The organism is Amycolatopsis sp. NPDC049253, from assembly GCF_040678995.1.
Lineage (GTDB): Bacteria > Actinomycetota > Actinomycetes > Mycobacteriales > Pseudonocardiaceae > Amycolatopsis.
Genome location: NZ_JBFAQX010000048.1, coordinates 1 through 40,384 on the forward strand (window position 1 = coordinate 1; position 40,384 = coordinate 40,384).

48 protein-coding genes and 4 pseudogenes are annotated in these 40,384 nt (G+C 69.9%); 21 read left to right on the forward strand and 31 right to left on the reverse strand.

The annotated features are described in order from the left end of the window. Positions 1-220: 220 nt before the first annotated feature. Positions 221-673: a MarR family transcriptional regulator gene (locus tag AB0K15_RS45860; RefSeq protein ID WP_364067055.1), complete on the reverse strand. Its 453-nt coding sequence runs from the start codon at positions 671-673 to the stop codon at positions 221-223. A gap of 227 nt (positions 674-900) precedes the next feature. On the opposite strand from AB0K15_RS45860, the gene AB0K15_RS45865 reads away from it, so the two are divergent. Further along, a complete protein-coding gene (locus AB0K15_RS45865; RefSeq protein WP_364067060.1) occupies positions 901-2,157 on the forward strand; it encodes a hypothetical protein in 1,257 nt (418 codons plus the stop codon). A 57-nt stretch (positions 2,158-2,214) separates the two neighbouring features. Here AB0K15_RS45865 and AB0K15_RS45870 read toward each other — a convergent pair whose 3' ends face one another. Both AB0K15_RS45870 and AB0K15_RS45875 read right to left on the reverse strand, forming a co-directional pair. After that, a complete protein-coding gene (locus AB0K15_RS45870) occupies positions 2,215-3,300 on the reverse strand; it encodes an extracellular solute-binding protein (protein WP_364067065.1) in 1,086 nt (361 codons plus the stop codon). A gap of 401 nt (positions 3,301-3,701) precedes the next feature. Then, positions 3,702-4,280: a TetR/AcrR family transcriptional regulator gene (locus AB0K15_RS45875; protein ID WP_364067070.1), complete on the reverse strand. Its 579-nt coding sequence runs from the start codon at positions 4,278-4,280 to the stop codon at positions 3,702-3,704. A gap of 90 nt (positions 4,281-4,370) precedes the next feature. Here AB0K15_RS45875 and AB0K15_RS45880 point away from each other — a divergent pair, with 90 nt between their 5' ends. Then, entirely contained in the window at positions 4,371-4,817 is a 447-nt protein-coding gene (locus AB0K15_RS45880; RefSeq protein WP_364067074.1) for a DUF1772 domain-containing protein, read from the forward strand. 274 nt (positions 4,818-5,091) lie between these two features. On the opposite strand, the gene AB0K15_RS45885 is transcribed toward AB0K15_RS45880, so the two are convergent. From AB0K15_RS45885 to AB0K15_RS45925, 9 genes are all read right to left on the reverse strand, one after another. Further along, positions 5,092-5,475 carry a hypothetical protein gene (locus AB0K15_RS45885; protein ID WP_364067078.1) on the reverse strand — a complete coding sequence of 128 codons (384 nt, stop codon included), beginning with the start codon at positions 5,473-5,475 and terminating at the stop codon, positions 5,092-5,094. A 297-nt stretch (positions 5,476-5,772) separates the two neighbouring features. Beyond that, positions 5,773-6,453, reverse strand: a complete 681-nt coding sequence (locus AB0K15_RS45890; RefSeq protein ID WP_364067080.1) for a hypothetical protein — start codon at positions 6,451-6,453, stop codon at positions 5,773-5,775. Beyond that, positions 6,450-7,493, reverse strand: coding sequence for an LLM class flavin-dependent oxidoreductase (locus tag AB0K15_RS45895; protein WP_364067082.1), 1,044 nt, complete (start codon positions 7,491-7,493; stop codon positions 6,450-6,452). Before AB0K15_RS45895 ends, AB0K15_RS45890 begins: the two co-directional genes overlap by 4 nt. Continuing rightward, positions 7,493-7,993: an SRPBCC family protein gene (locus AB0K15_RS45900; RefSeq protein WP_364067084.1), complete on the reverse strand. Its 501-nt coding sequence runs from the start codon at positions 7,991-7,993 to the stop codon at positions 7,493-7,495. Before AB0K15_RS45900 ends, AB0K15_RS45895 begins: the two co-directional genes overlap by 1 nt. A gap of 192 nt (positions 7,994-8,185) precedes the next feature. After that, positions 8,186-8,668, reverse strand: coding sequence for a helix-turn-helix domain-containing protein (locus AB0K15_RS45905; RefSeq protein ID WP_364067086.1), 483 nt, complete (start codon positions 8,666-8,668; stop codon positions 8,186-8,188). Between the two features lie 169 nt (positions 8,669-8,837). After that, positions 8,838-10,238, reverse strand: a complete 1,401-nt coding sequence (locus AB0K15_RS45910) for an MFS transporter (protein ID WP_364067088.1) — start codon at positions 10,236-10,238, stop codon at positions 8,838-8,840. Then, entirely contained in the window at positions 10,235-11,956 is a 1,722-nt protein-coding gene (locus AB0K15_RS45915; RefSeq protein ID WP_364067090.1) for a long-chain-fatty-acid--CoA ligase, read from the reverse strand. Before AB0K15_RS45915 ends, AB0K15_RS45910 begins: the two co-directional genes overlap by 4 nt. Before the next feature lie 94 nt (positions 11,957-12,050). Further along, positions 12,051-12,749 carry an NADPH-dependent F420 reductase gene (gene npdG / locus AB0K15_RS45920; protein WP_364067093.1) on the reverse strand — a complete coding sequence of 233 codons (699 nt, stop codon included), beginning with the start codon at positions 12,747-12,749 and terminating at the stop codon, positions 12,051-12,053. Positions 12,750-12,779: 30 nt separating this feature from the next. After that, the gene (locus AB0K15_RS45925) at positions 12,780-13,778 is read right to left on the reverse strand and encodes an LLM class flavin-dependent oxidoreductase (RefSeq protein ID WP_364067095.1); all 999 of its coding nucleotides are present in this window, start codon (positions 13,776-13,778) and stop codon (positions 12,780-12,782) included. A 273-nt stretch (positions 13,779-14,051) separates the two neighbouring features. Between AB0K15_RS45925 and AB0K15_RS45930 the strand changes: the two genes are divergently transcribed. Continuing rightward, a complete protein-coding gene (locus AB0K15_RS45930) occupies positions 14,052-15,080 on the forward strand; it encodes an LLM class F420-dependent oxidoreductase (RefSeq protein ID WP_364067097.1) in 1,029 nt (342 codons plus the stop codon). A gap of 24 nt (positions 15,081-15,104) precedes the next feature. Here AB0K15_RS45930 and AB0K15_RS45935 read toward each other — a convergent pair whose 3' ends face one another. From AB0K15_RS45935 to AB0K15_RS45985, 11 genes and pseudogenes are all read right to left on the reverse strand, one after another. Then, a complete protein-coding gene (locus tag AB0K15_RS45935) occupies positions 15,105-15,614 on the reverse strand; it encodes an OsmC family protein (RefSeq protein WP_364067099.1) in 510 nt (169 codons plus the stop codon). A gap of 54 nt (positions 15,615-15,668) precedes the next feature. Beyond that, positions 15,669-17,123 (reverse strand): MFS transporter, encoded by a 1,455-nt coding sequence (locus AB0K15_RS45940; RefSeq protein ID WP_364067101.1) that lies wholly within the window; start codon positions 17,121-17,123, stop codon positions 15,669-15,671. Between the two features lie 41 nt (positions 17,124-17,164). Next, positions 17,165-17,827, reverse strand: a complete 663-nt coding sequence (locus AB0K15_RS45945) for a TetR/AcrR family transcriptional regulator (protein ID WP_364067103.1) — start codon at positions 17,825-17,827, stop codon at positions 17,165-17,167. Positions 17,828-17,934: 107 nt separating this feature from the next. Beyond that, a pseudogene (locus tag AB0K15_RS45950) lies at positions 17,935-18,787 on the reverse strand (alpha/beta hydrolase). A gap of 271 nt (positions 18,788-19,058) precedes the next feature. Next, positions 19,059-19,649 carry a CGNR zinc finger domain-containing protein gene (locus AB0K15_RS45955; protein ID WP_364067105.1) on the reverse strand — a complete coding sequence of 197 codons (591 nt, stop codon included), beginning with the start codon at positions 19,647-19,649 and terminating at the stop codon, positions 19,059-19,061. After that, a complete protein-coding gene (locus AB0K15_RS45960) occupies positions 19,646-20,608 on the reverse strand; it encodes an alpha/beta hydrolase fold domain-containing protein (RefSeq protein WP_364067107.1) in 963 nt (320 codons plus the stop codon). Before AB0K15_RS45960 ends, AB0K15_RS45955 begins: the two co-directional genes overlap by 4 nt. Before the next feature lie 28 nt (positions 20,609-20,636). Beyond that, on the reverse strand, positions 20,637-21,542 hold the full coding sequence (locus tag AB0K15_RS45965) for an NmrA family NAD(P)-binding protein (RefSeq protein ID WP_364067109.1): 906 nt from the start codon (positions 21,540-21,542) through the stop codon (positions 20,637-20,639). An 11-nt stretch (positions 21,543-21,553) separates the two neighbouring features. Further along, positions 21,554-22,096, reverse strand: a complete 543-nt coding sequence (locus tag AB0K15_RS45970) for an SDR family NAD(P)-dependent oxidoreductase (protein ID WP_364067111.1) — start codon at positions 22,094-22,096, stop codon at positions 21,554-21,556. 97 nt (positions 22,097-22,193) lie between these two features. After that, a pseudogene (locus AB0K15_RS45975) lies at positions 22,194-22,490 on the reverse strand (SDR family NAD(P)-dependent oxidoreductase); the annotation flags it as partial. Between the two features lie 285 nt (positions 22,491-22,775). Next, the gene (locus AB0K15_RS45980) at positions 22,776-23,543 is read right to left on the reverse strand and encodes an SDR family oxidoreductase (RefSeq protein WP_364067113.1); all 768 of its coding nucleotides are present in this window, start codon (positions 23,541-23,543) and stop codon (positions 22,776-22,778) included. 269 nt (positions 23,544-23,812) lie between these two features. Further along, complete coding sequence (locus AB0K15_RS45985; RefSeq protein WP_364067115.1) at positions 23,813-24,400, reverse strand: TetR family transcriptional regulator; 588 nt, start codon at positions 24,398-24,400, stop codon at positions 23,813-23,815. Between the two features lie 294 nt (positions 24,401-24,694). Here AB0K15_RS45985 and AB0K15_RS45990 point away from each other — a divergent pair, with 294 nt between their 5' ends. The 5 genes from AB0K15_RS45990 to AB0K15_RS46010 all read left to right on the forward strand — a co-directional run bounded on the left by AB0K15_RS45990 (position 24,695) and on the right by AB0K15_RS46010 (position 28,977). Then, on the forward strand, positions 24,695-25,576 hold the full coding sequence (locus AB0K15_RS45990) for a zinc-dependent alcohol dehydrogenase family protein (RefSeq protein ID WP_364067117.1): 882 nt from the start codon (positions 24,695-24,697) through the stop codon (positions 25,574-25,576). Between the two features lie 73 nt (positions 25,577-25,649). Beyond that, positions 25,650-26,468, forward strand: coding sequence for a patatin-like phospholipase family protein (locus AB0K15_RS45995; protein ID WP_364067119.1), 819 nt, complete (start codon positions 25,650-25,652; stop codon positions 26,466-26,468). 262 nt (positions 26,469-26,730) lie between these two features. Beyond that, entirely contained in the window at positions 26,731-27,948 is a 1,218-nt protein-coding gene (locus AB0K15_RS46000; protein WP_364067121.1) for an MFS transporter, read from the forward strand. 20 nt (positions 27,949-27,968) lie between these two features. Further along, on the forward strand, positions 27,969-28,445 hold the full coding sequence (locus tag AB0K15_RS46005; RefSeq protein ID WP_364067123.1) for a helix-turn-helix domain-containing protein: 477 nt from the start codon (positions 27,969-27,971) through the stop codon (positions 28,443-28,445). Positions 28,446-28,458: 13 nt separating this feature from the next. Continuing rightward, positions 28,459-28,977: a hypothetical protein gene (locus AB0K15_RS46010; RefSeq protein WP_364067126.1), complete on the forward strand. Its 519-nt coding sequence runs from the start codon at positions 28,459-28,461 to the stop codon at positions 28,975-28,977. 149 nt (positions 28,978-29,126) lie between these two features. Here the strand turns inward: AB0K15_RS46010 and AB0K15_RS46015 are convergent, their stop codons facing one another. Continuing rightward, positions 29,127-30,053, reverse strand: coding sequence for a 2-dehydropantoate 2-reductase (locus AB0K15_RS46015; RefSeq protein ID WP_364067129.1), 927 nt, complete (start codon positions 30,051-30,053; stop codon positions 29,127-29,129). Between the two features lie 490 nt (positions 30,054-30,543). Here AB0K15_RS46015 and AB0K15_RS46020 point away from each other — a divergent pair, with 490 nt between their 5' ends. Beyond that, complete coding sequence (locus AB0K15_RS46020; protein ID WP_364067134.1) at positions 30,544-30,891, forward strand: DUF1330 domain-containing protein; 348 nt, start codon at positions 30,544-30,546, stop codon at positions 30,889-30,891. A gap of 218 nt (positions 30,892-31,109) precedes the next feature. On the opposite strand, the gene AB0K15_RS46025 is transcribed toward AB0K15_RS46020, so the two are convergent. Together AB0K15_RS46025 and AB0K15_RS46030 are read right to left on the reverse strand one after the other, a co-directional pair. Then, positions 31,110-31,445, reverse strand: coding sequence for a hypothetical protein (locus AB0K15_RS46025; protein WP_364067136.1), 336 nt, complete (start codon positions 31,443-31,445; stop codon positions 31,110-31,112). A 15-nt stretch (positions 31,446-31,460) separates the two neighbouring features. Next, positions 31,461-31,589 carry a hypothetical protein gene (locus tag AB0K15_RS46030; protein ID WP_364067138.1) on the reverse strand — a complete coding sequence of 43 codons (129 nt, stop codon included), beginning with the start codon at positions 31,587-31,589 and terminating at the stop codon, positions 31,461-31,463. A 125-nt stretch (positions 31,590-31,714) separates the two neighbouring features. Between AB0K15_RS46030 and AB0K15_RS46035 the strand changes: the two genes are divergently transcribed. Then, the gene (locus AB0K15_RS46035; protein WP_364067140.1) at positions 31,715-31,933 is read left to right on the forward strand and encodes a CDGSH iron-sulfur domain-containing protein; all 219 of its coding nucleotides are present in this window, start codon (positions 31,715-31,717) and stop codon (positions 31,931-31,933) included. Here AB0K15_RS46035 and AB0K15_RS46040 read toward each other — a convergent pair. From AB0K15_RS46040 to AB0K15_RS46060, 5 genes and pseudogenes are all read right to left on the reverse strand, one after another. Beyond that, entirely contained in the window at positions 31,862-32,929 is a 1,068-nt protein-coding gene (locus tag AB0K15_RS46040) for an iron-containing redox enzyme family protein (protein WP_364067142.1), read from the reverse strand. The two genes, AB0K15_RS46035 and AB0K15_RS46040, sit on opposite strands and share 72 nt — an antisense overlap. 89 nt (positions 32,930-33,018) lie before the next feature. Further along, a complete protein-coding gene (locus AB0K15_RS46045) occupies positions 33,019-33,180 on the reverse strand; it encodes a hypothetical protein (RefSeq protein ID WP_364067145.1) in 162 nt (53 codons plus the stop codon). Further along, the gene (locus AB0K15_RS46050; protein WP_364067171.1) at positions 33,114-33,503 is read right to left on the reverse strand and encodes a DUF6766 family protein; all 390 of its coding nucleotides are present in this window, start codon (positions 33,501-33,503) and stop codon (positions 33,114-33,116) included. The genes AB0K15_RS46045 and AB0K15_RS46050 overlap by 67 nt, the downstream gene beginning before the upstream one ends. After that, positions 33,434-33,628: pseudogene (locus AB0K15_RS46055) on the reverse strand (hypothetical protein); the annotation flags it as partial. The pseudogene AB0K15_RS46055 and the gene AB0K15_RS46050, both read right to left, overlap by 70 nt. 252 nt (positions 33,629-33,880) lie before the next feature. Next, the gene (locus AB0K15_RS46060; protein ID WP_364067147.1) at positions 33,881-34,315 is read right to left on the reverse strand and encodes a hypothetical protein; all 435 of its coding nucleotides are present in this window, start codon (positions 34,313-34,315) and stop codon (positions 33,881-33,883) included. Between the two features lie 206 nt (positions 34,316-34,521). Between AB0K15_RS46060 and AB0K15_RS46065 the strand changes: the two genes are divergently transcribed. The 11 genes and pseudogenes from AB0K15_RS46065 to AB0K15_RS46115 all read left to right on the forward strand — a co-directional run. Next, complete coding sequence (locus AB0K15_RS46065) at positions 34,522-35,322, forward strand: hypothetical protein (protein ID WP_364067149.1); 801 nt, start codon at positions 34,522-34,524, stop codon at positions 35,320-35,322. Next, the gene (locus tag AB0K15_RS46070) at positions 35,319-36,458 is read left to right on the forward strand and encodes an SRPBCC family protein (RefSeq protein WP_364067151.1); all 1,140 of its coding nucleotides are present in this window, start codon (positions 35,319-35,321) and stop codon (positions 36,456-36,458) included. The genes AB0K15_RS46065 and AB0K15_RS46070 overlap by 4 nt, the downstream gene beginning before the upstream one ends. Further along, on the forward strand, positions 36,455-36,847 hold the full coding sequence (gene gvpJ, locus AB0K15_RS46075) for a gas vesicle protein GvpJ (protein WP_364067153.1): 393 nt from the start codon (positions 36,455-36,457) through the stop codon (positions 36,845-36,847). The genes AB0K15_RS46070 and gvpJ overlap by 4 nt, the downstream gene beginning before the upstream one ends. 5 nt (positions 36,848-36,852) lie before the next feature. Next, positions 36,853-37,632: a GvpL/GvpF family gas vesicle protein gene (locus AB0K15_RS46080; RefSeq protein ID WP_364067155.1), complete on the forward strand. Its 780-nt coding sequence runs from the start codon at positions 36,853-36,855 to the stop codon at positions 37,630-37,632. Positions 37,633-37,636: 4 nt separating this feature from the next. Continuing rightward, complete coding sequence (locus tag AB0K15_RS46085; RefSeq protein ID WP_364067158.1) at positions 37,637-37,903, forward strand: gas vesicle protein GvpG; 267 nt, start codon at positions 37,637-37,639, stop codon at positions 37,901-37,903. A gap of 6 nt (positions 37,904-37,909) precedes the next feature. After that, positions 37,910-38,239 carry a gas vesicle protein GvpO gene (gene gvpO, locus AB0K15_RS46090; RefSeq protein WP_364067160.1) on the forward strand — a complete coding sequence of 110 codons (330 nt, stop codon included), beginning with the start codon at positions 37,910-37,912 and terminating at the stop codon, positions 38,237-38,239. Position 38,240: 1 nt separating this feature from the next. After that, positions 38,241-38,597, forward strand: coding sequence for a gas vesicle protein (locus AB0K15_RS46095; RefSeq protein WP_364067163.1), 357 nt, complete (start codon positions 38,241-38,243; stop codon positions 38,595-38,597). Continuing rightward, positions 38,584-39,354 (forward strand): GvpL/GvpF family gas vesicle protein, encoded by a 771-nt coding sequence (locus AB0K15_RS46100; RefSeq protein WP_364067165.1) that lies wholly within the window; start codon positions 38,584-38,586, stop codon positions 39,352-39,354. Before AB0K15_RS46095 ends, AB0K15_RS46100 begins: the two co-directional genes overlap by 14 nt. Continuing rightward, positions 39,351-39,536, forward strand: coding sequence for a gas vesicle protein (locus AB0K15_RS46105; protein ID WP_364067167.1), 186 nt, complete (start codon positions 39,351-39,353; stop codon positions 39,534-39,536). The genes AB0K15_RS46100 and AB0K15_RS46105 overlap by 4 nt, the downstream gene beginning before the upstream one ends. Further along, entirely contained in the window at positions 39,529-39,816 is a 288-nt protein-coding gene (locus AB0K15_RS46110) for a gas vesicle protein K (RefSeq protein WP_364067169.1), read from the forward strand. The genes AB0K15_RS46105 and AB0K15_RS46110 overlap by 8 nt, the downstream gene beginning before the upstream one ends. A gap of 311 nt (positions 39,817-40,127) precedes the next feature. Then, a pseudogene (locus AB0K15_RS46115) lies at positions 40,128-40,384 on the forward strand (hypothetical protein); the annotation flags it as partial.

Sequence of the window (40,384 nt, forward strand, 5' to 3'; positions counted from 1 at the left end):
TGCGCGAGGCACCGTTCCTGCTCATCGGCGAAGGCACCAGCGAAATCCAGAAAACCATCATCAGCCGCGGCCTCCTGCGCGAATACAAGCCGAAGCCCTGACCCCGGCCGGCGGTCACCGTGTCCCGCGGCCGGGGGACGGTGGCCGCTGCCGGCTGTGCGGTGACAGCGTCGACCCCGGCCTCGCGAACGCCCCGGGTATTTCTCAGCGGACCAGCCGCTCACTCCGGATACGTGAACCGCGTCAGCAGATCCATCAGCTTCGCCGGCTCCCCCGGCCGCAGGTGCGCCACCAGTTCCTGAGCCGGCCCCACCGCGTCTTCGTGGGCCGCGTCGAACGCCTTCAGCCCCGCCTCGGTGATCTCGACCTCGCGCACGCGCCGGTCCCCCGGCACCGCCTTGCGGACTGCGAACCCCTTCTCCTCCAGGTCGTCGACGACCCGCATGATCCCGGCTTTGTCCGAGCGCGTCGCCTCGACCAGGTCCCGCTGCGTCGTCGGCCCGCGATCCACCAGGATGATCAGCACGGCGAAGTGCCGCAGGTCCAGTCCGTGCGACCGCATGGCGGCCGTCATCGTGCCCGCCACCCGCGCGTGCGCCCGGCGCAGCAGCAACCCCAGCGCGAACGGTGAATCGTCCCCCGGCCGACCGGTGGCCCGCGACTTCCCACTCATGCCCACACTCTACCTCGGTTGATACGGTTTCATCCGATACGGAGGTCGCCTGCACTCAGCCTCGGCGTCACACCCACCCCGGCGGGGCTCACATCGTCGCCACCGGGCACGGGTTCCGCCCGAAAACACCGATAAGACCCCAGACTATTCCTAGCGAAGAATTGTACAAGAATCGTACAAACTCGTTTCCCGCCACGGTTTGACACTTTCCCGAATCGCATGCAGAAATGGTTCTCATGCGAATTCCCCGAGTGCTCCTCCTCGTGCTCGCCGTCGCCGCCGGCGCGCTCGCGATTCCCGGTACCGCCAGCGCCGCGTACAGCGATCCCCTGACCACCACGACGAAACAGAGCCTGATCTGGCACGCCACCCCGACCGCCGCGTTGACGGCGCTCGACAACGCGCTGCCCAACGTCAGCCTCAACACGGTCGTCAACGACCCCAGCTACCCCACCACCGGCTGCACCGCCGCCGAAAAAGCCGCACTGCCGAAGGCCCCGGTGGCCACCACGTCGTTCTGCTGGGACACCGACCGTGCGAACAGCGCCACCTGGGTGCCCCAGGGCATCACCACCTCCGGCGACGCCGACGACGACGGCATGTGGGGCGCCGACAAGATCATCCTGTCCGGCTGGCACAGCGGCGACGCCCTCGGCCGCTACGACGACGCCCGCATCATGGCCGTCGACTACGACAACCCGGCCGCCCCCACCAACCGCATGGTGTACCTCGCCGTCCCCAACAGCACCGGCTCGAGTTTCACCGCCGCGAAAGCGCACATGGGCGGCATGGCCTGGTACGGCGACAAGATCTACGTGACCGCCGTCGGCAACACTTCCACCGCCATCCGTGTGTTCAGCACGAAACACATCCTGCAGATGACCGACACGACGTCCAACGCGATCGGCAAGACCTCCGGCGGGTACGCCGCCTACACCTACAAGTACGCCATGATGCAAATCGGCTACTACACCTACGCGGGCGGCACCTGCAGCATGTCCTCCGACACCGGCGTCCCCTGCTTCTCCTCGATGTCCCTGGACCGCACCACCTCGCCCGCCAGCATCGTCACCACGGAGTACTTCGCCGACCAATCCCTCCACGGCCGCCTCTACCGCTACCCCACCGGCGCCGACTACCTCCTGGCGAGCACGGGCACCACCCCCGCCACCGAGGCCTTCCGCAGCTCCGTCGGCAACATGCAGGGCGTGCTCTCGCACAACGGCAAGTGGTACGTCTCCCACAGCTCCGCCACGCTCAACGGCCAGCTCTGGGCCCAGACGACCACCGCGAGCAGTTCGTCGACCTGCGGCTCGCCCGCCACGACGGCCTGCTGGGCAGTTCATCCGGAAGCCTTGACCTACGACTGGTCGACCGGCCTGGTGTGGTCGCAGTCGGAATGGTCGACCACGGACTGTTCCGCCCAGGGCCAGACTTGCGGACGTTCGGTGTTCGCCGTGCCGCTGTCTTCGCTGCCGGCCTGACGGGTTCCCGGCCGGGCGCCACGCCCGGCCGGCGTCAGCGGGTTTCGCCTTTCCGCGTCATGGCGCGCGAAGCGCGGCCTTCAACTCCGCGAGGTAGTTGTTGTAGTCCGCCTGCGCGAGCACGGGATGGCTCCAGGCCGGGGCCCAGGCGGCCGGGTCCCAGACAGCGGGGTCGTTCGTGACGTCCTTCCGGATCGAGGTGTGGTTGGTGATCCGGACGACGGCTTCCTGGCCGGCCTTCGAGACGATCCAGTCGTCGAAAAGCCGGGCGGCGTCGGGGTGCGGCGAGTTCTTGACGACGTCGATGAGGCTGAGCGAAGCCGGCAGCGGGGTGCCGTTGGCGAAGTCGAGCTCACCCGGGGTCTTCCGCTTCAGCGCCGAGGCCTTGTAGCCGTACGCGGTCGCCGCGACGGGCGGCTCGCCCGCCTGGACGTTCGTCAGCGACACGGTGTGGCTCTGCACGAAGCGCGGTGAGTTCGCCCCGAGCGCCTTCAGCAGCGCCAGCGCCTTGTCGTGCCCCATGGCGACGATCAGGCTGTCGTACCAGTTCACCGCGTAGGGGTCGATCGAGAACTGGCCCTTCCATTCGGGCTGCGTCAGGTCCTCCCACGACTTCGGTGCCGTCAGCCCGCGCTGTGCCACGACGGCCGGATTCCACGACAGGACCGTGGTGAGCACGTAGACGACGCCCCGGTACCCGGCCGGCAGCGTCAGGCCGTCCGGCAGTAGCGGCGCGTCCTTCGGCTGGTACGGCTGCAACGCGCCGGCCTGCACGAGCTGGGCGATCTGCGGCCCCTCACCGGAGACGACGTCCGCGTTGTACTTCCCGCCACGCTGTTCGGTGATGATGCGCTGCGGCAGCTCGGATGCACTGGGACGCAACGCGTTCACCTTGACGTTCGGATACGCCTTCGTGAAGTCGGCGATGATGGGCTGCACATCGGTGTCCGCGAACGTCGTGTACCAGACGACGGACCCCTCCTTGGCCGCGGCGGCCGCCAGCTGGGCGGGGCTCAGCTTGTCGGCCGCGGCCTGCGCCGCCGAGTCGTCCGCCGCGCCACCGCACGCGGCGCACGCGGCGACCACGAGTCCGGCGGCGAGCAGGGCTGTGAGCGGCCGTGAGATCGAACGCCACACGTCCATACCCGTCCCTTCGGTCAGGGCGGCCACCGGCCCGCACGGGGCGGCGACTCACCTCGGCGTGAGTGCGGAATCGGACTTTGGCAGTATGGACTATTGGTAGGACTATTTGTCAACCGCCGTTGGCCGGGAGCGGCGTGCGGACGCCGACGAGGCCGGCCTTCGGCGTACCGCAGGGGAACGCCGCGACGACGAACCTTGCCGATCTCGACCGCATCGCGGACGGGGCCGGTGACGGCCGGCATGCCCGCCCCGGGGCCCGCACCGGATGGGGATCAATGCACCGCCGCTTCCGCGGGCGGCGCCAGGTCCGGGTCCGGGGCCAGGGCCGGGGCCGGGGCCGGGGCCGGGCGATTGACCGCGCGCGAGACCGCGGGAACCGACGACGCCGGATGCGTGGCGCGTCAGAGCACGGCGAGCCGGTCCACCAGCAGCCGCGTCCGCTGCTCGGTCTCCGCCGGCGGCAGCCGGCCCGCTCGGGTCAGGGTGGCCAGCCCGTGCAGGGCGGCCCAGAACAGCTCGGTGAACAGTCCCGGGTGGACACCGTCGCCGGCGACCTCGCCGAGGCTTTCCAGCAGGGCCCCGAAGGCGTCCTTCAGCGGCTCCGGGGTGTCCTCGTTCGCGAAGATCAGGCCCCCGTCGAGCTGGAACATGGCGTCGTAGACCGCCGGGTTGCGCTCGGCGAAGTCGAGGTAGGCCCGGGCGAGCGCGGTGACCCGGGCGCGCGGGCCGTCCACGGCGGAGGTCGCGGCCCGCAGCGTCGCGGCCAGCTCGGCGGCACCCTCGAGGGCGACGGCGCCGATGATCTCGCGCTTGCCGCGGAAATGGCTGTAGAGCACCGGCTGGCTGTACTCGATGCGCTCGGCGAGCAGACGGGTGGTGACCGCGTCCCAGCCCTGCTGCTCGGCGAGCTCGCGGGCCGTCGCCACGATGAGCCGCTCGCGGTCCGCCCGTTCGCGCTGCTTGCGTTCCTGTACCGACATGTCCGGAGTCTAGCACCGCTAGACAACCGAGCGGCAGTAGTACTAGCGTTGCTTCATCATCTAGCGCCACTAGATTCCGGAAAGGTCACCATGCTCAGCACGCTCGAGGTCTTCACCATCGTGGTCGTCGGCCTGATGGTGGGGGTGGAGTTCTCCGTCGCCTTCGTCATCAACCCCATCCTCAACCGACTCCCCGACGACAGCAGCCAGCTCGGCCGCGCCCACGGCGGCCGGATGCTCGGCGCGCTCATGCCGTTCTGGTACATCGGCTCGCTCGTGCTGAGCGCGATCTGGGCCGTCGCCGCATGGCATCACCCCGGCACCGGCCTCGTCGTCATCGGCGCCGCGCTGCTGGTCGTGAGCGTGATCATGTCGCTCCTGCTGCTCGTCCCGATCAACAACCGCGGCAAGACGTGGACCCCCGAGAACCGGCCCGCGGACTGGAAAGAGCAGATGAACCGCTGGGACCGCTTCCACTACTTTCGCGTCGGCGTCCTGATCACCGCCTTCGCCGTGCTGGTCGCCGCCCTCCCCTGACCCCGCGGGCGAGCCGCCCCGCCAACGGTCCCCCGCTCACTGAAAGCCCGAGGCCTTCGACGCCGTCGACTCCGTGCCGTACTGGCTTGCCCAGGGCTACGTCGGGAGGCACTCAGGGCTCTGGCTGGTCTCAGCGGCATTGATTCCCACGAGGTCCACGTCCGCTGACCGTCACCCCTCGGAGAACTCTTCTGGGACATCGACGGCGCGGCCGCGCAGGTACTCACCCAAGCCTTTGGCCTGGGAATCGGGGCGGACCGACGCGGGGACGCCCTCACCGAGGAGACCGACCACCACGAAGTCGAGCGCCCGCAGGTTCGGCAGTTTCGAAGCGTCGGACCTCGAGGGCGGCCGCTTCGGGCAGCATGGCTCGGAAGCGAGTTTCGTCGAGGTAGCGACGGAGCCATTCGTACTCCGCGCCGGTTCGGGTCCAGAGGCCGATGTTGGCGCTGCCGCCCTTGTCGCCGGGGCGGGCGCCCGCCACCTCGCCCAGAGGCACGCGGCGAGTCCGGCCGGCGAACTCCCGCGGTTCGACCGCGACGGGGTCCACCGGAGTGAGCCGCGGGCCGGGCTTCGGGTGCGGGATCACGCGCCGGCCGCCGTCGGGCAGGGTGACGCGGTGCCGGACTTCGGCCGCGAGACCAGGCCCGGCAGCCATCGTTACCGCGAGTACGTCCTGACGGGCAAAGGTGTGGACCTGTGGCCGGTCGTCCGCGACCTGTTCGCCGGGGGCGACGAACACTGCTCGGAGAACGGCCCGCGCCGGGAGTTCCGCCACGTGCAGGACTCCGGCCTCCTCGCGCCGGACGGGTCGTGCACGGCGTGCGGCCGCACGATCGCACCGGCCGACCTCATCGTCCTTCCGGGCCCCGGCTACGACGAGCGCGCCGACGACTTCGTCAGCGAAGCGGTTTCTAGAAGCGCACCGCATGCTAGCGCCCTCGCGCTCGGTGATTCAGGCGCCCGGCAAACGGGTCTCGAGGTCGAAGACGGCGTCGTCGTGGTCGGACGTCGCCGGGTCGAGGATCCAGATGTGGTTGCCGTAGGGGCGGAAACCGAGGGAGGCCCAGATCCTGCGGGCGCGGCAGGGCACCGGGCCGCGGGTGGTCACGGTCGGCGCCACCGCGATCAGGCGGGGCTCGGCACACAGCCACGGCAGCAGCCGGCTCGTCAGAAGCCTGCCGACGCCGCCGGAACCTCGCCACGCCGGTGCGAGCACCACGTGTCCGATGAGGACGACGTGGCTGCCCGACGCCGTGATCGTCCCGTCGAGTGCTTCGGAGAGCCGGCCGTACCCGGAACCGTCCGGCTCACCGAAGAGAACGCCGAACGCGGTGAAGCCGCTGTGGTCGGCCAGTTTGGCGACGACATCGCCCGCGTTCTGGAGGTCGACGAGGAGCCCGCCCGCTTCGAAGAACGTGCCTGTCACGCTGCCGTCGGCCGCGCGGCACTCCGACAGGAACGCCCCCTCGGCCTCGGCGCGGTCCGCCGACGCGATCGTGACGCTCGCCTCGCCCGACCAGACCGCCACCCCCGAACCGCTCAGCGTGTCGCCGGTCAGGGACGTGGTCGCGCCGACGGTCATCCGCGCCCGGCCGAGCAGGCCGGCGAGGTCGGGCCGCGAGCGCACCGTCACGCGAGGGCGTGGGCGAGGTCGATCGCCCGGCCGAGGTTGTCCACCTTCTCCGCGACGGTCGCTCCCGCCGGATAGAACCGCACCGTCGTGATGCCGCGGTCCTGCCACGCGGTCAGCCGATCCCGCACCATGCGCTCGGTGCCGATCAGCGTGGTCGCGAAGATCATGTCGTCGGTGATCAGCGCGGTCGCATCCGCGCGCCGCCCCGCCTGCCAGAGATCCCGGACCTCGGCGGCGATCTCCGACCACCCCTGCCGGCTGTAGGCGCTGTTGTAGAAGTTCGTGGTGGCCGAGCCCATTCCGCCGAGGCTGAAGGCGAGATCCTTCTTGCGCGTCGCGGCCACTGCGGCGAGCTGTCCTTCGTCCTCGACGAAATTCACCTCGGCTCCCTGGCAGAGATCGAGTTCGGCGAGTGTCCGCCCCCCACGCGCTGCTCCGGCGGTCAGCGCGTCGAGGTAGGCGGAAGCACCCTCGGGCACGAAGCTGCTGCCCAGCCAGCCGTCCGCGATCTCACCGGCCAGCTCGAGCATCTTCGGCATCAACGCGGCGATGTAGATCGGGATGTCCGGGTTCGCCGGCAGCGAGGTGCGCATCGGGACGCCCTCGCCGCCGGCGCGCGGCACGGAGAAGACCTCGCCCTCGTGCTTGATCTTGCCGCCGGCGAACACCTGCCGGACGATGTCGACCGTCTCCCGCATCCGGCGCAGCGGCCGGTCGAACGGCACGCCGTGCATGCCCTCCACGACCTGCGGGCCGGAGCTGCCCAGGCCGAGCACGAACCGGCCGCCGGACAGCTCCGCGAGCGTCATCGCCGTGGTCGCGATCAGCGTCGGCGTGCGCGTCGCCAGCTGGATCGTGCCGCTGCCGAGGAGCATGCGGTCCGTCCGCGCGGCCAGATACCCGAGCGGCGACGGCGCGTCCGAGCCCCAGGCCTCCGAGATCCAGCAGATGTCGAGGCCGAGCTTTTCCGCCTCCACGGCCAGCGTGACGTTGTCCTGCCAAGAACCGACCAGCGCTTCGATCGTCGTCGCGGTACGCATCAGCGCGCTCCCTCGGCCAGCTCCTTGATGAGGCGCAGGTTCGACTCCAGCCCGGCCTGGAACTCCCCGAGCCGGTTGGCGACGATCTTCCCCTCCTTGTGCGGGAGACGGTCGATCGCGTGGTTGAGGCCGGATCGGCCCGGGCCCATCTGCCCCCACTGGCTCAGCTCGGTGCCCACCGGGCACGACCCGAGGGAGAACCCCCACACCGACGACGGCCGCTCATCCTGGCCGGCGTTGACCTCCCACGTGAACGCGGAGTTCGGCTCGAACTCGATTACCCTTGAAGTCGATTCCCACTCCCCCAGCGCTTCGTGGAAGCTGCGCCCCCGGAACCTCTTGCCGACGCCGGGTTCGCCCGCATCGTCGAGCCAGGTCACTTCCAGCAGCTCTTCGCTGAGTTTCACCATCAGGTGGATGTCGCTGACGAGAGCCCAGACCGCTTCGGGGGTGGCGCTGATTTCGACGGTGGCCCGGGCGGTCGGAAGATCGGCATACATCATCGGAGCCGCTCCTTGATCGAATTGTCAGTTAGTTCTATTATAGAACTTACAAGGTACCTTCACAATGCACTGAAAGCCGTCTTCTTTTCGTGAATTCCCTTTGCCCGCACCAATCCGCTCCGCAAAAAGGCCCCGCCATCGCGTGGTCGCGATGACGGGGCCCGGATCGGGGTTCGCCGTGAGCCCGGATCAGGAGGCGAATCGCCTCCCCTTCTGCTCGACGTACGGGGCATCGCGCCCTTCGACCGTCCGCCCGGTGAACGGCTCACCGCAGTGCGAGCACGTCTCGACCGCGCGGGCGTCGTGGCCGCACGTGGTGTGGTGCAGCAGCACCGGGGGGCCGTCGGGGCCGGACGCCCACTTGTCGCCCCAGTTCAGCAGCTCCATGATGATCGGGAACAGGTCCTTGCCCTTGCGGGTGAGGTGGTACTCGTACCGGGGCGGATTCTCCTGGTACGCCCGCTTCTCGACCACACCGTTGCGGATCAGCCCGTCGAGGCGCTCGGTGAGGATGTTCCGGGAGATGCCCAGGTCCTCCTGCAGCTCCTCGAACCGGTAGTGCCCTTTGAACCCGAACAGGTCGCGGACGATGAGCAACGTCCACCACTCGCCGACGACCTCGAGCGTCTGGGCGATCGAACAGTCGAAATCAGCAAAGCTCTTCCTGCGCATGATGCAACTATACCTCGGGTGAGACCGGTACTGAAGGGGGAAGAAATCGCTGTGCTCGCGGCGGGAAAACATGCACTGTCAGCACTTCCGCCGCCCGTGGCCCACCGGCGCTCGAGGATGAGCATTCGATCAAAGAACTGTCATCCTCGAGCGTTCGCGGAATTCATGATCAGCCCGAGCCGAAGCCCGCCGACGGTGCCGGGATCTCCCGGCCCGGGTCACCGGCTCGGGCGGTCCGAGCCTCACCCTGCCCCGACCACGAAGGCCTCAGAGCGAGCAACGCCCCGATCGTGATGAGGCCCATCACGATCACGTAGCCGGCCACCGAGGCCGAGGTCCCGGTGGACGCCAGCAGCGAGGTCATCACGAGTGGTGCGAACCCGCCGCCGACGACGTTCGACAGCTGGTACCCGAGCGAAGCGCCGCTGTAGCGCACCGCCACCGGGAACAGTTCCGAGAACAGCGCCGCGGTCGGTCCGTACATCACGCCGTTGATGAACATCGCGACGGCGATCGCGACCCCCACGACCGGCGGTGCGGCGGAGTCGAGCAGCGCGAAGTACGGGAAAGCCCAGAGGATCGTCCCGATCGCGCCGACGAGGAACACCCGGCGCCGGCCCCACCGGTCGCTCAGCCTCGACGCGATCACGATCGACACGGCCATCGCGGCGGCGCCGATCATGATCGACACCAGCATCGTGTTCCGCGAGATCTTCAGCGCCTGCGTGGCGTAGGCCAGCGTGCCGGTCGTGTAGACGTAGAACGACCCGCCCACGACCAGGAAAACGCCGATGGTCACGACGATGCGCCGGGGGTGGTCCCTGATCACCTGCAGCACCGGCGACCGGTGCACTTCACCGCGTCCCTTCGCCGCGCGGCGGAAGGCGGGCGTGTCGTCGATCCTCATCTGCACGAGCAGAGCCACGACGACGAGCACGCCGCCGAGGAGGAAGGGAACCCGCCAGCCCCAGGAGAAGAAGGCGTCCGCGGTGGTGACGCCCGCCGCCACGAAGAACGCGGCGCTGGACACGATCAGTCCCAGCGGCAGCCCGAGCTGGGCCCACGCGCCGTAGGCGCCGCGCTTCCCCCGCGGTGCGTACTCGGTGGCGAGCAGGACCGCGCCGCCCCATTGGCCGCCGAGGGCCAGCCCCTGGCTGATCCGCAGGACGAGCAGGACCGCCGGCGCGGCGATGCCGATCGCGGCGAACCCGGGGAGCACACCGATGGCGAAAGTCGCCGTCGCCATCAGCGCCAGCGCGATGACCAGCGCTTTCTTGCGGCCGTGCCGATCGCCCAGATGGCCGAACAGCGCGCCGCCCACCGGACGCGCCACGAACCCCACCGCGATCGTCGCGAACGAGGACAGCGTCGCCGCGAGCGGGCTGAACGAGGCGCTGAAGAAGACCCGCGGGAAGACGAGCGCCGCCGCGGTCGTGTAGAGGAAGAAGTCGTACCACTCCGTCGACTGGCCCAGCAGGGTCGCGATCCGCACTCGCCTCAGCTCGGCGGGACTGATCGCCGGCTCGTCCGGCGGTGAGCCCGTGGGGAAGCGGGCGTTGTTCGAGTTCATGACAGGCCTCCGGTTCCTCGGTGACGCGCGGTCGCGATCGGTTCGGTGTCCCGGAACGACGCCGGGAGAGCGGGCACCGGCGCGCCGGCGACCTGTGCCGAGCCCGGCACGTGCTCGATGTGCAGCTCCCCCGAAGCGGCGACAGCGCGAAGCCGCTTTTTGTCGATTTTGCCGACGCTGGTGCGAGGCAGCGTTTCCGCCCGCACCCAGCGTTCGGGCAGCCACCAGCGGGGCACGGACGCCGCCAGGTGACCTCGCAGGTCGGCCATCGACGCGGTGGCCGTCTCGGTCAGGACGATCACCGCCAGCGGACGTTCCTCCCAGCGCGGGTCGGGCACGCCGATCACCGCGGACTCGGCCACGTCCGGGTGGGCGTCGAGGTGGTTCTCCAGCGCCACCGAGGAAATCCACTCGCCGCCGGACTTGATGACGTCCTTCGACCGGTCGGTGATCCGGAAGTACCCGTGGCGATCAAGCGCACCCAGATCGCCGGTGCGCAGCCAGCCGTCGGCGCTGAAGCGGTCCTCGCTCGTGCCTCCGACGTACGAGCCGGTGACCCACGGCCCGCGCATCTGCAGTTCGCCGACCGACTCGCCGTCGCGAGGCAGGACGGTGCCGAACTCGTCCACGACGCGCATCTCGACGCCGGGCAGCAACCGGCCGGACCAGCCGCGCCAGGGTTTCGCCGGATCGGTCAGGTCACGCGCCGGGGGGAGTGAGATCCCACCCCACGGGCTGACCTCGGTCATCCCCCAGCCCTGGAAGAGATTCGTGCCGTGCACCCGCTCGTAGTAGTCGATGAGAGCGGGAGCCACCGACGAGCCGGCGCACACGATGGAGTCCAAAGAGGACAGGTCCACCGGGTGCGTTTCCGCGTAGGACTTGACCTGCGCCCAGATGAGCGGGATCGAAACCGCCAGCGTCGGCTTCGCCGCGGCGGTCAGCGCCGCAACCGCCGCGGCGCTCACGTCCCGACCCGGGAGCACGATCCCCGCGCCGGTGAGCAGGGCCGCGTGTGGCAGGCCCCAGCCGTTGACGTGGAACATCGGGGTGATCTGCAGGATCCGGTCCCGGTCGGACAGCGCGAACGCGGCGCCCGAGCTGATCGCGAGCGCGTGCAGCCAGATCGAGCGGTGGCTGTAGACCACCCCCTTCGGCAGTCCCGTCGTCCCGGTCGTGTAGCAGACCGCGGCCGGCGCCCGCTCGTCCAGCTCCGGCCAACTGTCGGGGGTCGTGACGCTCGCGAGCAGTTCGCCGTAACCCGGGTGTTCTCCCCTCTCCTCGCCGGCCACCACGAGGGTGTGCACCGAGGGGAGCCGCGGGAGCAGCGCGGTGAGCCGGGGAAGCAGATCGTCGTCCACGATGATCACACCGTCCTCGGCGTCACCGATCACGTAGACGAGCTGCTCGTCCGACAGGCGGGAATTGATCAGGTGGAGCACGGCGCCCATCGCCGGTACGCCGTAGAAGGCTTCGAGATGGGGCTGGTGGTTGCAGCAGAAGGTGCCGACCCGGTCGCCGGGCCGAACGCCGAGGCCGCGCAGTGCGGTCGCCAGCCGGGCCGCGTTCCCGGCGACGGTGCTGAAGTCCGTTTCCCGGACCACCCGCCCCGCGGAGCCGCTCACGACCGGGCTGTCGGGGTGTACGTCGTAGCCGTGACGCAGCATGGCCGCCATCGTCAGCGGGAAATCCTGCATCGTGCTCATGAGCTCGCTCATGGCCCGACCACCTCCACTTCGTTGTGCGAGGTTGAGGTTCGGCTGTGCCACGGGTGACGCAGCCGAGTTGTCCTGGTGTGCCGGCGCGTCCGGCTCAGGCGATGTCCACGTCCTGGTCGATCTCGGGGAGGTTGACCCCGACGAGCCGCACCCCGGCCTGGGTGCGGTACCGCTTGTTGACGCTGATCAACGTGGCGGTGAGGGGTTCGAGCTGACGGGCCAGCCGCAGCGGGCCGGCGACGACCCCGGGCTTCCCGGTGACGGCGGCGCACAGTTCGCCCGCGACGTCGAGCGCGTGCTCGTCGTCGCCGACCATCAGCACGTCCTCGTCCGCGAGGTCCTCCTTGGCGCTCCAGAGCGTCACCGCGGACAGGTGGTGGAACGCGCCCACCACCCGCGCCGCCGGTACGAGCAGCTGCAGCTCCTCCGCGGCGCTGCCGTCCGGCACGTCCAGCCCGAAGGGGCCGCGCCGGTCGAACCCGAGCGGGTTGCAACAGCTCACGATGACCTTGCCGGCCAGGCAGCCCGCGAGCGACCGCACCAGCTCGGCGTGGCCGCGGTACGGCACGGCGAGGATGACGACCTGCGAACCCGCCGCGGCTTCCCGGTTTTCCGCCCAGGTGACGGATTCCGCGCCCGGGAGCCGCTCATTGACCGTCCGGGCGCCCTGCTCGGCGCGCGCCGCGTCACGCGAGCCGATCACCACCCGGCGACCTGCCCGCGCCAGCCGGTAGGCGAGTCCTCTGCCCTGCGGCCCGGTGCCACCGATGATGGCGATGCGCTCTTCTTCCACCCGTTCCTCCTGTTGGCTCCGAACCGGCGATCACAGGTCTGCGATCGCCGGGATGACGCTGTCGCCGATCCGGCGCATGGAATCGAGGATCAGCCCGTGATCGCCGACGATGTGGCGCACCAGGACCGTTTCGAACCCGATCTTGCGGTAGAAACCCAGCCGTTTCACGACGGTTTCCGCCGACCCGACCAGTGAGGTGTCCCGTTCGCGGCCGAATCCGCGATATCCGGCCGCCACGACCGGTTCGACCGCCTCCCACGCCTTCTCGTCCGTTTCCGCCACGAAGATGTCGCGGCGCAGGACCGCCTTGGGCACGCGGCCGTGTTCCGAGCAGATCCGGCTGTAGAGCTCGAGTTGTTTCTCCAGTTCCTCCGGCGGCGTTCCGGGGGCCGTTTCCCAGGCGTCGCCGAGCCGCCCGGCCCGTTCGACGGCCTTGCCGGCCATGGCGGCCACCCAGATCTCCGCCGGGGTACTCGGGATCGGGTTGATCTGCAGGTCGTCGAACTGGAAGAACTCGCCGTCGTGGCTGAACCGCTCGCCGGCCAGGAGCCGGCGCACGACCGTGATGAACTCTTCGCTGCGCCGGCCGCGCGACCCCTTGGCGATCTTGAACGCGTCGAACTGCTCACTCACGTCGCCGTTGCCGACGATCAGGGTCAGCGGCTCCGGCGCGAATGCCGCGAGCGTGCCCACCTGCTCCGCGGCCAGCACGGGGTGGTGGAACGGCGCGAGGTAGAGCAGGCCGACGGGCATGTCGCCGGTGACGGCGAGCATGCGCGCGAGCGTCGGGGTCGGCGCGAAAGCGTTCGCGTACGACGAGGCGTGACTGTCGCCGACCATCAGGAACCCGTAGTTCCACTCGGCGGCGGTCTTCGCGATCTCGAGCAGTTGCCTCGCCTGGAGCCGGACGTCGGTGACACCCAGCGGGATGTCGCTGAACTCCCCGCGGTCGACGACGATTTCGTGGTACTTGCGCAGGGATTCCTCGGACGCAGCGAAGATGAAGCGAAGTGAAGTTCCGAGCTTCATTCACGTTCCTTCCGGTGTGGGCGACGGTGCCCTCCGGCGCGAGGGGAATGGGCTCACGCATGAGGATGAAGTGCGTTTCGTCATAGAACTCTAACCACAGCCATCGCACGGGAGCAAGCGTCACAGAGCGAGGTTTTTTCACTTGATCTTGCAGGTCAAAGGGTTTCCCCGCTGGGCGCTCTGTGGTTTCATCAAGCAACTCTTTGATGCCGTTGACGGTGGAGGTTCGCCGCAATTGGCCGAAAATGATCAATCACCGTCGAGGAGGATGGCGTGCGCCTGGGTTGGGACATGGGGTATTGGAGTTCGGCACCGCATCCGTTCCTCGACGAAAGCTCGCGGGAAGCCGAACGGCTGGGCCTGCATTCGATCTGGGCCGCCGAGTCCTACGGCTCGGACAGCCTGACGCCACTGGCGTGGGTGGGTTCGCGAACGACCGGACCGGCATTGGGTACCGCGTGCACGCAAATGGCGGCGCGCACGCCCACCGCGTCCGCGATGGCCGCGATGACCATGGATCACCTGTCCGATGGCCGGTTCATCCTCGGCCTCGGGTCAAGCGGGCCGCAGGTGGTCGAGGGCTGGTACGGGCAGCAGTACCGCAGGCCCTTGCACCAGACGAGAGAGTACGTCGAGATCGTGCGGAAGGTGATCGCACGCGAAGGCCCGGTCGAGTTCCACGGGGAGCACTACACGATTCCCGCGGCCGGCGGCACCGGTTTCGGAAAGCCGCTGCGGGCCAACATCCGGCCGCGGCGGCCCGAAATCCCGATCTTCCTCGGCGCCCAGGGCCCGAAGAACGTCGCCCTCGCCGCCGAGATCGCCGACGGCTGGCTCTCGATGTTCTTCGGCCCCAAGCTCGACGCGTACTACCGCGCGGCACTCGCCGAGGGCTTCGGCCGTCCGGGCGCCCGCCACACGGCCGAGTCGTTCACGGTCGTCGCCAACGTCAACGTGCGCGTCGACGACGACGTGGAGCGTGCGGCGGACGGCCTGCGCCCGCTGCTGGCGCTCTACATCGGCGGCATGGGCGCGGCCGAGGTGAACTTCCACCGCAACATGTTCACGCGGCTGGGCTACGAGGCCGAGTGCGAGAAGATCACCCGGCTGTACCTGGACGGCCACCGCGCGGAGGCGACCGCCACGGTCAGCACGCGGATGGTGGAGGAGGTCGCTTTGATCGGCCCCGCGGACAAGATCCGCGACGACCTGCAGGCCTGGGAGACGACCGTCGTCGACGTCATCAGCGCGAACATGGCGGACCCGGCGACGCTGCGGACCCTCGCCGAGCTGATGGCCTGATCTCCGCGTCCGTTCGAGGACGGTTCAGTTCGCCGCGAGCGTCACGGCGAACTCCGGCGGGGTCCGCAGTGACTGGAACACGACGCAGTAGCGTTCGGTCAGCTTCTTCAGCGTCGCCAGCTGGTCCGGGTCGGCGTCGGTGTCGAGGTCGAACGACAGCCGGATCGCGCGGAAGCCCACGGGGGCGTCCTTCGCGACGGCCAGCGTGCCGCGGAAGTCGAGGTCGCCCTCGGCGCGGACACGGCCGCCGCGCACTTCGAGGCCCAGCGACGTCGCCACCGCCCGCAGCGTCACCCCGGCGCAGGCGACGAGCGCTTCGAGCAGCATGTCGCCGGAGCAGGCGAGGGTGCCGTCGCCGCCGGTCGCCGGATGCAGCCCGGCCTCGACGATCGCACGGCCGGTCTCGACCTTGCAGGAGATGCCGAGGCCGTCCAGCTCGGCGTCGGCGTGCAGCGTGACCAGCGCGCTCTCCGGTTCGTCGCGGTACTTGTCCTTCAACGGGGCCTGGGTCGCGCGCAGCTGTTCGGAATCCATACGCTCGATTGTGCCCACGTCGCGCGCGTTCCGCACCGGGTCGACCGCGTTTGCCTACGCCGGCTCGCCGCCGCCGCGGGAAATCCTTGCGTAGACCGGGATCGCGGCACCGGCCACCACGGAGATGGCGGCACAGATCGTGACCGGCACCGCCCACGAGTGCAGAAGGGCTTGTGGAGACAACGGGTTGACCGTCGAGGTCACGACCGCGACGCCGAGGCCGGAGCCGAGGTAACGGGCCGTGTTGTTGACACCGCTGCCCATGCTCGCGTGGTGAGCGGGGACGGTGGCGACGGCCTGAGCACCGAGCGCGGCGTTGAGCAGGCCGGTCCCGAGGCCGGCGATGGCGAAGCCGGGAGCCAGGCGCAGCAGCGTGGCGTTGTCGTGCAACGGCGCGAGGGTCGCCAGGCCGGCGCCGATGATGATCAGCCCCGCGGCGAGCTGGGTTTCCGGTGTGACGCGCCCGCGAAGGTGCCGCGCGACCAGCGAGACGAGCACGCTCAGACCGGACCAGATCACCAGCGGAACGGCGCCGGCGAGCGAGGAGCCGTGCAGGCCCTGCTCGACCAGGGTCGGGGTGTAGGAGGTCAGTGAGATCACGCCGAACCCGGCGGTGAACGCGGCGACGGTGACCGTGACGAACTGCCAGTTGGTGAACAGGCGGATGTCCACCAAGGGGAACTCCGTGCGGCGTTCGTGAAAGACGAAGCCGGCCACGATGAGAACCCCCGCGGCCAGGAACGCCAGCACCGTCGGCTGCAGCCAGCCGGTCCGGCCGAGGACCAGCCCGGCCAGCAGCGCGCTCGGGCCGGCGATCAGGGCCGCCGCACCGACGTAGTCGATTCGCCCGCCGGCCGCGACGGGACTGGCGGGGTTGGCCGGCAGCGCCCGGAAGAAGACGATCAGGCCGACACTGAGCAGCCCGACGAGCAGGTACGGGCTGCGCCAGCCGGTGGCCGGCTCCAGGAGAGCCGAGAGCAGCGGCCCGATCAGGATACCCACGCCGAGGCTCGCTCCCCAGAGCCCGGTGGCACGCGTGCGCCGGTGTCCGGGGGCGGTGACCTGGGCGATCAAGCCCAGGCTCGTCGCCACCAGGGCCGCGGCGCCGAGTCCCTGACCGATGCGGGCGATGGTGAACAGGGCCGGGCTGGGCAGACCGGCCCCGGCGAACAGGAAAAGTGCTTGTACCGCGGCGCCGATGACGAAGACGGTCCGGCGGCCCAGCCGGTCGGCCAGCGCTCCGCTGACGAGCAGGCCCGCGCCCAGTCCGATGCTGGCGGCGCTGAGCATCCACGTGCGTCCCATGACACTCGCGCCCAGGGTGCTCGCCAAGGTCACCAACGTGCTCATGGGCAACGTGAACATCACCATCGCCAACGCGGTGGCAACGCACGCCAACGCGACCGTCGGCCCCTCCGCTCGAGGCCGTTCCCGGGGCGCCGCGACCGCTGCCTGCTTCTCGACGTCCACTGTCGTCCAGTCCTCCGTCTGAAATATGTCGCTCATCATATTTGCGAAGAGCCTGTGTCATGCCCTGCGAACGCCTGCCGTCACGGCGGCGGTGAACGCCGAGGCGCGTCGCCAGTGCCCGCGGCGTGGAGCCGAGCGCACTCCACGAGCGCGCTGCGGACGGCGTCGAACGGCTCCGGGCTGCGCAACGCCCGCGAGGTGATCTCGGCGCCCTGGACCCCCGCGAGCACGGCATGGGCGAGCTCCGTCGCCGCCGTGGCGCCCAGGCCGAACGCGACGAACTGGACCGCGATCGCGTCGACGATCTCGGTGAACCCGAGACGGCATGCCTCACCGAGGCCTCCGGAAGCCTCACCGACCCCGGTCACCAACGGCGCGATCGCGCACCCACGCCCGTACCCGCTTGCGATCATGCCTTCGCGCGCCCGGTCGACGTACCCGCGGACCAGGTCCGCGGCCGACGTCGCTTCGCCCGCCAGCCGACGGATCTCCCCCAGCTGCTCGCCCGCGTGGATCCCCGCCGTCTCCGCGGCGATCTGCTGCTTGCCCTGGGGAAAGTGGTAGTACAGCGACCCTCGCGGCGCGGCGCTGCGCTCCACCACCTCGGACAGCGACATCGCGTGATAACCGCGCTCCCGGATGATCTCCCGGGCCGCTCCGATCATCCGCTGCCTCGCGTCCGGCCCCTGTCTCACCACGTCATCCCCCTCGTCGGCATGTATGACGACCGACATAGCACCCATCGCAGGGTGCACGGCGGAAACCACGGTGTCAAGGCGGGCCCTTCCGCCGAGTGAGCCGAGGCCACCCGGCAGGTGCAGCGCACGGAGTCCGGCGGGCCGATCGAGGCTCAGCCGAGGAACTCGCGCAGCTGTGCCGGCACCTCTTCGCGCTGTTCCTCGGCTGGAAATGGCCGCAGTTCTCCAGGCCGGTGCCGGTGACGTTGTCGGCGTAGTCGCGCCAGAGGTCGAGCGTCGGGAACTTGCCGAGGAGACCGACCAAGCCCCCAGGACGAGCACGGGCTGGGTGAGGCGCTTGCCCGCCGCGTAGCCGGCGTCGTCGAGGTCGGCGTCGTCCGGGAAGGCCGCGCGGCAGTCGTCGAAGCCCGCGCGCAGGGCGCCCGGCGCGGAGAACGCGCGCACGTACTCGTCGACGTCCTCGGCGGGCAGGCTCTGGCGCTGGAACGTCCAGCGGTCGAAGAAGTAGCCGAGGTACGCGGCGATGTTGCTGCCCGCCAGTAGTTCCGGCAGGTCGGGCTGCAGGTGGAACAGCCAGTGCCAGTAGCCCTTCGCCACATCGGAATCCAGCCGCTTCCACATCTCGCGTGTCGGCGCGATGTCGAGGACGGCCAGGCGCTCGACCTGCTCGGGCCGGTCCAGCGCCCAGCGGTGCCCGACGCGGCCACCGCGGTCGTGCCCGACCGCGGCCAGCCGGTCGAACCCCAGCTGCTCGGCGAGCTGGGCGAGGTCGGCGGCCATCGTGCGCTTGTCGTAGCCGCCGCGCGGTTTGTCGGTGCGGCCGTAACCGCGCAGGTCGGGTGCGATCACGGTGTGGGTTTCGGCGAGCGGGCCCGCCACGCGGTGCCAGCAATGCGACGTCTGTGGCCAGCCGTGCAGCAGGAACACGGGCGGGCCGTCGCCGCCACGCCGGTAGTGCATGCGCAGGTCGCCGACCTGGGCCATCGAGGATTCTAACCGGCCCATGGGGTTAGCCGATACGAGACAGGGTTAACCAGTAGCAGGGTTAGAATTGTCGCCGGGAAATCAGTTTCGATGGTGGCGCAGAGGGCGTGGAAAAGGGATTTTCGCCGCCGTGCGAACCTTTTCGGACGGGCGCGACAGTCGAACCGTCCACGCGCGCGACATAGTGAAGGCCGGGCCATGGTGGTGTCCACTGTGGCCGGCAACCCAGCGGCGAGCCCGGGTCCCGGGCGCGCCACGGATCCGTGCGGACCGGCCGTGCCCCGCACCGCGGTCACCGGGCCGGCCGCGCGAGGCCGGCCCGGGCAGCGGCGCGGGCCCGGGAGGCGCGCAGGTTGATGGCGTTGCCGCAGGCGCGGACGTCGTGCCAGACCGCGCTGTTGTTGCGCGAGCGGTCGTAGAACACGGCGAGGCAGACCGGGCTGCGACAGGTCTTCACCCGCCGCCACTGGTCCAGCAGCTGCGCCCGGTGGACCTCGAGCAGCACCGCGCCCGCGACGACCTGCCACCCGGTGCCCGCGGGCTCGAGCACCAGCCGGCCGCCGGAATCCCACTCGGCGACGACGCTCAGCTCGGCCGGCGATGGTTCGCCCTCGTTCCCGACCACGGCCACGAGCTGGTCACGCAGCGCGCGGAGCTCCTCGACGTCGGCGGCCCTGATCCGAACGCGAGGCCCCCGGCCGCCGCCGGCGGCGGCCCACTCCGCGATCGCCGCGTTCGCCCACTCCTGAGCCGAGCGGACCGACGACAAGAGGTCGTCGTGGGTCCCCCGCGAGCTGCGGCGGGTGTTGAGCAGATCCTGGACGAGGGCGAGCCCGCCCGGCGCCGGCGTGAGGGTGTAGCGCCCGTTCCCCCGCCACGTCATGGCAGCCCCGCGGAAGCCGGCGCCACGGCCAACGCTCGCCGCAGCGCGTCGACCAGGTCGGCCGTCATCCGGCGGGACACCGCGGCGCCGGAGACGAGCGTCGCCCCGTGGAACGTGCCCGGGTACAGGTGCAGTTCCACCGGCACGTTCGCCTGCGCGAGCCGGCGCGCGTACTCCCATGCCTCGTCCCGAAACGGGTCGAACTGGCTCACCGTGACGTAGGCCGGCGGCAGCCGCGTCAGGTCGGTCGCACGTGCGGGCGCGGCGTACGACGACACGCGCGGACCACCGGCCTCGTCGCCCGGGTAGGCGGCCCAGCTCTGCTCGGCGTGGCCGCGGTACCGGACCGGAGTGTCCACACAGGACCGCATCGACTCGGCGCCGAGCCGGTCGTCGAGCTCCGGGGCGCCGAGCGCCTGGAACGCCAGTGCCGGGCCGCCGCAGTCGCGGGCGAGCAGCGCGACGGCCGCCGCCGGCCCACCGCCGGCGTTCTGCCCCGACACGGTGATCCCCGCCGGGTCCACCCCGAGGTCGTCGGCCGTTTCCGCCAGCCACAGCAGCGCCGCGTAACAGTCGCCGACCGCGGCGGGATGCGGGTGCTCGGGCGCGAGCCGGTAGCCGACGGAGACGACCACCGCGGCCACCGACTCGGCGATCGCCGCCGCACCGGCGTGTTCGGTGTGCAGGCCACCGGTCACGAAGCCGCCGGAGTGCATCAGCAGAACCGCCGGCAGGCGCCCGCTCCCCTGCCGCGGCCGGTACACGCGGACCGGCACCGACGGTGCGCCGTGCCGGCCGGGCACTTCGTGATCTTCGACGGTCAGCCCGGCCAAGTCCGGTTCCGGGCGCCGAGCCGCCAGGGCACGCTCGATCTCGCCAGCCTTCCGGGGATCGCCGACGTCGAGGTCCGGGATCCCGGGCAGCCAGGGCGCGAGCTCAGCATCCACCGCGTAGGACAAGGGAACCTCCTCGGTTGGGTCCGCCGCGTCAAGCAGCGGGGACGAAACGCGGCCCACTGCTCTCGAAGTCGGCGCGCTTCTCACGGACGAACTCTTCGACGGAAAGCGGTGGCCGGCCGCCGATCCTTGCGATGACGTCGTTCGTCCCGGCGAACACGCCGTTCCGGTAGTCGAGCGCGACGCTGCGCAGGTGCTGGACGAGGTGCGGGTCGTAACCGCGCGCGAGCATCGACGCGGAGAACTCCTCGACGCCGATGGGCTCGTAGTGCACCGGGTGGCCGAGTTCGCGGGCCATGGCCTCGGCGATGTCGTGGTGGTTCATCTCGACCGGGCCGTGCAACGAGTAGATCGCGCGGTTGTGCGGCTCGGGTTCGACCAGGAGCGCCGCGATCACCTGAGACTGGTCGGCCGCGGCGATCGGCGCGTGCCGGCCGTCGCCGAACGGCAGGCGCAGGTACCCCTCGCCGTCGCGCATCTCCCACGACACGGTGAGCCACTCGGCGAAGAACGTCGGCCGGAGGTGCGTGGTGAGCAGATCGGTCCGGTCCAGCAGGCGTTCGGACAGCCAGTGCTGCCGGGCGGCGTTGCTGCCGGCCTCGCGGCGGGCGGGGGCCTGCGACATGTTCACCACCGAACGCACCCCGGCCTCGGTCGCGGCCTGGGCGAAGATCACCGTGGCCTCCACCAGGCCCGGCAGGATCGGGTGGCAGAAGTACGCACCGGTGACCCCTTGCACCGCGGTCGTCATGCCGTCGAGGTCGTGCAGGTCGGCGACGACCACCTCAGCGCCCGCCTCGGCCAGCGCCCGAGAGCGCTCGTCCTCCCGGTGCACCATCGCACGGGCGCGATAGCCGCGCTCGAGGAGCAGCTTGATCGCCCCTCCCCCAGTCCTGCCGGTCGCCCCGGTCACCAGGAACAGCCTGTCGTCGGACACGTGACCACCCTTCATAGAGCCGAAAATCGTGATCTGGGGGAAGTGCGGCACTCGGCCGGCGGGTGGGCATGAGCCGTTCGTTCCGGACGCGGGAGCCGATCACCACGGGCCGCCGTGAGCCGACGGCAGGGCCCGAGCGGCACGCCGGGTGGGTGCGCCGCTCGGGCGGACGATGACCAGTCGATTTCGCGCATCAGGAACGGCCTGTCCTCCGGTGCCACCTTGCGCGCCTCGAGGACCTGCTCGGCGGGCGCGCCGGCCGGCACGCGCAGCGCGGGTTCGGCTTGCTCGATCGTGTCGGCGACCGTGGCCGCCACCGCCTCCCGGGTGACCGCCTCGCCGCGGAGAACGCCCAGCGCCTCGACCAGCGGTGTGTAGGGATCACCGTCCGGCAGGCACACCTTCGCCGGCCCGCCGCTGCCCGAGGAAACCACGCCGGGCTGCACGATGCTCACCTTGACACCGAAGTGACCGGCCTCGATCGACAGAGTTTCGGCAAGCGCCTCCAGCGCCCACTTCGTCGCCCCGTACGGACCGACCAGCGGCAGCACCATGCGCCCCTGGATGCTCGAGACGAACACGAGCCGCCCCGCTCCCCGCTCCCCGCGCCCGCATGGCCGGCAGGACGGCCTGCGCCACGCGCAGCGCCCCCACGGTGTTGAGCTGGAAGAGCCGCTCGAACTCGTCGAGCGGGACGCTCTCCAGCGGCACGCGCACGGTCGTACCGGCATTGCTCACGAGGACGTCGACTTCCCCGGCTTCGCGGATCGCCGCGTCGACGCTGTCCTGATCGGTGACGTCGAGGCGCAGTCGCTGGTCCACCGGCAGATCAGCGAGCGTCTCGGGACGACGCGCGGTGGCGATCACCCGGTGGCCGCGACCGGCCAGCTCGATCGCGATGGCACGGCCGATGCCCCTGGACGCGCCGGTGACGAGGACGGACGACATCGTGATTCTCCTTGTTCTGAATGCTGTTCGCCGCAGTGCTGAAGGCACAGCCCGCACCGCGGCGTGGGTCACCGGTCGGCGTCGGCTCCGCGCTCGACGCGCCCTGGTGTTCGGTGGCACGATTCCGTCCACATCGGACGGTCAGATTCTTCGAGGACCGCTCCCGCCCTCGGACGGTCGCCCAGGTCTATTCGGAACGACCCCATCGACTACCGTCGTCGAGGCAGGCCATCCGCGCCCGTTGATCGGCCCTTCGGGAATGCCGGGGCCGGACGGGCGGACGGTTCACCAGTTGACGGCGTAGGGGAAGAAGACCTCGCCCTCGGGCGCGGCTTTGCGGGCAGCCAGGATCTCGGTGGCGGCCGCGCCGGCCGGCACGCGCAGCGGCGGGTTCTCCTGCTCGATCGTGTCGGCCACGACCTTGGCCACCTCTTCCGGGGTCACGACCTCGCCGCGGGTCTTGACCAGCTCGTCGAACAGCGGACCGTACGGGTCGTCGTCGGCCCGGTACACCTTGGCCTTCGCGCCGCCGTTGGTGGCCACCACACCCGGCTGGACCAGGCTGACCTTCACCCCGAAGTGCCCGGCTTCGATGGCCAGCACCTCGGCCATGGCCTCCACCGCCCACTTGCTCATCCCGTACGGGCCGATGATCGGCAGCACCATCCGCCCCTGGATGCTGGACACGAACACCAGGTGGCCGGAGCCACGTTCGCGCATGCCGGGCAGCGCGGCCTGGACGACGCGCAGCGCGCCCAGCGCGTTCAGGTCGAACAGCCTGGCGACCTCGGACACCGGGACGCTCTCCAGCGGGGCCCGCATGGTCTCACCGGCGTTGTTGATCACGACGTCGATCTCGCCCGCCGCGGCGATCGCGGCGTCCACACTGGACTGATCGGTCACGTCCAGGCGGAGGCGCTCGGCGAGGGGGAGGTCGGCGAGGCTCTCCGGATTGCGCGCGGTGCCGATGACGCGGTGACCACGGCCGGAGAGCTCCAGTGCCATGGCGCGGCCGATTCCCTGCGAAGTGCCGGTGATGAGGATTGAAGACATGTCTGGAAGCTCCAGTTCACTGAGGGGCTGGTGAAGTTCGCGGTGGTGGCCGGCACGTCGCAGCGGGTACGCGGGCCGGCCCGGACCGTCTACATCAGACAGCCCTCTGCGTCTCACCGGTCCGGCTGGACCAGGCCGGGCAAGTGGCCGATCCACCACTCCGGTCCTCCGATGGCGGCGGGGCGCCATCACCGACGAGGCTAGCACGTATATATACCGACCGACATACTCGAGGCGCCGCGTTCAGGTGATTCACCCAACTTCGAGTATCAGCCGCGGGCGGCGGCGAGAGCGCGAGCCCGGGCGACCACGGTGTCGCGGATCGCGTTGAACGGCTCGGGACTGTGCAACGCGCGCGAGGTCACCATCGCGCCCTCGACACCCGCCACGGTCGCGTGCGCCAGCTCCCGGGCGTCGGCCGCCTCGGCCCCGAGCACGACCAGCTGCAGCGCGAGCGTCTCGGTCATGAGGACGAATGCCCGCCGGCTGGCGGCACCGAGTTCCTCCGAGGTCTCCCCGACCTCGAGCACCAGGGGCGCGATAGTGCAACCACGCCCATAACCGCTGGCCAGCATGCCTTCACGGGCCAGCTCGACGTAGGCCCGGACCAGATCCTCGGCCGACGTAGCCTCACCGGCGAGCTGGTTGATCAGGTCGACCTGCTCACGCGTGTGCGCCTCGGCCGCTTCGGCGGCCATCTGAACCTTGCCTTGGGGAAAGTGGTAGTACACCGACCCGCGCGGGGAGGCGCTGCGCTCGACCACGTCGGACAGCGCCATGGAGTGGTAGCCGTGTTCGCGGATGAGCTGGCGGGCGGCCCCGACCATGCGCCGCTTGGTGTCTGACCGTCTGACCATGCCGCGAGTGTACCTCGGTTGCCTGTATGACGCCCGACATATTTAGTCGCCCTCAGCGTTATGTCGATCGACATAACAGGCTGCGCCGGCAGGCGATCCCGCCCGGGGCCGTTGCCCGCCATCCCGGACCGCACTCGCGTCGGCCGGTCAGTTCCGCATCATCCCCATCTCACGAGGAGTCGCACCATGAGCCGCCGTACGCTTCCACCAGATCGGCGGCACTGAAGTACTCCAGCTCGAAGACGTGCCCGAGCCGAAGCCGGGCGCCGGCGAGGTCCTGATCCACGCCCGCGCGTGGGCCTCAACCGAGCGGATTCCCTGTTCCGCCAAGGACAGTACAGTGTCGCCCCCGTCTTCCCCGCCGGCCTGGGGTTCGAGGTCGCAGGGGTGATCGAGGCCGTCGGCGAGGGGGTCGACGAATTCCGGGCCGGCCAAGCGGTCAGCGTGGTGCCCGGCTTCAACCTGCTCGACTACCCGATGCACGGTGAAGCGGTCCTCGCACCTGTGAACGCTGTCGTCGCCCACCCCGAACAGCTCTCCTTCGAGCAGGCGGCCTCGGCGTGGATGCAGTACATCACCGCCTACGGCGGTCTGGTGGAGATCGCGAACACGCAACCCGGGGACACCGTGGTGATCTCGGCCGCGTCCAGCAGCGTCGGCCTCGCGGCCATCCAGATCGCCCGGCGAGCGGGCGCGCAAGCCGTCGCGCTGACGCGCACCGGCACGAAGCGGCAGCAACTGCTGGACGCCGGAGCCGACGTGGTGATCGCCACCACCGAAGAGGATGTCGTCGCCCGTATCCGGGACCTGACCGGCGGGCGCGGCGCGAGGGTCGTCTTCGACCCGGTCGGCGGCGCCACCCTCGCGACCTCGATCGAGGCCGCCGCCCAGGAAGCGATCCTCGTCATCTACGGCGTACTCGACTTCAGCCCGGCAACCGTGAGCGTGATGGACGTGCTGCTCAAGCGGCTCACCATTCGTGGTTTCGGGGTCGCGGAGCTTGCGTCGGACAGCCGGCGGCTGGGTCCCGCGGTGGACTACGTCCGGAAGGGCATTGTCGCCGGCGATCTCGTTCCCGTCATCGACAAAGTCTTCCCGCTGGAGGATTTCGCCGACGCGCACCGCTACCTGGAGCGCAATGACCAGGTCGGCAAGATCGTTGTCGCAGTCCCCTGACGGCCACACCGGCCGCGACAACGAGAGGGGACTTCCTCGAATGAACGAAGATCGGCAACCGGGTTCTGCTCCGATGAGGGCATTGGTCCTGGGTGGCGGAGGACCCGTGGGCGCATCGTGGGAAGCGGCGCTGCTTCTCACCCTCGGCGCGGACGGACTCTCGGCGATCGAGGCCGATGTCGTCCTGGGAACGTCGGCCGGATCGATCGTCGGCGCGTGGCTGACGATGCGCCCGGAGGGCCTCGCCGTGCTGCCGGACCGGATGCGCGAACGAGCGGCCTGGCACGCCGATCGCGCGGCGAACGGTCGCGGCGACCGCGAGACGCTGACGCGCCTCATGACCAAGAAGTCCGAGGCCGGCACACCTTCGATGCCGGCCATTGCCCGGGCCGCGGTCGAAGCGGAGCCACCCCTCTCGGCCGGCGAGGCCGAAGAGATGTGGAAACGGGGATCACCCGAGGGCGCGTGGCCGCGAAACCTGATGATGGCCGCGGTGGACGTCGGCACCGGCGAGGCACACGCGTGGTCGGCCGGCGACGATATCCCCCTGGCCGTCGGCATCGCCTGCTCCACCGCGGCTCCGGGCGTCGCGCCGGCCGTCGAGATGGCCGGCGCCGTCTGGGTCGACGGCGGGGTGCGCTCCGCCACCAACGCCGACCTGATCGTCGACGCGGACGACCGGCCCCGCGACCCGCTCCACAGCAGGGGCAAGGTGCTCATCGTGGCGTGCCGGCCCACGGAAGACCTCGCGCGCGAGCAGTCCATTCTCACCGAGCACGGCTTCGACGTGCGAGTCCTCGTGTCCGATCCCTACTACCGCACGCCCACCGATCTGCTCGACCCGCACTTCGTCGACGCAGCAACGGAAGCCGGCGCCAAGCAGGGGCGCTAGACCGCCGAAGCTCTCGGGAAATGGTGGAACGAGCACTAGCTTTCCCCGCATCGACGACGAGTCCCTCGCCGTGAAGCCCACGCGGTCCACGGTCTCGGCTACCGCCGAGACCGTGGACCGCGTGGTGGCGACGTGCACACCGGCACACGGAACTCAGCACCAGCCCGAAGCGTCGGCACCCGGACCGAGCGAGCCATCGCTCTGACCAGGTAAAACGCCGAGTTGACTTGCGCAGGAAAAGCCAGCACCTTACGGTGCCCCCATGTCAGAGACTCGATTGCACGCGGCGCCCGTGTCCGCCGGGCACAGAGCCTTCGCGGCCGGGGCGGCGACGCTCGCCGCGTTGTACGTCGGGAACAACTTGCCGAGCGCGTTGTATGCGTTGCTGCGGACGACGTTCGGTTTCTCGGCGTTGGTGCAGACGTTGCTGTACGCCGTGGCCGTGGCGGTGATCGTGCCGGGCCTGCTGGTGGCGGGGCCGCTGTCGGACGCGGTGGGACGGCGGCCGTTGATGCTGGTGGCGCTGACGGCGTTCTTCGCGGGCGACTTGGTGTTCACGTTCGCGACCGGGACGGGGTGGCTGTTCGTCGCGCGGATTCTGCAGGGGCTCGGCATGGGCGCGGGCGCCGCGGCGGCGCAGGCGACGCTGAGCGACAGCGCGGGGCAGGACGCAGGCGGCCAGCGGCGGGCGGCGATGACCGCCACCGCGTGCGTCACGTTCGGCCTGGCGCTCGGGCCGGTGGTCGGTGGCCTGCTCGCGCAGTACGGGCCGCTGCCGCGGCACCTGTCGTTCGTGGTTCACGCGGTGGTCGTGGCGATCGTGGCGCTGCTGGTGCTGCGGACGCCCCGCCCGGTCCGCGCCGAGGGCGTGCGCTGGCGCCGGCCGCGGCTCGGGGTGCCGGCGGAGATCCGGCGGACGTTCGTCGTCGCCGGGGCGTCGTCGTTCCTGGCGTGGGCGGTGCTGGGTGTGTTCTCCGCGGTGGTGCCCTCGCTCGTGCAGAGCATGCTGGGCTCCACGAACCTCGCGGTCGCCGCGGCGGCGCTCGCGCTGATGATCGCCACTTCGGGGTTCGTGCAGTTCGGCGCCCGCAAGGTGTCGCCGATCGGCGCGCAGGCGAGCGGGCTCGTGGTGCTCGCCGCCGGTCTGGCGTTGCTGGTGCTCGCGAACGGGACCGGCGCCACGTGGCTGGTGGTGCCGGCCATGCTCGGCACCGGCGCCGGGCACGGGCTCGTGTTCACGGGGGCGCTGGCGGAGCTCACGGTCGTGACACCGCCGGCCGAGCGCGGCGCGGTGATCGGGACGTACTACGTGGTCAGCTACCTGGGCCTCGGCGGACCGGTGGTCGTGGTCGGACTGCTGTCGCTCGCGCAAGGGCTGCCTGCAGCGACCGTGCTCGTCGCCGCGGTCATCGGCGTGTTGTGCCTGGTGCTGGCGCCACTGGTGTTCCTGGAGATCCGCCGCCGGGCGGGTGTCCGGTGACCCGGGCGGCAAGGATCGTCGTGGCCGGCCAGCCCTGCCCCATCGGCCGCGCGGCCGACGTCCTCGGTGACCGGTGGACCCTCCTGATCCTGCGGTCCATCACCGCCGGCACCACGCGGTTCGACGACCTCCACGACGATCTGGGCGTGTCGACCAACGCGCTCGCGAGACGACTGGCCGGCCTCGTCGGTGCGGGGGTGTTGACCAAGGTGCCCTACCGCGACGACCACCGCACCCGCCACGAGTACCGGCTCACCGAAGCGGGCGCCGACCTGCTGCCGGTGCTGCACGCGCTGGCCCGGTGGGGCGAGAACCATACCCGTTCCGACCGGCGCACCCGGCCGATGAAGGTCGTCCACGCCGTTTGCGGCGCGGAAATGCCGTTCGGCGACCACTGCCCGCGCTGCGGCCGGACGGTGGCGCGGACGGAGCTCACTTGGCTGCGGCCCTGGCGCTCGGCCGTCCCGGTGCCGCTTGCCGAACCCGTTCACGATTGAGGGGAGCACACCGATGGCCACCGGACTTCCGGTCACCACGACCACCCACGACGTACGCCGGCTCGCCGTGCCGCTCGGACGGCCCTACGCCGAAGCGATCCGCCTGTTCGAGGAAACCGTGCCGGTGCTGGACCGCACCCGGTTCGAGGGCTTGCCGGACTGGGCCGCGGTCGTCGCCAAGGCCGACGAGGTCGCGCCGCTCGGCTTCCTGCGGTTCGCGAGCATCGAGGTGCCGCCGTTCATGGTCGGCTCCGGATTTTCCTGGGACTGCACGGAATACCTGATGGGCAACCACGTGATCGCCGAGCAGATGTACCGCCACAACCCGACGGTGATGCTGCACGCACCCCTGCGCCTGCTGATCCAGGCCGACGAGCACGGCGACGGCGTGTTCGTGACCGACCAGCCCGGCACGCTGTTCGCGAGCTTCGGAGATCCGCGGGTGACCGCCGTCGGGCACCTGCTCGACACCAAGCTGGCCGGGTTGTTCACCGCGCTCGGCGTCGAACCGCCGGCCGAACTGTCGCACTGAAGGTGATCTTCGAGGGAACCTCGCGCGCCGGCGGCCTGCGGAGACGGCTCCGAGGGAGGCATGCCGTGGCCGACGCGCGCATCGCGGCGATGCCCGGCGCATCGCGGCTCACCACATCGGAAGCCGCCCGACCGGTGGCGTTGTGCCGATCAGGCGGCGGAGACGCGATTCTGGTGTACCCGCAGATTGATGGTCGCCAGCTTCAGCAGCGGAGTGTCCACGCCGAGCTTCTCCCCGCGCAGGACGAGATCGGCGAAGACGTGTTCGACCTCGGTGGGCAGGCCGCGGGAGAGGTCGCGGTAGAAGGACGGCGCGAAGGCCGAGTCGTCCGCCGTGAGCAATCCCTTGGGGGCCGCGAACTCCCGGTCGGTCATCGGATGACCGGCCGCGGCGGACACGGCCGCCGCTTCGGAGACGACCGCCGCCGCGAAGTCCACGCCACCGGGAACGGAGGCGATTTCCCCGATGTTGCCGTGCATCAGCGTGGTGATCGCACCGGCCGAGGCGATGAACACCCATTTGTGCCACATCTCCGTGACGATCCGGCCGGACGTCGCGAACGGGAAGCCGGCGGAGCCGAAGTCGTTGGCGAGCGCGGTCAGCCGGGGCGTCTGCTCGCCGGTTTGCTCACCGATGACCATGTCCGCGAGCGGTGCGAGCTGGCGGATGTCGCCGTTCTCGTCGACGAACGTGACGACCTTGACCACCCCGCCCAGCACCGAGCCGGTACCGAACCGGTCGTTGAGCACATCGAGGTGAGCCATGCCGTTGAGGAAGGGGATGATCCCCACTCCCGGTCCGACTGCCGGGGCGAAGTCCTCGATCGCGGCTTGGAGCGCGTCGGCCTTGACCGACAGCAGGATCGCGTCGTACGCGTCGGACAGCTCCCCCGCGACGAGCAGTTCGGGGTGGAGCACCTCCGTCCGCTCCGCGCTCACGATGCGCAGGCCGCGCTCACGCAGCACCTCACGACGTCGGGGCCGAACCAGGAAATCCACCTTGTTGCCCGCCTGCAGGAGCCGCGCGCCGAAGTAGGCGCCCGTCGCCCCTGCGCCGACAACCAAAACTCGAGCCATGCCGAAACCTCCGGGAATTCAACGCGCGGCATCACAGGCCGGCACCCGGTCAGCGTAACACTGCTGACTTTTAAAAAACAAGTCAGAGTCCGTCCGGGGTGCCGAGCTGTGGACCCGGTCACCTCCGCCACCGAGCCGGAGCCGCATCGTCAGCCGAGGCGAACGAAGCCCGAATTCCCGAGGAGCAAGAAATGCGCACACGCAGTCGCCGGGCCCGGATCGCCGCCGCCCCGACCGCGCCGGCCGCTGCCCCCGTGTTCGCCACGGTGCCGTCGTCGGCGGCGGCGAAGTAACTCGCGGGCGAAGCAGCCCCGACCCGTCGGCCGGAGCTGCTTCAAGCCGAGAGCGTCACCGGCGCCCCGTGGGGTGTCGAGACGCTGAAAGACACATTCAGGAAAGGTTTACGGTGACGCAGGCCGGGCGGCGAGAGCACCGACTCGAGGAGCGGGCTTTCCGGGCTGTGCACCACTGATTCGCTCGAGGAGAACGCATGTCGCAGCCGCAGGACGCCGGACCGGTCTACGCGCTCAACCTGTTCGACATCGCCGACCGCGAGGAGTACTTGGCTTACTCCCGGCGATCGCCGAAGGAGGTCGCCGCGCACGGCGGGCGCGTTGTCGCACTGGGCCGGTTCCAGGAATCGATCACCGGGGACATCGAGCCGCGCAAGGTCATGATCGTCGTCGAGTGGGAGTCGCGCGCGGCGTTCGACAGCTACCGCACCGACCCGGCCCTGGCCGACCTGCACCCGCACCGGGAAAACGGCTCGTCCTCGTACGTCTGGCATCTGTTCGACCGCCTGGACGACCTGCGCCCCCTGCTGCGGCCGGAACCGTGACCCGCCGTCCGTCCCCGGCCCGCACCCCGCCGGGGACGGACGGCGAGCGCCGGCGCTTTCACCGCGTTTCGGCCGGTGCCGGGAATGTCCACCCTGGACACGGTGCGTTGCTCGGCCTCAGCCGTTGCGCTCAGCTGTCTCGCTGTTTTCTCGAAGCAGCCGCGTCGTCTCGCCATCTGTGCCGAGGGCCTGGTGCAATCCCTCCGAAGTGGACACCGTCACCCGCGACCCGCGGCCTCCGGGTACACGTAGTGCTCACCATGGTCCCCGACCGCGAACAATCGCCAGCTTTCGACCTTCGGCCCGGAACTGTCCGGAATGACTTCGATCCGTATCGAGTCCGAGCCGCCGGCGGCCTCGACGACCACGACTCCCCCGGGGCCGAGATCGGCACCGGTCACCCGAAAATCGTCCTCCGCGAACCTCGATGTCAGGAACGCCGCCTGCACGTCGTACATCGTGGTGAAGCTGTCGAACGCCTCGTCACGGTCGGCGCCGGGCGTCTGGGGCCAGCGCATGTCGCGCGAGCCGAGCAGGATCACGTCGCCGTGCATCACCCGGAACGCACACTATGCGTGGATCGCGTGGTCGTCCCCCGCGTCGGAGCGGAACACCACGACGACGATGTTCACGATGCGCCTGATCTCGACCAGCCGCATCCCCGCCAGCGCCCGGATCCCCGCGGCGAGCGGGTCCATTCAGCACATCCGAACATTCGCCGTCCTTGTCGCAGGATCTCCTGGTGACCGGAGACTACTGTGGCGCGCCCGGCGCGCCTGCAGCCGCGAGCTTGAGCGGGACGCGAGCGGGGTATCCGGGCCTGGTGAACGACGACGCCCCGGAAGCCGCGACCATCACACCCTACGAGGACGGGCCGTTGCTGGTCCGCGGTGACTTCGTGCTCCGTTCACCGGACGGCGAGGTCATCGACCCCGGCCGGAGCACTGTCGCGTTGTGCCGGTGCGGGCTGTCAGCGGTCAAGCCGTTCTGCGACGGCACCCACAAGGTGCGCGGCTTCCGCGCGCCGGGCGGCGGGCGCTGACCCGGGCGCGGGCGCGGGGCGCAGGGACGAGCGTCCCTCGTCCCACCGCGTGAGGAGCATCCGGCCGAACTCCGCCTCCATCGCCAGCGCGCACGCCGCGCCGAAGAGGACGTCGCCGGCGGCCGACGGGTGCTCGCGGGCGAACGTGCCGCACAGGTCGTGGGCGGCGATCTGTTCGTGGACGGCGTCGGCCTCGACGTGTTCGTCGTAGAACCGCGTCGCGGCCGTGTCCCGGCCCAGGCGCCGCAATCCGTTGCCGTAGCGGCGATTCGGCAGCGACGACGTCATCTCGAACGCCGCCAGGTGCCCGACCAGCGCGCCCAGCCAGCGGCGGTGAAACCCGAACAGGGACATGAGGTTGCTGACCGCCAGCGTCACGGCGGGCACGCGGTCGACGTAGCGGCCGTAGCCGTCGTCCAGCGCCAGCGAGCGCATGGTGGCCCGGAACAGCTCCGAGTGCATGCGGGCAGGCCGGCCTTGGCCGTACTCGTCGGCCTGGATCTCGACCAGTGCCGCTTTGGCCGCTCCCGACAATCGGGGAATGGCCCAGCTGTGCGGGTCGGCCTCCTTGAGGTGGTAGACCGAGCGCTGCGCCACGAACTCCCGGAACTGCTCCTCGGAAGCGCGCCGCTGGAGGAACTTCGCCACAGGCGGTCCGTCGTCCGCCCGCACCAGGTCGGCCAGCGCCTGCGCCACCGCGTCCGGCCGCACCGCAGCCTGCGGCACGAGCTCGCGCAGGCCGGCCACCCACCTTCGTTCCAGCTGCCGTCGCAGGCCGGTGACGAAAGGAGCGTGTTCCCAGTCGGCGTCGACCTCGTCGAAGCCGCGATAGCTCAGCTCGTAACAGATCCACAGCGTGAGCTGCAGATCCTCGTCGTGCCACACCGGGACGTCGGCGCCGGTCGGCGCCGCGCCGGCGGCCGCATCGTCCGGCTCGGTCAGGAGCCGGGTGACGACCGCCGAACTCGACGGACCGCGGGGGCTGGGCAAACGCATCGAAATCTCCGAATGTGGAGGAACGGATGGGTCCCACCGGCCGCGGGGGCCGGTGGGACGTCAGGCCGCGGCAGCGGACACCGGAATCGTCAGCGCTGTCCGAGGCTCTTGCGCTTGACGAAGCCGATCGCCGCCGTCGCGGCAAACAGCACCACGCCCAGGATCAGGAGCCAGACCAGCCCCTTCACCGCGATGCCCACCACCACGCACACCAGCCACACCACGAGCAGAATGCCGAGCAGCGCCACCATTGAGCCGTCTCCTGACGTCGTTGCCTCCACCAGCGGAGGCGGCAGCTCCGGGTACCCGCCGGCCCGAGCGGAGAAACCGGCGGCCGCTTGGGAAAGATCACAGGCAGGACAGCGCAGCCAGGTTGGGCGCGGCTACGCGCACCGGCGCGCCCAACCTGGCACCGAGACTTCGTGGGAGTGAACAGCCCGACTCGTCGGTGACGTGGTGTTCGGTCCCGACGGGTTTCGACTCGGGGCGAGCTGCTCTGACCGAGGTAGACGCTGAAGATGGCCACGCAGCCGATGGCGAGGAACTCCGACTGCCACTTCTGGTCCGATTCCAGAAGTCGGCCGAGAGCACGTGCTCGCCCCCGCTGACGGGATCACCGACGTCGCCGAGCTGCTCCCCGTCGCACGCGCTGACGCGAGCGATCGACTGCGCCGGCCACGACAGGAAGATCGAGCCCATGACCAGGCCGAGGGAGCGGGAGAACACCGCCGTCCACCAGCCGCCCGCGTGGCCCACCGCGAGGATCCCGCACGCACGTGGCGGCGCAGCACCTGGTCCCGGTCCCTTTCCCGGCCGATCCTGCCCGGCGGCCTCGACCCGCGTGGCACCGGCCACAGTCGCGCGGGGTACCCGTTTGCGGAGCGGCTACACCTCCCCCGGCCAACGCGGCCGGCACGGTCGGCGCGGCCAACGCGGCCGGCGGGCAGCGACTCAACCGGCGACCGGATCGATCTCGGCGAGCATGGCCGTCAGTCGGCCCGTGCCCTGGCGGGCGCCCTCATCGGCGTCCCGCCCCAGCGCCTCGCACGCTCGCACGGCGGCGGCCCGGTCGCCGGCGAGCGTCCCGAACACGTCGAGCACCGCAGTGTGGATCCAGTCGGCGTGGCGGGGGTCGGCGGCAGCGAGAGCGGAGGCGACCACGGCAAGCCCGGCCGGGTCCTGACGCCGGAGCAAGGCCTCCGCCGTCGCGCGGGTGACGGCCGTGTCGCCGGCGTCGAGCATGAGCCCCCGCAGCGGCTCCTTGGCCTCCCCCACCTCGGCGAAGTTGGCGAGGTGGCGGCCTGCGTCGACCCGCTCGCGGTAGTCGGGGCTGCCCGCGAGTTTGATCAGCGCCGCCACCACGGCACGTCTCGCCTCGTCGCTCATACCCACATTCTCCCGCCGGTCGCCAACCCGCGCCACCGGCGCCGTCGTGTGCGGCCGGTATGCCGAAAAACAGGAAATGGGCCAACGCACATCGGTTCACACAATTTTTTCAACGCCTTGGAGGTCCGACAGGGTTCCGAGGGAATCCACCTTCGATCATCGCAGCCGACGATCTTTGGAACCGCTCCCGCAAGCGATTTTTATCCTTGATACGCAAGGAGGAACCCGTTTTCCATGATCTCGTGTTTTCGCGCACACGGATGCGGGTAGCTGAATTGGAGGACGAAGCCACATTCCTGTTCGCGTTGCTTTCGGGGGCGGCGTGCGGGTTGTGCGTGCGGATCTCGCTACCGCAAGATTCAGGAGGAGCAGCAATGAAAGCAGGAACACGGATGGCGCTCGGCGTCGCAGCCGGTTATCTACTGGGACGGACGAAAAAGGGGCGTCTCGCGTTGATGATCGCGGCCGCCGGGGCGTCCGGCAAGGCCGGGGTGTCGCCGACGAGCCTCGTCCAAAGTGGTCTCAAGCAGCTGGGTTCGTCCGCGGAGATCGGCCAGCTGACGTCCCTGGCCCGCGACGAGCTGCTCAGCGCGGCGAAGTCCGCAGCGGTGACGGCGGCCAGCGGGAAGATCGAGTCGCTGAGCGAACGTCTCCAGGACGGCAGCGCGCTCACCCGCGGCAAGAAGTCCAAAGCCGACGACGAGCACGACGAAGAGCCGAACGGTGAGGACGAAGCCCAGGAAGAGACCGAAGACGAGGACGAAGTCGCCGACGAGGACGAAGCCGAATCCGAGGAGGAACCGGAACCCGAGGAGGAGCCGGAGAAGCCCCGGCGCCGCCGTGCGGCAAGTCGCCGCACGAGCGCTGACGACAGCGACACCGATGGCGAACGGCCGCGGCAGCGGCGGTCGCCAGGCAAGCGGGCCGCGGCGTCCGGTGACGGCGACGGATCCGGCAGTGCACGCACTGCCACCAAACGCTCGCCCGTCCGACGGACGAGGAAGTGAACGCAGTGGTCACCAAGACTTTGAAAAAGACCGCAGGCAAAGCGACGGACACAGCCGGCAAAGCCACCGACACCGCCACCAAGGCCACCGGCGGGGACACGAATGAGCTGACCGACGCCCTGCGCGGGCTGGGCCAGGCGGCGATGAGCCGGGCGACCGGCGCGGTGACGAAAAAGATGTCCTCGACGGCCGGGCGGCTGACCGACTTCGCCGGAGGCGGCGGCGGTGGCCTGATGGAAGCGATAACCGGCGGCAAGGGCGGCAGCATCAAGGGCCAGGCGATCAAGGGCGCGCTCAAAGGTGGCCTGTCCGGCATCGCGGAGAAGGTGAAGGGCGCGTTCAGCGGCGGGGGCGGCGGCGGTGGGAAAGGAAGCAAGATCAAGCTCACCAACATCGTCGAGGAGATCGACATCGGTGCGCCGATCGACCTCGTCTACGACCAGTGGACCCGGTTCACCGACTTCCCTGCGTTCATGAAGAAGGTCAACAACGTCGAACAGGTCAGCGACGAGAAAACCGAGTGGAAGGCGCAGGTCTTCTGGTCGCACCGCACCTGGGAGGCCAACATCCTGGAGCAGGTGCCGTACGAGCGGATCGTGTGGCGCTCCAAGGGAGCGAAGGGCCACGTCGACGGCGCCGTGACGTTCCACGAGCTCACACCCGACCTCACCAAGGTCGTGCTGGTTCTCGCTTACCACCCGCAGGGGCTGTTCGAGCGCACCGGCAACATCTGGCGGGCCCAGGGCCGCCGGGCGCGGCTGGAACTCAAGCACTTCCGCCGGCACGTGATGATGGAAGACCTGCTGAACCCCGACGACATCGAGGGGTGGCACGGCGAGATCCACGACGGCGAGGTCGTCGAGCAGGAGGACGAGGACACCGACCGCGACGAGAGCTCACCCGACCAGGACGAAGAATCCGCCGACACCGGTTCCGCCGAGGACGAGGACGTGGAGTCCGAGGAGGAACCGGAAGAAGAGCCCGAAGAAGAGCCGGAGGAAGAAGAACCCGAAGACACCGACGAGACAGACACCGACGAGACCGAAGAAGACACCGACGAGGAGCCCGAAGAAGAACGGCCGCGCCGAGGCCGCGCCCGTGTGGGCGCCGGCAGAAGCCGAGGGAGTAAGCGATGACCACAGCGGTACAGCCGTCCGGTGGCGGCGGTGGCCTCGACCGGCCGAGTTCGAGCGGCCTCGCCGACGTGATCGACACGATCCTGGACAAGGGTCTCGTGATCGACGCGTACGTGCGGGTGTCCCTGGTGGGCATCGAGCTGCTGACCGTGGATGCCCGGATCGTGGTGGCCAGTGTCGACACCTACCTGCGGTTCGCGGAAGCGGTGAACCGGCTCGACATCTCGGGCACCGAACAGAAGGGCCTGCCCGACCTTTTGGAGGACGTGACCTCCGGCGGCGCCAAGGCCAAGACCCGCGGTGCGCTCGACGCGGCCGGCGACAAGCTGCGCGACATCCTCGGCGACGACGAAGAAGAACCCGTGAGCCGCGGCCGGAAAGGACGGTGAGGCCGGTGGCCGCCGAAACAGACACCGGGACGGTGACCGAGACCGCGATCTACGTCTACGGCATCCTGCCCGCTGACGTCGAGATCGACGACGACGCGCGCGGAGTGGGAGATCCGCCTGCCGAGGTGACCACAGTGCACAGCGGTCCGATCGCGGCGCTGGTCAGCGAAATCCCCCACGACGCACCGCTGGGCCGGCCTCAGGACCTCACGGCGCACGCCAGTCTGCTCGACTCGGCGGCCGCCGAGGTCCCGGTGCTGCCGCTGCGCTTCGGCGCGGTGGTCGCGGACGAGCGGGCCGTGGTCGACGAGCTGCTCGACGCGAACCGCGACGACTTCACCGCCGCGCTGGAACAGCTGGAGGGCATGGCGGAGTATGTCGTCCGTGCGCGCTACGACGAGCAGGCCATCCTGCGGGAGATCCTGTCCGAGAACGACGGCATGGCGCGGCTCGCGAAGGCGATCCGGGGCAAGCCGGAGGAGGCCACCCGCAACGAGCGCATGGCGCTGGGCGAGCACATCACCCAGGCGATCGAGGCGAAGCGGGCGGCCGATACGCAACTGGTGGCCGACGCGTTGGACGAGCTGGTCGAGGAGTTCGCGCCGCGGCAGCCGACTCACGAGGAGGAGGCCGTGAACCTGGCCGTGCTGGCAGAGACCGACCGGGAGAAAGACCTCGAAGCCGCGATCGGCGAGCTCGCGAAGGAATGGGAAGGCCGTGTCGAGGTCCGTTTGCTCGGTCCGCTCGCAGCGTACGACTTCGTCGTCACGCGGACGCCGGAGTGACGCCATGGGTCTGTTGTCGGGAATCTTCGGCCTGCCGCTGGCCCCCGTCCGCGGGGTCCTCGCCCTGGGCGAGCTGATCCGGCGGCGGGTCGACGAAGAACTGCACGACCCGGCGTCGGTCCGGCGTGAGCTGGAGGCGGCGGAGGAGGCGCGGGCGGCCGGCGAGATCTCGGCCGACGAAGAAGCCGAGATGCAGCAACGGGCCTTGAGCCGGCTCACGGCCTCACCGCCGAGCCGGCCCGTGCGCCGAAGGAACGAAAGGGAAGGGTGACGGCCGATGGCCACCGCCAAAGGTGAAGGCCGGGCCCCGTCGGCCCGCCGTCGATCGGAGCGGGACGGCATGATCGCCTCGACCGCGGCCGCCGCGGCGGTGCGTCAGCTGGACGAGCTGATCACGAACGAACCCGTGGGCGTCACGTCGATCGAGCCACTCGAAGACGGCTGGATCGTGGAGGTCGAGGTGATCGAGGAGCATCGCATCCCCTCGTCGGCCGACATCCTGGCGCTGTACGAGATCGAGCTGGACGACGAAGGCGACCTGCTCGCGTTCCGCCGCACGAGGCGGTACGCGCGCGGCAAGTCCGGCACCGGTAACGAGGGGAGCTGAGATGGTATCGGGACAACCGGTCGGCAGGCCCCAAGGCGGCCTCGGTGCGGCCGGCGGCCAGCCCGCGAACCTCGGCGACATCCTCGAGCGGGTCTTGGACAAGGGACTGGTCATCGCCGGGGACATCCAGATCAACCTGCTCGACATCGAACTGCTGACGATCAAGCTGCGGCTGGTGATCGCCTCGCTGGAGACGGCCCGTGAGGTCGGCATCAACTGGTGGGAAAGCGATCCGTGGCTGACGGGTGACAACGGGAAGCTGCAGGAAGAGAACCGGCAGCTACGGGCGCGCGTCGCCGCGTTGGAGGCGGCGCCGGAGACCATCGAGGCCGGCGAAGAGGACGATGAACGCGAGTGAGGACCGCGGTGTGTGGCTGTACGCCGTGATGCCTGAAGCCGGCGCATCCGCGCTCGGCGGCCTCACGGGCGTCTCGGCCGAGCACCCGCGGGCTGTCACGGCGGGCACATTGGTCGCGGTGGTGGGCGATGTGCCGTTGAGCTCCTTCGGCGAGGAGGCCTTGCGGCGCAACCTGGAGGACCTCGATTGGCTGGCCACGGTGGCGCGAGCGCACGACACCGTGATCGCGGCGCTGGTCGAGCGGGGGCCGGTGGCGCCGGTCCGGCTCGCGACGGTCTACCACGACGACGGCTCCGTCCGCGTCGCCGTCGAGCAGCGCGCCGCGGACTTCGAGCGGACGCTCGAGCACGTCTCGGGCCGGGTCGAGTGGGGGGTGAAGGCATTCCTGCAGATCGAACCTGAACCCGCCCGGCCCGTGAAGTCCGGGGAAGGTGCGGGGGCCGCGTACCTGGCACGTCGGCGCAGGGCCCTCGCGTCATCCGAAGAACGCCAGTGGCACGCGGCAGAGCAGGCGAGTCACATCCATGCCGCGCTGTCCGAACTGGCGGCCGACGCCTGCACACACCCGCCGCAGAGCCGCGCCCTGACCGACCAGGACGGGCCGATGGTGCTCAACGGCGCGTACCTCGTCGATGCCGAGCGAGCCGAGCAGTTCGCCGAAACGGTGGACTCGTGCGACCGGGACAGCGCCTTGCTCACGGTGACGCTGACCGGGCCCTGGCCGCCGTACTCGTTCTCTTCACTGGAGGAACCATGACCGTGCCCGCGCGGGCCGGGAACCGCAACGTCGCCCTGATCGACCTGCTCGACCGCGTGCTGGCGGGCGGAGTCGTGGTGAGCGGCGAAATCACCCTGTCCATCGCCGACGTCGATCTCGTGCAGGTTTCCCTGCGCACCCTGATCACGTCGATCACCGCATTGCAGCCCCATCATGAATGACGAGGAGAAGAACCGGATCAACGCCGACCCCGAGACCGCGGAACGCAGCCTCGTCAGCCTGGTGCTGACCGTGGTGGAACTCCTGCGCCAGCTCATGGAACGCCAGGCGCTGCGCCGGGTCGACCACGGCGACCTGCCCGACGCCAAGATCGAGGAGATCGGGCAGACGCTGATGTATCTCGATCTGCACATGGACGAATTGTGCGATCATTTCGGGCTGGACCGGCGGGACCTGAACCTCGATCTCGGACCACTGGGAACACTCCTTTCCGACGAATAGGCATTCCCCTTTCATTATCCGACCGTTGTCGGAAGCGCTTTCGTGAACGAAAGACCGGGACGCTTCGCGCGCCGTGGGATGGTGACCGCGTGTTTGACCGGCCACCGACCGGGTACGCATAAGAAATACAACCCACACCCCGGACCACGGTGTTCCCCTTCGACGCGACGACCAAGCCAGGGCTTTTCAGCGCCGGCGAAGGCACTCGTCCAAAGGATCATCCCGCGTGGACACCGGATCGAAACGCCCACCATGCGTTCGAGCCGTGCCCACCATGGTGACCGTCATTCGTCCACGAAAGGACAAGATCCATGAACACCGGCTTCAACATCCTGCAAAGCCTGCAGAGTGCGTTCACGACATTCGTGGGCTACCTGCCCCAGGTGATCGGCGCGCTTCTCGTGTTGCTGATCGGCTTCATCATCGCCAAACTGCTGGACAAGGCCATCACCAAAGGCCTGCAGAAGGCGAAGGTCGACGACCGGCTGAAGACCGGCGGCGGCGCGAACTACGTGGAGAAGCTCTCCCCACGAGGCAGCCCCTCCAAACTCGTCGGCCTGGTCGTGTT

What these genes read in the sequence shown, in the direction of transcription:
- AB0K15_RS45860 (WP_364067055.1), bottom strand. Translation starts at nt 673, where the DNA reads ATGAGTGGGAAGTCGCGGGCCACCGGTCGGCCGGGGGACGATTCACCG.
- AB0K15_RS45865 (WP_364067060.1), top strand. Translation starts at nt 901, where the DNA reads ATGGTTCTCATGCGAATTCCCCGAGTGCTCCTCCTCGTGCTCGCCGTC.
- AB0K15_RS45870 (WP_364067065.1), bottom strand. Translation starts at nt 3,300, where the DNA reads ATGGACGTGTGGCGTTCGATCTCACGGCCGCTCACAGCCCTGCTCGCC.
- AB0K15_RS45875 (WP_364067070.1), bottom strand. Translation starts at nt 4,280, where the DNA reads ATGTCGGTACAGGAACGCAAGCAGCGCGAACGGGCGGACCGCGAGCGG.
- AB0K15_RS45880 (WP_364067074.1), top strand. Translation starts at nt 4,371, where the DNA reads ATGCTCAGCACGCTCGAGGTCTTCACCATCGTGGTCGTCGGCCTGATG.
- AB0K15_RS45885 (WP_364067078.1), bottom strand. Translation starts at nt 5,475, where the DNA reads ATGGCTGCCGGGCCTGGTCTCGCGGCCGAAGTCCGGCACCGCGTCACC.
- AB0K15_RS45895 (WP_364067082.1), bottom strand. Translation starts at nt 7,493, where the DNA reads ATGCGTACCGCGACGACGATCGAAGCGCTGGTCGGTTCTTGGCAGGAC.
- AB0K15_RS45900 (WP_364067084.1), bottom strand. Translation starts at nt 7,993, where the DNA reads ATGTATGCCGATCTTCCGACCGCCCGGGCCACCGTCGAAATCAGCGCC.
- AB0K15_RS45905 (WP_364067086.1), bottom strand. Translation starts at nt 8,668, where the DNA reads ATGCGCAGGAAGAGCTTTGCTGATTTCGACTGTTCGATCGCCCAGACG.
- AB0K15_RS45910 (WP_364067088.1), bottom strand. Translation starts at nt 10,238, where the DNA reads ATGAACTCGAACAACGCCCGCTTCCCCACGGGCTCACCGCCGGACGAG.
- AB0K15_RS45915 (WP_364067090.1), bottom strand. Translation starts at nt 11,956, where the DNA reads ATGAGCGAGCTCATGAGCACGATGCAGGATTTCCCGCTGACGATGGCG.
- AB0K15_RS45925 (WP_364067095.1), bottom strand. Translation starts at nt 13,778, where the DNA reads ATGAAGCTCGGAACTTCACTTCGCTTCATCTTCGCTGCGTCCGAGGAA.
- AB0K15_RS45935 (WP_364067099.1), bottom strand. Translation starts at nt 15,614, where the DNA reads ATGGATTCCGAACAGCTGCGCGCGACCCAGGCCCCGTTGAAGGACAAG.
- AB0K15_RS45940 (WP_364067101.1), bottom strand. Translation starts at nt 17,123, where the DNA reads ATGATGAGCGACATATTTCAGACGGAGGACTGGACGACAGTGGACGTC.
- AB0K15_RS45945 (WP_364067103.1), bottom strand. Translation starts at nt 17,827, where the DNA reads ATGGGTGCTATGTCGGTCGTCATACATGCCGACGAGGGGGATGACGTG.
- AB0K15_RS45955 (WP_364067105.1), bottom strand. Translation starts at nt 19,649, where the DNA reads ATGACGTGGCGGGGGAACGGGCGCTACACCCTCACGCCGGCGCCGGGC.
- AB0K15_RS45970 (WP_364067111.1), bottom strand. Translation starts at nt 22,096, where the DNA reads ATGGTGCTGCCGCTGGTCGGTCCGTACGGGGCGACGAAGTGGGCGCTG.
- AB0K15_RS45980 (WP_364067113.1), bottom strand. Translation starts at nt 23,543, where the DNA reads ATGTCTTCAATCCTCATCACCGGCACTTCGCAGGGAATCGGCCGCGCC.
- AB0K15_RS45985 (WP_364067115.1), bottom strand. Translation starts at nt 24,400, where the DNA reads ATGGTCAGACGGTCAGACACCAAGCGGCGCATGGTCGGGGCCGCCCGC.
- AB0K15_RS45995 (WP_364067119.1), top strand. Translation starts at nt 25,650, where the DNA reads ATGAGGGCATTGGTCCTGGGTGGCGGAGGACCCGTGGGCGCATCGTGG.
- AB0K15_RS46000 (WP_364067121.1), top strand. Translation starts at nt 26,731, where the DNA reads ATGTCAGAGACTCGATTGCACGCGGCGCCCGTGTCCGCCGGGCACAGA.
- AB0K15_RS46010 (WP_364067126.1), top strand. Translation starts at nt 28,459, where the DNA reads ATGGCCACCGGACTTCCGGTCACCACGACCACCCACGACGTACGCCGG.
- AB0K15_RS46015 (WP_364067129.1), bottom strand. Translation starts at nt 30,053, where the DNA reads ATGGCTCGAGTTTTGGTTGTCGGCGCAGGGGCGACGGGCGCCTACTTC.
- AB0K15_RS46020 (WP_364067134.1), top strand. Translation starts at nt 30,544, where the DNA reads ATGTCGCAGCCGCAGGACGCCGGACCGGTCTACGCGCTCAACCTGTTC.
- AB0K15_RS46025 (WP_364067136.1), bottom strand. Translation starts at nt 31,445, where the DNA reads ATGCACGGCGACGTGATCCTGCTCGGCTCGCGCGACATGCGCTGGCCC.
- AB0K15_RS46030 (WP_364067138.1), bottom strand. Translation starts at nt 31,589, where the DNA reads ATGGACCCGCTCGCCGCGGGGATCCGGGCGCTGGCGGGGATGCGGCTG.
- AB0K15_RS46040 (WP_364067142.1), bottom strand. Translation starts at nt 32,929, where the DNA reads ATGCGTTTGCCCAGCCCCCGCGGTCCGTCGAGTTCGGCGGTCGTCACC.
- AB0K15_RS46045 (WP_364067145.1), bottom strand. Translation starts at nt 33,180, where the DNA reads ATGGTGGCGCTGCTCGGCATTCTGCTCGTGGTGTGGCTGGTGTGCGTG.
- AB0K15_RS46060 (WP_364067147.1), bottom strand. Translation starts at nt 34,315, where the DNA reads ATGAGCGACGAGGCGAGACGTGCCGTGGTGGCGGCGCTGATCAAACTC.
- gvpJ (WP_364067153.1), top strand. Translation starts at nt 36,455, where the DNA reads ATGACCACAGCGGTACAGCCGTCCGGTGGCGGCGGTGGCCTCGACCGG.
- AB0K15_RS46085 (WP_364067158.1), top strand. Translation starts at nt 37,637, where the DNA reads ATGGGTCTGTTGTCGGGAATCTTCGGCCTGCCGCTGGCCCCCGTCCGC.
- gvpO (WP_364067160.1), top strand. Translation starts at nt 37,910, where the DNA reads ATGGCCACCGCCAAAGGTGAAGGCCGGGCCCCGTCGGCCCGCCGTCGA.
- AB0K15_RS46095 (WP_364067163.1), top strand. Translation starts at nt 38,241, where the DNA reads ATGGTATCGGGACAACCGGTCGGCAGGCCCCAAGGCGGCCTCGGTGCG.
- AB0K15_RS46100 (WP_364067165.1), top strand. Translation starts at nt 38,584, where the DNA reads ATGAACGCGAGTGAGGACCGCGGTGTGTGGCTGTACGCCGTGATGCCT.
- AB0K15_RS46105 (WP_364067167.1), top strand. Translation starts at nt 39,351, where the DNA reads ATGACCGTGCCCGCGCGGGCCGGGAACCGCAACGTCGCCCTGATCGAC.
- AB0K15_RS46110 (WP_364067169.1), top strand. Translation starts at nt 39,529, where the DNA reads ATGAATGACGAGGAGAAGAACCGGATCAACGCCGACCCCGAGACCGCG.